We start from the raw sequence: 56,531 nt of genomic DNA, 5'->3' as shown, positions 1-56,531 counted from the left end.
ACCACCTGCCGGACCCCGAGCGGGTGAAGCGCAAGCACCGCAAGCGGCTGCGCGAGCACGTCGAATCGGTGCTCGCCAGGAACGTCGGCGACCTCTGCGCGCACCGCATCGGCCAGGCCACCGCGGTGGCGGCCTCCAGGACGTTCGCCCAGCTCGCCCGCCTGTGCGGGGGGCCGAAGGCGAAGGCGGGGCCCCATGTGGTCCGCGAGCTGCACCGGGTCGACCTGGGTGAGGCCATCGAGGTCCTGGCCGCCCGGACGCCCATGGAACGCGCGCAACTCCCGGGCGTCTCGGCGGCTCGCGCCCGCCAGATCCTCGCCGGCGCCATCGTCGCCGACGCCACCATGGCCGCACTGAACCTGGCGGTGGTGCGCATCTGCCCGTGGGCGTTGCGCGAGGGCATCCTGCTGGACCGGCTGCATCACTCGCCGGGGCACGGGCGACGTCTGTACGCGATCCAGGGCGAGAGCGCCTGAACCGGGGAACTCCCCGATCCGCGACGACCAGAGCGCCTGAACCGGGGGATTCCCCGATTGCGCGGGGCGGTGGCGGGCAGGGGTGCGGGATGCGTGCTCCACAGTCGCCCCGGGTCGCCTTGCCCGTGATGTACCAGCGGTGGTCGCGCATGACCTTCGTTCATTGGCGCTACCGGCCGGAGCAGGTGCAGGCGCTGCTCCCGGCCCAGCTCAGGGTGGAGACCTTCGACGGGGCGGCGTGGGTGGGGCTCACCTGCTTCCTCATGCGGGACGTACGGGTGCCCGGCGTTCCGGCGCTGCCGTGGCTGTCCACGTTCCCGGAGACGAACGTGCGGACGTACGTGCGCGATGCCCGCGGCCGTACCGGGATCTGGTTCTTCTCCCTCGATGCGGGACGCCTGCCCGCCGCACTCGGCGGGCGGGGCGGGTTCTGGCTGCCCTACTTCTGGTCCGACATGTCGGTCGACGGCGAGAACGGCCACACCCGGTACAGGTGCCGCCGTCGCCTGCCCGGGCCGGTCGGCGCGCGGTGCGACGTGGACGTGGAGGCCGGCGTGCCACTGGCGGAGCGGGAGCGCGACGAGCTGGCGCACTTCCTGACCGCCCGGTTCCGGCTGTTCAGCCTCGTGGCCGGCCGGCTCGCCGCCGCCCAGGTGGAGCATCCGCCGTGGCCGCTGCACCACGCCCGCCTGATCGGCCTGGACCAGAGCCTGGTGCAGGCCGCGGGACTGCCCGCCCCCGACGGGCAGCCCGTTCTGCACGCGTCTCCCGGGGTGCGGACGCGGGTGGGGATGTGGCGCTGGTGACGAGCAGCCGAGACGACGGCAACGCCCGCCGCGCGCCTGCGCCGCCCCGTGACGGCGGCTCAGAGACACCCGCTTGCCCCGCCCCGTGACAGCGCCTCACACCTGCACCACCGCTCCGGCGGCGCCCGTCAGGCGTGCGCCCGCATCGCTTCCTTGACGGCCTGGAACAGGCGGGCCGCCCGCATGTCCGGTACGCCGTCCCGGATGCGGTTCATCACGTAGCCGAACGCCAGCCCGGTGCTCGGGTCGGCGAAGCCGAGGGAGCCACCGAGGCCGCCGAAGCCGAAGGCCGTGGGCGAGTACCAGTAGGCGTCCGGGGTGGGCAGGCCGAAGCCGGTGCCGATGCGGACGGGCACGCGCAGGATGCGGTCGAGGCCGGCGACCTGCTCCGCGGTCGCGGCGGCCAGGGTGGCGCGGGTGAGGATGCGGTGCCCGTTCACCTCGCCGACGAGGGCGGCGTAGAAGGCGGCCAGGGCGCGTGCCGTGCAGATGCCGTTGGTGGCGGGCAGCTCGGCGGCCTGCTCCCTGGGGTCGTTGTGGTCCAGCAACGGCTGGACGACCATCATCGCGCGCACCGTCAGCGAGGCCGGGTCGGCGTAGGCGGCCATCATGTCCCGCATCGGCTCGGGAACGGTGGCCAGGTCGATGGCGGAGGGGTCGAAGCCGCCCGGGTCGGTGACGATGCGGCTGACCCGGTGGTGTTCCTGCTCGGGCAGCCCGATCCACAGGTCCAGGCCGAGCGGCCGGGCGATCTCCTCGGCGAGGAACGTGCCGAGGCTGCGACCGGAGACCCGGCGGACCACCTCGCCGACGAGCCATCCGTAGGTGTGCGCGTGGTAACCGTGCTCGGTGCCCGGTTCCCAGAACGGCCGCTGGGCCGCCAGCGCGTCCACCACGGGGTTCCAGGCGATGACCTCGGCCGGGGTGACCGGGTGGTCGAGGGTGGGCAGGCCCGCCTGGTGGGTGAGCAGCCATCGCACCGGCACCCGTTCCTTGCCGTTGGCCGCGAACTCGGGCCAGTAGCGGGCCACCGGCGCGTCGAGGTCGAGCTCGCCGCGCTGCGCCAGCAGCAGCGCGCACGCCGCCGTCACCGCCTTGGTGGTGGAGTAGACGACCTGCAGCGTGTCGCGCTCCCACGGGCGTCCCGTCTCCGGGACGGCGAGCCCGCCCCACAGATCGACCACCTTCCGTCCGCGCAGGTAGACGCTGACCGCCGCACCGACCTCCGCCCCGGAGGCCAGGTTGGCCGCGAACGCCTCGCGCACCACCTCGAACCCCGGCGCCGTCTCCCCGCTCACCACCGTCCCCGCCACCGTGCCCACCTGCGGACTCGCCTCTGTGCCCACCGCCGTGCCCGCGTGCGGGCTCACCTCTGGACCCACCCCTGTGCTCGCGTCTGGAGCGTTGTCGAGCATGCGTCATCGCCTTCTGTTCGTGATGCGAAAGAGAGCGGGCGTCAGCGGCGGAACTTCTCGATGAGCCAGGCGCACAGCTCGGGCTCGTTCATCTCGGGGAACTCGGCCTGGAACGTGGCCAGCGCGCGCAGCGCCTCGTCCCGGTCCAGGCCGCGTGCCATCGCCGCCTTGAGGTACTCCTGGCGCGCGGCGGTGGGACGACCGCCGCCGGCCCCGCGCCCGGGCAGGCCCGCACGCCATCGCGCGATCTCCCGCACCCGATCGGGCCGCCATCCGGGAGCCCCGTCCACCTCGACGTCCGGCTCGGGGAACGGATGCTCGGAACCATCGGGGTAGCGCGTGCGCCACTTGTGCACCGCGTGCCGGGTCACTCCCAGGGCCTCGGCCACGCCGAGGACACCGAGATAGCGCTCGGTCATGGGCGCACCAACTCGTCCTTCCGGCCTCCTTCGCGGATCTCCAGTAGTACCACGCCCGGCACCCCACCCTTCGAGGCGCCAAAAACATTGTCTCGATAAGAGACGATGTTTTCAACCCTCCGGCTCAAGAGAGCGCCCTGACGCGGGCGGCCTGCTCCTCCTGAACCCTTCGGGCGGTACGCAGGAAGTCGAGGATGATCGCGAGCGCGTCCGCCCCGTAAGCCCGCAGCGCCTCGGCGCCTGCCCGGCCGACGGGGACGAAGATCTCGGCCTCCGCCGAGCGGGCGGCGTCGGTCGCGGCGACCAGGACACGACGGCGGTTGCCCGGATCGGGAGACCGGGACACCATGCCCGCCCGCTCCAGCCGATCGATGACCGTGGTGGTGGCCGCCGGGCTCAGCTTCAGCGCGGCGCTGATCCGGCCCGCCGCCACCGGGCCCTCGCCCAGCACCACGTCAAGGCAGCGCAGGTCGGTGCGATTCAGGCCGAGCATGGCGGCGGCCGCCTCGTCGAAGGCGTCGAAGCTCTGCTGCAGCTGCCGGAGCTCCATGGCGATCTCTTCAATGACAGTACTTTTCGACATTCGAATCTTTCTGTTATCGTACATTTCGTTGCTCGAAACGACGATACCAGCTTCGGAGGCACCACCATGCGCTCGACCACTCTCACGCAGACCGCTGACACCGCTCGGATCGAGAAGCTGTTCGCCGACTTCATGGCGGCCTGGACGGCGAACGACGCCGAGGCGTTCGGGGCGCTGTTCACCGACGACTCCGACTACGTCTCCTACGACGGCACCATCGCCCGCGGCCGGACGCTGCACCAGCACAACCACGACCAGCTCTTCCGGGGCGTCCTGGCCGGCTCGGCCCTGGTCGGCGACCTGGAGTCGGTCCGCTACCTCACGCCGGACGTCGCCGTCGCGTACGGCACGGCCTCCGTCCTGATGCCGTGGCGATCCACGCTCCCCAAGCGGCGGCTGTCGCGGCAGACCATCGTCGTGGTGCGCACGGAGGCCGGGTGGAAGATCGGCGCCATCCACAACGGCCGCGTCCGGCCCGTCACCGTTCCCGCGCCCGACGCGTTCCCGTCGAAGATGTCCCAGCTCATGGCGCGGATCGCCCACCGGCTCGGCCTCGGGCGGCGCTGACGGTGCGAGGTGCCGGCAGCGTGCCTCACCCGAAGCCTGTTCGGGTCACCGGGCGGCAGTCCGGAGCTCCCGGTCATCCTAGGCGGGACGCGCGCCCGAGATCTCCTGCCGGTGAGCCACCGTCCAGACGCCCCGCACACCTCCTTAGTGCAGGTCCAGAGCCACCTCCAGGCGCAGGTACGCGTCCACCCAGGCCTGCTCGGCCGCCTCCTCGGAGCCGTCCGCCCGCGCCGCCGCGAACGCCGTGACGGCCTGCGCGGCACGCCGCAGCCCCAGTACGGTCAACCGCTGCGCGGCGGCGGCGAGCCGTTCGCCGTAGGTGGGCGGCAGGTGCGACAGGCCGTGATGGGCCGCCTCGGCGAGCAGCCCCCGGGCCTCGATCAGGACGGCGGCCAGCGGCTCGGGCCGCTCGTCCGCGCCGGCCTCGAGCCTGCCGCTCCCGCCCGCGGGCTGCAGGTCGGGAACGATCACCCGGTCGCCGGCCGCCAGCCCGAGCGGTTCGACGACCAGACCGCCCGCGGTGCGCCCCACCACGCCGCTGACGAACCGCGGCTCGCCGTGCTCCCCGGCGAGCACGTCCGCCAGCGAGTCGAGCCGCCCGGGCGCGGCGACGGTGTGGGTGGCCGTGACGGTGGCCGTGTGGCCCGCCTGGTCCGCGATGACGGCGTCGAGCCGCTGGTCGCCGGGGGCGTACCAGATGGCCTCCACGCGCGCGACGGCGAGGACCCGCACCAGCTCCGCCTCGATCCGCGGGCGGACGGGCCGCAGCGGCAGGGCGTCGAGCTCGCGGCCGAGCGCCGCGTAGTCGGTGACCAGCAGGGACGGCGGCAACCCGGCCCAGTCGCCCCGTGACGGGCTGACCGTCGTCCTGGAGACCCGCCCGGTGGCCAGCCGCACCGTACGGCTCGCGCTGCGCACGGCGGACTCCGTGACCACGTTCCCCGTGGCCAGGGTGGCCAGCGTGGACGTGGCGATCCGCCGCCGCGCCAGCGCCGCCCCGTCCTCCTCGCCGTCCCACTGGCGGCGCAGGACCAGCACCATGGCGTTGTCGCCGTGAGCCAGGTAGACCTCGGCGATCCGCTGGTCGCCCACGCCGCGGACACGGCAGCCGAGGCTCTCCAGCCGGGCCCGGCGCAGCGGGGTCTCGGCGGCCTCCGCGGTGCCGAGCACGCTGCTGCGCAGGGTGGCGTCCGGCCGGGTCACCGCGCGGTGCCGGGCGTGCAGCTCGGCGACGTGGCTCGCCAGCAGCTCGGGACGGTACTGGGTGCTGCGGTCGCGGTAGGAGGCGAGCTGCTCGGCGAGGTCGCCCACGGCCAGCAGCGGCCAGCGCAGCCCGGCCGCGTCCAGGTGGCGTTGCACGTCGGCGATGCCTGCTTCGAGGCCGTGGCCGAGGTGCGCCGCGCCCTCGCGCAGGACGGTGCCCGCCAGGCCCAGCGCCCGCTCCAGCCCGGACCCGGCGCCGTCCGCCACCTGCCCGCCGACGTCTACCCGCGCTTCTGGCACGCCGGGGTGCAGCTCGTCGGCCACCCGGAACGCCCACACCGCCAGCGCGATGACGTCGTCCCGGCTGCCGGCGACGCTGTCGGTGTGCACGAACCCGAGATCTCCTGGGATCAGGAATCGCACGGTGGCGGTGGCCAGCTCGACCTGCGGCACCGGGTCGGCGGGACTCGCGCGGCGGACCCGCGCGGTGTACCCGGCCCGCTCCGCGCGGCGGGCCGCGGCCATCAGCCGGGCACCGATCCTGGCCGTGAGCTCGTCATCGGTGATCTGCGCCGGCGACCACGCCACGGACTCCGCCCGCCCGGTGCCCGCCAAGCCCGCGGACGCATCGGCCCCGGCGGCCTGGGCGGAGCCCGCGGACAGGCCGGCCTCGGCGGGCGAAGCGGACGGAGCGGCGCCACCGGAGACGGCCGGCGAACCGGACGGGGCGGAGACCGCGGAGGCAGCAGGCGAGTCGGTGGAGGCGGCGGGTGAAGGGGCGGCGTCGGTGGGGGCTGGGGGCGGGGCGGGTTCGGCGTGCAGGTGCTGGTAGGTGAGGATGACCGCGATGACGTGCCGGCAGACGCCGGTGGCGCCGCAGGTGCAGCGGGCCACGTCCAGCCCCCCGGTCGGCAGGCTCGCGACCGGCCCGCCGGGGAACTCGCCGTGCACGGTGCTGTCAGCGTCGGTACGCAGCTCCGGCACCGTCTCCTTGGCGGCCCGCTTGACCAGGCCCCGGTTGGTGAGCGCGGCGAGGGAGTCGGCCGAGAGCCCGAGCAGATCCGTCCTCATCGGCCCACGTGCTCCGCCACGAAGGACGCCAGCTCGCCCGGCGTCATCGCCCCCACGTACGCCCCCACGTCGGCCAGCCGCTGGGCCAGCTCCCGGTCGAAGGCGGGGTTGGCCTGCTCGTCCAGGGCCGCCAGCCCCAGCACCTTGCTGCCCTGCCCCACCAGGTCGCGCACGATCCGTACCAGCCGTTGCGGATCACCGCCCTCGTAGAAGTCCGAGATCAGCACGACGATCGCCCGCCGCGGCTGATCCACCAGGCCCGCGCCGTACGCCGCCGCGCGGGCGATGTCGGTGCCGCCGCCGAGCTGGACCTTCATCAGCAGCTCCACGGGATCGTCCACGTCGGCCGTCAGGTCCACCACCTCCGTGTCGAACGCCACCAGGTGGGTGCGCACCCCGGGCAGCCCCCACAGGCAGGCCGCGGTGACGGCCGAGTGGATCACCGAGTCGACCATCGACCCGGACTGGTCGACGAGCAGGATCACCTGCCACTGCTCCAGGTGGCGGCGGGTGCGGGAGAAGAAGTACGGGGTCTCGATCACCACCTTGCCCGTCTCCGGCTGGTAGCGGCCGAGGTTCGCGCGCAGGGTCCTGACCATGTCGAAGTTGCGGGCCAGCCGGAACCGACCGGACCGCCGTACCTTGGTGCCGGTGAACGCGCTGCGCACCTCCGTGGCGAGCTTGTCCATGAGCTGGCGGACGACCTGCTCCACGATCCGCCTGGCCAGCCGGAGTACCTGCGGGTTCATCAGGTGCTTGGTCCGCAGCACCGCCTTGAGCAGGGCCGGGTTGGGCTCGATGCGGGCCAGGACGGCGGGGTCGGTCACCACGTCGTGGATCTCGTAGCGCTCGACCGCGTCCCGTTGCAGGCGTTCCACGGTCTCCTTGGGGAACAGCCGGGCGATGTCGTCGAGCCAGTCGAACGTGGTCAGCGTGGACGGCCCCGTGCCGCCCTGCCGTACGCCGCGCCGGCGCAGTTCCTCGTCGCGGCCGTAGAGCCAGTCGACGGCGGCGTCGCGGGCGGCGGCCTGGCCGTCGAGCTGCGCGCCGCCGAGGCACGCGCCGCCTGCCTCGCCGAGCAGCAGGCGCCACCGTTCGAGGGTGGGGTCGGTCATGACGTGATCAGTCCCTCCCGGCGCAGGGCCGCTTCGACCCGCTCGTCCAGTGCCATTCCGGCGGCGACCAGCTCCGGTGCCGCGTCCAGCCGCATCAGGTCCCAGCCGGAGCCGCCCCCGGCGCGCCGTTCGACCAGGCGGGTGGCGATGAGGTGCCGCTCTCGCGGCGGGAAGAAGCCGAACGCCTGGCGCAGGGCGGGCAGGGCCACCAGGAAGTCGTCCTCGGTCAGCGCCGCGACCAGCTCGTCGAGCAGCTCCAGCATGCCGTCGGCGTGCAGCACCTCCTCGCGGGCCAGCGCGAACAACCCGGCCAGCCAGTCCCCGGCCGTCGCCGGGACGAACGCCCCCCGCACCGCCCTGACCAGCTCGCCATCGCCCGCCGCACCGGACACCACTCCGCCAGGGTCGCCGGTGGTTGTGCCGCGTAGTGACCAGGCCAGGCCCAGCGACGCTCCCCGCAGGTCGGGCGGCGCGTCCTGGCAGGCCGCGATCCGGCCGGCGACGCCCAGCGCCAGCGCCGGGTCCAGGCCGAGTGCCGGACCGGCGTGCCGGAGCGCGTCGCGTACGGCGATCACGGCGTCGATGCGCGCCAGATCGGCCGGGGCGGGCCCGCCGCGCACCCCTTCGGCCAGCCAGAGCGCCCGTTCGGTGGCGGCCACGACGACCGTGCCCAGGGTGGTGCTGCCGCTGGTCCGGAACAGGTCGTCGTGCCGCCACATCGCCAGGGCCACGGTGAGGGTACGCCCCAGCGCCCCCAGATCGGCCGCCGCGCCGACAGCCCGCGCCAGATCGTCCAGCACCCGTCCGGCCAGCTCGCCGACGCCGCACAGCGCAGCGTCGAACAGGATGCCGGCCAGCTGGTCCAGATCGGCGCCCGTGACACGTTCCGCGAGGGCGGCCGCCGCCGCCTCCTGCGGGTCCACGCCGTACCCGCCGGCCTCGATCAGGGCGGGCAGCCGGTCCACCGCCTCGGTCAGCACCCACTGCTCCACCAGCTCCGCGCCGCCTCCCGGGCGGGGGCCCGAGCGGCGTTCCACGCCGGGGATGCCGAGCACGCGCAGCCGGTGCAGCAGCCGGCTGCGCTCCCGGCCGGCCTGCTTGCCGAGGTCGAGCCGTTCCTCGCCGGGATCGCCCAGCACCGCGAGGACGGCGTGCACCAGCGGCGGCAGCGGGGTCGAGGGGTGCAGGCGGCCCACCCGGTCACCGCTCAGCGCCGCGATCATCTCCACGATCACCGGATGGCTGCCTGCCTGCAGCGGCCCTCGGGTGGCCCACGGCAGCGGGGTCTCGATCGCCTCGCTGACCAGGGCGCTCGCCAGGCCGTCCAGCACGTCCACGCGGGCCGGATGCGGATGGCCGCGCATCAGCGCGATGCCGTCCGCGGTGGCGCGGGCGGCGATCAGGTCCGCGGTGGAGACCGGCTGGCGGCGGGCGCGCAGCCGGGCCGTCACCGCCTCGGCGAGCCCGCGGGCGGCCTCGGCGGGGCCGGACTCCCACAGGCGCTGGTAGTAGGCCGGTGACGGCATGCCCGACTGGTAGCCGTCGAACGCGTCCAGCCGCCGGAACGAGTACGGCACCAGGTAGCTGCCGACCGCCGCGCCCTCGGGCGGTCGCGGCACCTCCGGCCAGTCGCTGCCGCCCCGCTCGGCCAGCCGGATCAGCGCGGGCCGGTGGAAGCCGCCCGTGACCACGACCACCGGCCGGTCGCCGGCGTCGGCCGCGGCGGCCCGGATCCAGTGCGCCATGTACGCCTCGCGCGCCGCGTCGTCCGGCCCCGTCGGCGTGTCGCCGCGCACCAGGTCGAAGTAGGTGGCCAGCCGCTCGTCGAGCCGGTCGGCCGGCTCGATCTCGAACAGGTGGTCCCACAACGCGTCCACGTTGTCCACCGAGAAGGCCCGGCACAACCGCCGGGTCACCTCGTCGTAGCGGGCCTCGGCGTCGGCGTACCGGTTGCGGACGTCGGCCAGCGCCGGATGCCAGGCGGGCAGGTCGATGAAGCGCAGCTCGGCGCCGGCGTCCCGGCCGGCGGCCAGCGCGGTCCACTCCGGGGAGTAGTCGCACAGCGGGGTCCACGAGCCGTGCCGCCGTTCCGGATCCCGGTAGCTGGTGTAGACGGCGATCGGCAGCTCGTGGCCGAGCAGCAGCTCGTCCATCCGGTGGTTCATGTCCGCCGGGCCCTCGACCAGCACGTATGCCGGCCGTACGGAAGCGATGGTGTCGGCGACCAGCCGGGCGCAGGCCGGGCTGTGGTGCCGCACGCCGAGAAACGTGACCGCCATCGTCAGCCCGGCAGCAGGTGGCGGGACTCGTACAGGGCCCGCCACTGCTCGCCGTGCCGCCGCCGCTGCTCCAGGTACCTGCGCAGCTTCGCCAGGTCCTCCGGGTTGTCCTTGGCGGCGGTGCCGGCCAGGCAGGAGACCAGGTCGGCGGCCGTACCCGGCTCGCCGCGCAGGAACCAGCCGCGCAGCCCGACGGCGTGCGCGACCGAGACGGCCTCGGCGGTGCTCATCACCCCCGACAGCCGGTCGGTGGCGTCTCCGCGCGCGGTCTGGCCATCGCGCAGCTCCCTGAACGCGGTGACCAGGACCTCCAGCACGTCCCTGCGCGGCGGCGCGCCGACGCCCGAGCGCTTCAGCAGCGCGGTGGCCTCCGCCTCCACCAGCATCAGCTCGGTCTCGAAGTCGGCGATCGGGAAGACGGTCTCGAAGTTGAAGCGGCGCTTGAGCGCGGCGCTCATCTCGTTGACGCCGCGGTCGCGGGTGTTGGCGGTGGCGATGACGGTGAACCCCTCCCTGGCGAACACCATCGACTCCGGTCCGGTCAGCTCCGGTACGGCGAGCACCCGGTCCGACAGCGGCGACAGCAGGCAGTCCTGCACCTCCAGCGGGCACCGGGTGATCTCCTCGAAGCGCACCACCTTGCCCTCCGCCATGCCGCGCAGCAGCGGCGCGGCCACCAGCGACCGGGTGGACGGTCCCTCGGCGACCAGCAGCGCGTAGTTCCACGAGTACTTGATCTGGTCTTCCGTGGTGGCGGCGCCGCCCTGGATGGTCAGCGTCGAGGTGCCGCTCACCGCCGCGGCCAGCAGCTCCGACAGCAGCGACTTGGCGGTGCCGGGCTCGCCCACCAGCATCAGCCCGCGGTTGGTCGCCAGCGACACCAGGGACCGGTCGATCAGCGAGGGGTCGCCCACGAACTTGCGGCTGATGCCCAGCTTCTCGTCCCCGAGCACGAAGCGCCGGGCGGCCCGCAGGCTCAGCGCCCAGCCGGGCGGGCGGGGGTCGGTGTCGTCCTCCCGCAGCCGGGCCAGCTCGCCGGCGTAGCGGATCTCGGCCGGGGGCCGCTGCACGTGCTCGTTCATCGGGTGATCTCCCGCAGGTCCCGGATGATCTCGGAGGCGGTGATCGGGTCGAGCCCTTCGACCGAGACCCCTATCAGGCTCTGCTCCTCGGCGAAGTCGAGGTAGCCGATCGCGATGCCGGGGTCGAGGCTGATCGTGAGGGTCCTGCCGCCGGGCACGTCCCGCTCGATCCAGCCCTGGATGCCGGCGTCCTGCGGCGCGCCGCGCCGCCAGCCGCGCCGTTCCAGGCCGACGACCGCGCCGGTCGGGATCTTGGCGGCCTCGATCTCGGCGATCAGCGCCTGGTCCGGCTCGTACGTCTCCCTGCCGAGCTGCGGGAACGGCTGGAGGATCTCGTAGTCGGCGAACACCTCGGCCCAGGCGGGCAGGCTCTCCCCCAGCTCCAGCGGGTGCACCACCCCGACGGAGGCGCCATCGGGCAACGTCAGCGGGTCGTCCTCGACGTCGGCGAAGCTGCGGTCCTCGGCCACGCGCAGCGCGCCCGTGAGCTCGCCGGAGGAGTCGTAGATGCCCCAGACCAGCCGCCGTACGATGTGCCAGAGCAGCGGGTGGCCGACGAGCAGCCGCCCGAAGTCCTCGGCGTTCCAGCGGCGCCGGCCCACCATGGCCTGCTCCAGGCGGCGGATGTTGTCCGACGCCACGGCCCGCACGTCCTTCTTCAGCCCGGCGAACCGCTGGTAGGCGGCGGGCGCCAGCTCCGGATCGTCGTTGACGCCGGGCTTGGGCAGGTTCTTCAGCCGCTTGCCTGCCCCGTCGGCCACGTACGGCTTGAGCTGCTCGTCGAAGCCGACGACGAACCGCCTGCGGCCGTAGTCGAGCGTCAGGCTGCCGTCGGCGGACAGCCCGAAGTCCGGCACCAGCCGGTCGGCCAGCTCCTGCGGGGTCAGGCCGAGCTCGGCGGCCACCTCGTCCAGCTTCTGCCTGGCCCGGCTCTTGAGCCCGCTGTACTTGACCTTCTCTGCGATGCCGTGCAGGTGCATCAGCGCGACGTCGGAGCCGAGGCCGGCCAGCAGGTCCAGGCCGGTGACCGCACGCGCGTACGCGTTCTCGCCGGGCCAGACCCTGATCAGCGGGGTCAGCCGCCTGACGGTCTCGTCGTCGCCGATCAGCCCCAGGGCGTCCATCACCCAGCCCTCCCTGGACGGGTAACCGGCCGCCTGCCAGCGCTGGAACAGCGACCAGCCGAAGTTCGCCAGACTGTGAGGGTCGCAGGCCCGCTGGACCAGGGCGAGCCCGGCGTACGGCTGGCCCGGCCGGGAGAGCGCCAGCATCGTCATCACGTGCCGGACCGCCGCGGCCGGCAGCGCGCCCGCGTCGCCACGCAGGTGGATCGGCGTCAGGAGCGCGACGTCCGCCCACTTGGGCAGCGTGGGCATCTTGGCGGGCAGCGCGTCGAGCGGGTCGGCCGCGAGCAGGTCGGCGATCGCGGCCTCGGCGTCGGGACCGTAACCCGCGGCGGCCCGTGCCACGGTGTCGCGCTCGCCTCCGGCGGCCAGCGCCGTCAGCGCCTGCTCGGCCTGCCGCCTGGCCGCGCCGGGCTTGCCGAGGGCCGCCGGGATCAGCGCCCTGGCGGCGGCCTCGGGGTGGCGTGCCAGCCAGGCCAGCGCGATGGCGCGCACCGACTTCAGCCGGGCCAGCCAGTCGGCCATCAGCACGGCGATCTCCGGGCCGGCGAACGGGAGCAGCACCTGAGCGACCGTGGCGGGGCTGCGCCGGGCGCAGTCCAGGGCCACGGGCAGTGCCGCCAGCCCGAACCTGGCGATGATCGGCGGCAGCCACTCGGCGGCTCCCCACCGGTCGGCCGGGCGCCACGTGCCGATCAGCGGTGCGGCCAGCCTCTCGGGACCGGAGACGAACAGGGCGGCCTCGTTGCCCCAGTATCCCGAGGCGCCGCCGGTCTCGGCGATCTGGGCGGCGACCGCCTCCCACGTCTGGTTGTAGGTCCGCTCGTACCGGGCATGGCAGGAGCGCCAGTTGTCCCGCTCGCCCGGCGCCCACACCAGGGCCGGCTCGTCGTCACACGCCAGGCCGCTCACCTCGGCCTGCTTGCGGGCCTTACGGGAACGCGACCAGGGCGGGCTGACCAGCACCTCGGGCAGGGCCTCGACCGGGGCGGTGGCGACCGGCGCGGCGTTCGCGAGCTTGTCGATGCGTTCGGCGGCGGCGTCTCCGACAGTCGCGAGCACCTCGGGCACCAGGTCGGGATGGGAGTGCACGTGGGCGCGCAGCAGCAGGTCCGCGGTCTTGCCGCCGGTGGTGGCCAGCAGCCGCATCGCCCTGCGGGGGAAGCGGGCCGCCGCGCGCATGAACGCCGGCTGGGTGTACTTGCGGTCGAGGCGGTCGAGGAGTGCCCGCATCGCCGCGTCGGACGGCAGCTCGGCGAGCACGCCCAGCAGCCGCCGCTCGTTGTCCGCGCTGTAGGCGTCGTCCAGCAGTCCGGCCAGCAGCGGCAGGGCCTCCAGGCCCACGCCGTCGATGAGCGTGGCGGGCAGGGCGAGCGAGTGCAGCACCGAGTAGGCGTGCACGTGGCCCGCGATGAGCGCCAGCTGCTCCGGCGTGCTGATCGCGGCCATCAGGTGGAACGCGAGCCGCGGGTTCACGCTGTCCACCTCGGCGCAGTCGGCCGTGACCCAGGCGACCTCGGTCGGCGCCAGGAACGAGGCCGCCACCCGGTGGTGCAGCCCGGCCTCGCGACTGGCCGCCAGGGCCTCGACGGCCAGGGCGTACCCGGCGTCCGGCTCGGCTGCCAGGGCCGCGCGGACGCGCGTGTAGATCCCTATCCTGTCCCAGCCCCACCAATGTTGCGGGAACTCGTCGTCTGCCACGCGCCGCACTCGCCAGTCGTCCCTGTCATAGGCGAGTTCCAGCGAGGCCAGCTCGGTCACGGCCACCGCCGCGAACACGGGACCGTGCTCGGCCAGCCAGGCCTCGGCGATCAGGGGCCCCAGCTCGCGGTCGTGCTGCGCCAGGGACGCGACCACCACCGCGGCGCCCAGCGGCGTGGCGGCGGGCGCCCCCGCCAGGTACGCCGTCCCCGCCGCGGCCAGCTCCGGATCACGGACCTGCGCCAGCGAGTCCAGCAGCCGCTGCCTGTGCCCCTCCAGCCTGGTGGCGAGCTGCCCGGGCGCGGCCGGATCCGGCTGCTTCACCGCGACCTTCGTCCCGCCCCGCCGCGGGTACAGCGCCCGCAGCCAGGCGGCCGGCATCGTCAGCCGGTCCTCGTCCTCGGCGGCGACCGGCTCGTTCCCGGCGGCGCCGACCGGCTCCGGGGCAGCGACTGTCTCGTCCTCGGTGTAGCCCTTGCGTAACTTCTCCGCCACCAGCTTGCCGGCCGCCGCCGTGGCGGCCTCCGCGGTCTCGTACGCCTTGACCTGCGTCCGGCCGGTCGCTCCCATCTTCCCGTACCGGATGGTGAGGTCCGTGCCGTCCTGCCGCACCTCCCAGAACTTCGCCGAACCGTCGCCGGCAAGGGTGAGCATCCGATCTGCGCTCATGCCGAACACACCTCCACGCTGTGTCTGATGCGGGACTGGCCGGTCGAGCGACGAACGGACCGGCATCCTCGGTGATCGTTAGCGGCGAGTATGGCGGGCCCGACCGACAAAGTCGCGCCGGCGGCCGTTCAGGCGGTGCCGGGGGCTCTGAGCAGGGGGAGCCACACGTCGTCCACGATCTCCTCGATCGCCTCGTCCGGCACCGGGCGCATCGTCATGAACAGGTCGTGGCGCAGCAGGTCCAGCGGGAGGTTCAGGACGCGGGGCGGGCGCGGCACGTCGGGCAGCTCGCCGCGCCGGACCGCGCGGGCGACGATCGTCTCGAAGGCCGTCGGGTGGCCTGGCGGCAGGAGGGTGTCGCGGAGCTCGCCGAGGCTCGTACCGGTGTCCTGGAAGTAGTCCACGAGCTGCACGCTCATCAGCGTGATCATGCCCGCGCGGTCGGCGTCGGCGTTGCGCAGGAAGCCGATCGCGTCGTCGCGCAGGTTGCCGGTGTCGGGCAGCGCGATCGGGCGCCAGTAGCGGGTGAGGGTGGCCAGGAGCAGGGCGTCGCGGTGCGGCCAGCGGCGGTAGAGGACGGGGCGGCTCGTGCCGGCGCGGGTGGCGACGGCCTCGAAGGTGAAGCCGTGGTAGCCGTGTTCGAGGAGCACGTCCCAGGCGGCGTCGAGCAGCGCGTCCTCCAGCTTGGCACCCCGACGGCGGGACGCAGCGCTGTCATGAGACGCGGCGCTGCCGCCCGGCGCGGCGCGGTCTCCAGGCGCGGCACTGCCATCAGCCGCGACGCTGTCTCCAGGTGCGGCGCTGTCTCCAGGTGCGGCGCTGTCTCCAAGCGCGGTACTGCGATCAGCCGCGGTGCTGTCGCCGGGCGCGGCGGGCGCTTGGGGCTCGCCCGCGTTCCGCTCGTGCTCGCGACTCACCCGCGTACCTTATCGCGCCTTATCGCGGCGCCCCCGGCCCCACCGGGAAGCGGCACAGCGCCGATATGTGACCATGTTCCCCGAGCCCCCGAGCCGGCCGCCCGGCCTCGAACCGGCCCGAGGCCCACCGCGTCCGGCACCCCCGGAGAGAACATGCCGCACGCCCCCCGCGACCCGCTCCAGAGAGCACCCCGGCGGGTCGCCCTGATCGTGGCCGTGGCGTGGTTCATGCAGAACCTCGACACCACGATCATCAACACCTCACTCCCCCAGATGGCGCGGACGTTCGGCGTGGACGCCGTCAGCGTGAACATCGGCATCACCGCGTACGTCGTCGCGGGCGCGGCCTTCATCCCGCTCGGCGGCTGGCTGTCGGACAGGTACGGCGCCAAGCGGGTGTTCGCGACCGCGATCGTGGTGTTCGGCCTGGCCTCGATCGGCTGCGCGGCCTGTACGGAACTGTGGCAGTTCGTCCTGGCCCGGGTCGTCCAGGGCGTCGGCGGCGCGCTGATGATGCCGGTCGGCCGCATCATCGTGCTCAAGAACGCCGGCAAGGACGACCTGCTGCGCGCCACGGCGCTGATCACCTGGCCGGCCCTGATCGCGCCGGTCCTCGCCCCGGTCGTCGGCGGCGCCCTGACCACCTGGTACGGCTGGCAGTGGATCTTCCTGCTGAACGCCCCGCTCGCGCTGGCCGGCACCGCGCTGGTGCTGGCGTTCGTCCCCGGCGTGCGCGAGCCCGACCCCAGACCGCTGGACCGCACGGGAACGGTCCTGATCATCACGGCGCTGAGCCTGACGATCTACGGCCTGTCGGAGCTGGCGCATCCGTCGGCGGTGGGTCTGGACCTCGCCCTGCTCGCCGTCGGCTCGCTGGTGGGCGTGGCCGCCGTCCGGTGGTTCCGCCGGGCCGCCCATCCGCTGATCGATCTCGCGCCGCTGCGGGTGCCCACGTTCGCGGCCTCCACCCTGCACGCCGGGAACCTCATCCGGCTGGCGATCAGCGCGACCCCGTTCCTGCTCCCGCTCATGCTGCAGGAGGCGTGGCGGCTGACGCCGCTGGAGGCCGGGCAGGTCGTGCTCGTGTACTTCCTGGGGAACCTGGTCGTCAAGACGATCACCACGCCGCTGCTGCGGCGGCTCGGGTTCCGTACGGTGCTGATCGTCAACGGCGTGGGAGTGGCGCTGTCGATCGCGGCGCTCGGGCTGCTCGACGCCCGTACGGGGTTCGCCGTGGTGGCCGTGGTGGCCTTCGCCGCCGGGGTGACCCGGTCGATCGAGTTCACCGGCATCAACACGCTGTCGTTCGCGGACATCGGGCCGGCCGGCCGGGCCTCGGCCTCGACGTTCTTCAGCATGATGCAGCAGATCTCCATCGCGCTGGGCGTGGCCGCCGCCGCGATCGTTCTGCAGGTCGCGCACGGCCCGGCCGCCACCCCGCTCACCCAGGGCGACTTCACCCTCGCGTTCGTGCTGTCCGGCGCGGTCGCGCTGGCAGGCGCGCTGCTGATGGTACGGCTGCGTCCGGACGCCGGGCACGAGGTGACCGGGCACCGGCCGCGCACGAAGCTCCCCACCCGGACCTAGCCCGCTCCCGCTCAGCGGACCCGGTCGTAGACCAGGGCGAGCTCGCCCAGCTCGCCGCTTCGCTGGCGGGTGAGCGTCCACTTGGTGGCCGGCAGGCCGTCGTCGAACAGCCGCTGCCCGCCGCCGGCGATCTCGGGGACGACCAGGAGGTACAGCCGGTCGAGCAGGTCGGCCGCCAGGAGCGGCTTGATGACGCTCGCGCTGCTGTTGACGAGGATGTCGCCTTCACCGGTGGCCTTGAGGTCGGTGACGACGTCGGCGGCGGGGGCGTTCACCACGCGGGTGCGCTCCCACGGGGCCTCGGCCAGGGTGGAGGACAGGACCACCTTCTCCGTGTCGACCAGCCACTTGGCGTAGCCGCGATCGCGCGGATCGGCGCTCTCGTCCTCGGCGACCGACGGCCAGTAGCCCAGGAAGCCCTCGGCGTTGATCCGGCCGAGCAGCGCCGTCGTCGCGCTCTCCCAGATGAGGTTCATGTGGTCGCGCGCCACCTCGCTGATCACATAGGGGGCGAACGCGGCGAAGTCGCCAGGCCCGCCGGCACCGTGGTAACGCCCGTCGAGGGTGAGGCTGAGGTTCGCGGTCACCCTGCGGCCGGTCGGGTTCGTCATGTCGTGCTCCTTGTCGTGGTGTCGTGGGGGTGCGCGGCGAGGGTGGCCGCGAGCTTGTCGAGGCTCTGGCCGAAGCCGATCTCGATGCCCGCGATGAAGTCCGCGGAATTGATCGTGCTGTCGGTGACCTGGAAGTGAACGTCGAGCTCCGTGCCCGTCCCGGCGGGCCGGAGGTCGAGGCCGAGGTGGGCGGTGAAGGCGTGGCTGCCGTCGGCGAGCAGCGGGGAGAGCCGGTAGGCCAGCCGCTCGCCGGGGCGTACGTCCTCGACGACCCCCAGCGCGCGCCCCGCGACGCCGTCGGAGCCGTCGGTGTCCTCGGCGTCGCGGTACTCGTGGACGATCCGGCCGCCGGGCCGCGCCTCGAAGACGAGCTCGGAGACGCGCAGGTCATCCGGCGTCCACCAGCGGGCGAGCAGGGAGGCCTCGGTCAGGTGACGCCAGACCTCCTCCGGGCCCGCCGCCAGGGACCGGTGGAAGCGGAACGAGCGGCCGTCGGCCCAGCCCGGCTCCTTGGCGGCGAGCCGCTCGGCGTGGAGGCTGAGCCCGTAGCGGTCGTAGGTCTCCTGCGAGCCGCCGGCCTGCTCGGCCAGCCGGATGAGCGCCGCCGCCAGCTCCCGCAGCGGCTCGGCCCTGAGCGCGTAGACGCGGCGCTGGCCCGAGCGCTGGGAGGTGACGACGCCGGCCCGTTCGAGGGCCTGCAAATGCTTGGTCGTCTGCGGCTGGCGCGCCTCCGCGAGCTGGGCGAGCACCCCGACCGGCCGGGGCCGCTCGGCCAGCAGGCCCACCAGCCTCCAGCGGGCCGGGTCGGCCAGCGCGGTGAGTATTGCGTCCATGGGCAGAAGTATTCACCATGAAGAATATTCGCGTCAAGGAATATCTTTGAGGCGCTCTCGGGCGGAGCGCACCGATATCCTCGCGATGGCACATCACCCGGGGAGGAAGCGACAGTGCGCATAGGCATCGTGGGGGTCGGCGAGATCGGCCGGGCGATCGTGACCGGGCTGTGCGAGGGCGACGACAAGGCACCCGAGCTGTTCCTCTCCCCCCCCGCGGGGCGAGCACGGCCAAGGAGCTGTCCGAGCGCCACGAGAGCGTCCAGGTGTGCGCGAGCAACCAGGACGTGGTGAACCGCTCCGACGTGGTGATCATCGCCGTACGCCCCCAGGACCGGCACGAGGCGCTGACCGGCCTGCGCGTGGACGACGGCAAGATCGTGGTCAGCCTGATGGGCGGCGTCGCCAACGACGACCTGCGCCGCACGCTGGCCACCGCCGCGCCGCTGGTCCGCGCCATCCCCCTGCCCGCCATCCACGAACGCCGCTCGGTGACGGTGACCTGCCCGTCGCATCCCGTCGTGGACGCGCTCTTCGAGCCGCTGGGCGGGGTCCTCCCGGTCGCCGACGAGGCCGCCTTCAACGTCTTCTCGGCGCTGACCGCGACGCTGACGTCCCACTACTGGTACCTCGCCACGCTCACGTCCTGGGCCACCGGGCACGGCATGGCCCCCGAGGACGCGGACCGCTACGTCCGCGGCCTCTTCCAGGGCGTCGGCCGGAGCCTGAGCGACGAGTCCCGCCCCCTGGACAGGCTCGCCGCCGCCCACGAGACCCCGAACGGCCTCAACCACCGCATCCGCACCACCTGGTTCGACCAGGCCAACTCCGACGCGCTCCGCGCGGCACTCGACGCCCTGCTCGCCGATTTGAGGTGATCCCGGCTCAGGCCGGCTCCGTGCCCCAGATCCCGCGCAGCGGGCGCAACCCCTCCTCGACGTAGTCGGCGATGGGCCGGTCGCCGCCGTCGAGGTACCACTGCTCGAGGGCGGCGAAGTAGCCGAACGTCAGGGCGTTGGTCGCCACCCGGGCCTGCGTCTCGCTGAGCCGCCCGGCCGCCGCGACGAGCGGCGTGATGCGCTGGCTGGCCCGGTCGAGCGTGCCGCACACGGCCATGCGCACCGAGGGCTCGGCGAAGAAGTAACGAACCCGGCGCCACGGGCTCCTCCCCGCCCGAGGAGCGTCACCGCCCTCCGCCTGCGGGGCCTCGTACGCGCGCACCGCCCGGAGCAGGCTGCCGACGGGATCGGCCGGATCCAGGATGCCTTCGAGGGCCTCCGGGCTCATGCTGTCGAACTCGACGTCGGCGACCACGATCCCTTCCTTCGTGCCGAAGATGCGGTACACCGACGACGGCGACACCTCGGCCGCGGCCGCGATCTCCTCGATCGTGACGGCTCCGAACCCCTTCTCGTCGAACAGGTCGAGTGCGCGTTCCTGGATGGCGCGCATGGCCTTGAGCCGCCAGCGCTCGCGAAGCCCGGTCATGCGGGACAGCGTACCAGATAGTCACTTTCTCAAGCCGGTCACTGTCGTTCAGATATTGACTGTCTGAAAGCAGGCTCCTAGAGTCACTCGCTGGAGATAGTCACTGTCTGAAAGGGTTCAGGTCATGACGCTGGAGCAGCAGAGATCACGCAACCGGCCCGTCCTGGCGGCGCTGTGCCTGGGGGCGGCGCTCACCGTCCTCGCCACGCTCTTCCCGTTCGCTGACCGAGCGGTGCTGGCGGATCACCTCAGGGCGAGTTACCCGGGCTACGCACCCGGCGCGATAGACGCCGCCGTCTCCGCGTATCTGGTCATCCTGGCCACGGTGGGGGCGCTCGGGCTCGTCGGCTGGCTCGGCACGATCTGGGCGGCCCGCGGCGGCAAGCGCTGGACTCCCTGGCTGGCGATCGGGCTGCTGGTGACCGCGCTCTGCATCGCGGCCGCCGGGCTGACCGTCCGGGACGTCTCCGGAGACGTCGGCCTGGCACCGCTGCTGGGCTGGCTGCTGGTGCTGCCGTGCGTTCCGGGTGCCGCCGCGGTCGTGTTGTGGAGGAAGGCGGGATGAGCGAGGAGCGCCCGGGGGCGGAGGTACGAGGCGACGGTGGCGCCCTGGTGCGGGGGCTCGCGGCGCTCAAGCGGGCGATGTACCGGGGTGGGCGGCCGAACGCGTTCATGCGGTGGTGGAACCGGCTCGACGCCCTCGTCTACGGGGGTCGGTGGTTGTCACCGGGGCATGCCGCCGTGCTGAAGGTGGTGGGGCGCCGCAGCGGGAAGCTCACGTCGGTTCCGGTCGCGGTCACCCGCTACCGCGGCGCCGACTTTCTCGTCTCGATGCTCGGGCCTGGCGCGAGCTGGGTGTGCAACGTCCGGGCCGCGGGTGGCAGGGCGGTGCTGCGCCGCCAGGGGCGCGAGTCCTCGATCCGGCTCGAAGAGGTCCCGGCCGGGCATCGCGCCGAGATCCTGCGCCGCTACCTCGCCGGCGCGCCCGGCGCCCGGCCGCACCTCGGGCTGGGCCCCTCCTCGCCCCTGCCGGAGTTCCGCCGCATCGCCCCCGAGCACCCGGTCTTCCGCATCCACGAGCTCTAGACGGGCGCGCACACCGGACGGGCCCGGCGCCCACGCCTGCCAGGCAGGCCCGGCGCCCTCAGCGGAAGGCCGGCAGGACCAGCTCGACCAGCGCGTCCACGTCGGCGTCCACCATCGGCTCGCCCGTCATGCCGAGCCGGTGGAGCAGGGTCCCGACGATGACGTCGATGTAGAACAGGACGACGTGCTCGGGCTCGCCGAGCACGTCCTGGAGCATGATCCGGTAGGGGTCCTGGAACCGCGAGGAGAGGATCTCGCGCAGCTCCGGGTCGCTGACGGCGTCGCTGAACACGCCCGCGAACGCGTCGCCCACCCCCGGCTCGCCGATCTTCCCCGCGACCCACCGGATGGCGAACGACATGATCTCGGCCCGGCTGCCGCCCTCCAGCGGCACCGGGCCGAACGCGTCGAGGAGGCAGTCCACGATCAGCGCCCCCTTCGTCGGCCAGCGCCGGTAGATCGTCGTCTTCGCGATCCCGGCCGCGGCGGCGATGCGTTCCACGGTGGCGCGCGCGTAGCCCAGCTCGTGGACCGTGCTCAGCGTCGCGGCGAAGACCACGGCGTTGATGCCGGAACGCGGGCGGCCGGGCGGCCGGGCGGGTGTGGTCGAGCTCATGCCCACACGATACCCATTTGCGCTACCGTAGGTTTCGAAACCAGAGGTAGCGAAACTCGCCGATCAAGGAGAGCCATGAGCGACATCACCACCATGGACCGCCCGTCGGAGCCGGACTGGTCGACGCTGACGGCCGAGGAGCTGGCCGCCTACCGCGACGCCGAGAACCGCGTCCGCTCGTCCGCCGCGGCCCGCGTGATCACCGGCGAACCGGATCCGGGCGTCACCATCGACTGGCACCAGGTGGCCCTGCCCGGCCGAGAGCTGCCGGTCCGGGTGTACCGTCCCGCGGCCGGCGGCCCCCTGCCGCTCGTGCTGCACGTGCACGGCGGCGGCTTCGTGGGGACGGCGGTGCAGTGCGACTGGGTCAACAGCCACCTCGCCGCCCGCCTGCCCGCGGTCGTCGTCTCGGTCGAGCACCGGCTCCTCGACTTCGAGACCCCGCTGTCCGCCGCCGCGGACGACGGCTGGGACGTGCTCCGGCACGTGGTGGACCACGCCGGCGAGTGGGGCGTCGATCCGGCACGCACCGCCGTCTTCGGCGAGAGCTGCGGCGCCCTGATCAGCGCCCTGGCGGCGATCAGGGCCGGCCGAAGCGGGCTGCGCCTGCGGGCCCAGGTGCTGGTCAACCCGGCGCTGGACGTCACCTCGACGGCCTTCTCCTACGACTCGATGAGCAGGTTCGAGCGCACTCCCACGCTCACTCTGGCGCTGTTGCGGTTCTTCCAGCGGCTGGCCGTGCCGCACGGAAGCGACGCCCGCGCGCTGTCGCCCCTGCACGCCGGTGACCTGAACGGCCTGGCCCCGGCGCTCGTGGTGGTGCCGACCCACGACCCGCTGGCCGACCACGGCCGCCGCTACGCCGGCCGGCTCCAGGCGGCCGGGACGCCCGCGCGGCTCAGCGAGTACCAGGAAGCGGGACACGGGTTCCTCAGCATGCCCGGCGTCGCACCCCAGGCGGCGCCGGCCCGGGCGGAGATCCTCGAGTTCCTCCGCGAGGCCCTGGACAACGGAGTGCGCGATGACCACCGCTGACCTCGCCGAGGCGGAGCACACCACCGTGGCCGGGCTGCTGCGCCCGCACGCGGGAAGCTTCGCGGCCCTGGTGATCCTGCAGGTGATCGGTGCCGTGGCGGGCCTGGCGCCGCTGCTGGCCGTGGTGGAGCTGGGCAGGGAGTTGTTGTCGCCGGGCCCGGTCGATCGCGGTCACGTCTGGTTCGTGGTGCTCGCCGGTGCGGCCGGCCTGCTGGTCCGGTTGTTGTTCACCGCGGCCTCGTCGGGGATCGGGCACCTGCTCGACGGCCAGGTGCAGCTGGCGTTCCGCCGGCGGCTGGCCGCGCAGCTGGGGCGGGTGCCGATCGGGTGGTTGTCCCGGCGCCGGACGGGCGAGCTGGCCAAGGTGGTGGGTGAGGACGTGAGCGCGGTGCACCCGTTCATCGCGCACACGCCCGGCGAGCTGGTATCGGCGTTCGTGGTGCCGCTGGTGTCGCTGGTCTACCTGTTCGCCGTCGACTGGCGGCTCACGCTGATCACACTGATCCCGGTGGTGCTGGCGGTGGCGCTGGTCCCGTTGATGATGACCGCCGCCCGGCAGCGGGAGCAGCGCGAGTTCGACGCGGCCATGGGGCGGATCGCCGGCTCGGTCGTGGAGTTCGTGCAGGGCATCGCGGTGGTCAAGGCGTTCGGCGGGGCGGACCGTACGCACCGGAAGTTCCTGACGGCCACGGACGAGTTCGCGGACACGTTCCTGCGGTGGGCGCGCGGGCTGGCCCCGATCGCCGCCGGGATGCAGACGGTGCTGGCGCCGCCGTTCGTGCTGCTGGTCGTGCTGGCCGGGGGTGCCGTGCTGATCGGGAGCGGCGGGCTGGCGCCGGCGGACCTGCTGCCGTTCCTGCTGCTGGGGCTGGGGCTGACCGCGCCGGTGGCGGCGCTCGGCCACGGCTTCGACGACATGCAGGCGGCCTGGCGCGCGGTCGGCCGGATCCGGGACGTCGTCGCGGTCGAGCCGCTGCCCGAGCCCGCCCGCCCGCTCGTGCCGGACGGGCACCGGGTGGAGCTGCGGGGCGTGCGGTTCGGGTACGACGCGGACCGCGAGGTGCTGCGCGGCATCGACCTGGTGCTGGAGCCCGGTACGGTCACCGCGATCGTGGGCCCCTCAGGCAGCGGCAAGTCCACGCTGGTCCAGCTGCTGCCCCGGTTCTTCGACCCCACCGGCGGCTCGATCACCCTGGGCGGCGTCGACCTGCGGGAGCTGGGCAGCCGCCGGCTCTACCGCATGGTCTCGTTCGTCTTCCAGGACATCCGCCTGCTGCGGGCCTCGGTCGCCGACAACATCGCGCTGGCGGTCCCGCACGCCGGCCGCGACCAGGTCGTACGCGCCGCCCGGCTGGCCAACGTCCACGACCGGATCATGGAGCTGCCGCGCGGCTACGACACGGTGCTCGGCGAGGAGGCCGGGCTGTCACGCGGCGAGGCGCAGCGGATCGCCATCGCCCGCGCGCTGCTGGCCGACACCCCCGTGCTGGTGCTGGACGAGGCGACCGCGTTCGCCGACCCGCAGACGGAGCAGGCGGTACGGCACGCTCTGGCCACGTTGCAGGGCGACCGGACGATCGTGGTCATCGCACACCGGCTGGAGACCATCGCCGACGCCGACACCGTCGTGATGCTGGACGACGGCGCGATCGTCGAGCGCGGCATACCCGCCGAGCTGCTGAACAGGAACGGCAGATTCGCCGCCTTCTGGCGGTCCCACCGAGGAGACGAGCCCCGATGATCCGCATGCTGCTGCGCGTGCTGGGACACCAGTACGCCCGCCCGGTACGCCGCACCGTCGCCCTGATGACGGCCACCGGCATCCTCGAAGGCCTGTCGTACGCCCTGCTGGTCCCCGTGCTCGGGGCCCTGTTCGAGGGCGATGCCGCGGGCGCCCGCCCCTGGCTGATCGCGTTCGGCGTGGCGGTCGCGGTGTACGCCGCGCTCCGCTACGTCAGCGACCTGTCCGGTTTCCGCGCCGGCACCACCCTGCTGCGCGGCACGTACCGCCGGCTCGGCGACCACCTGGCCCGGCTGCCCATCGGCTGGTACGGCCCGGGCCGCGTCGGCGAGGTGTCGCTCCTGGCCAGCCGGGGCGTGCTGCAGGCGATGAGCGTGATCGCGCACCTGCTGACGCCGTACGTCTCCGCCGCCGTGACCCCGCTGACCATCGTCGCGGTGATGCTCGCCTTCGACTGGCGGCTGGGCCTGGCCGCGCTGCTGGCCGCGCCCGTCGTGGCGGCGATCCAGGTCTGGACGGGTCGTGCGACGGCGGCGGCCGACGCCGAACGCCACCGCCGCGACCAGCAGGCCACCGGCCGGGTCATCGAATACCTCCAGGCCCAGCCGGTGCTGCGGGCGGGCGGGCGTACCGCCGAGCGCTTCGGCCTGCTCGACGACTCGCTGCGGGAGCTCCAGCGGGCCTCCCGCCGCTCGACGCTGTCGGCGCTGCCGGGCGTCCTGGGGCTGTCCCTCACGGTGCAGGCGATCCTGACCGGGCTGCTGGTCCTGGGCACGTACCTGGCGCTCGGCGGCGGCATCGGCGCGGCCGAGGTGCTGGCGATCCTGGTGCTGGCCGCCCGCTGCGCCGATCCGCTGCTCTCCCTGGCCGACCTCGGCGGGCAGCTCCGCGGCGCCCGCGCCGAGCTGGCCAAGCTCGACACGCTCCTGCGCACCCCGCCGCTCCCCGAGCCCCGTGAGCCGGTCCGCCCGGACCGCCACGACCTGGAGTTCGACTCGGTCACCTTCCGCCACGGCGACCGCACGGTGATCGAGGACCTGTCGCTGGCGCTCCCGGAAGGGCAGCGGCTGGCCGTCGTCGGCCCGTCGGGCGCGGGCAAGAGCACCCTGCTGCAGCTCCTGGCCCGCTTCCACGACGTGGACGCCGGCGCGGTCCGCATCGGCGGCGCGGACGTCCGCGCCATCGACACGCCGGCCCTGATGGCGCGCATAGCCATCGTCTTCCAGGACGTCTACCTCTTCGACGGCACGATCGAGGACAACATCCGCCTCGGCCGCCCCGGCGCCACGGAGGCCGAGGTCTGCGCGGCGGCGACCGCCGCCCGCCTGGACGAGGTGATCGACCGCCTGCCGGACGGCTGGGCCACCGACGTCGGCGAGGGCGGCGCGCTGCTGTCAGGCGGCGAACGCCAGCGGGTGTCCATCGCCCGCGCCCTGCTGAAGGACGCCCCCATCGTCCTGCTGGACGAGGTGACCTCCGCCCTCGATCCCGTGAACGAGGCGGCGGTCCACGCGGGCATCGAGCGGCTGATGGCGGGCCGGACGGTCGTGATGGTGGCCCATCGCCTGCGTACCGTCCGGAACGCCGACCGCATCGCCTTCCTGGACGCCGGCCGCGTCGTGGAGGAGGGCACCCACGACGAACTGCTCCGCCGCGGCGGCCGCTACGCGGCCTTCTGGGAGATCTCCATGGCACCGGCCGCGAACACGTAGACGACGGCCCGTTCTGTCCCATCTACGATGTGATCGTGGAGACGGGGGTTCAACTGCTGTCGGGCGGACGGAACGCGGGGATGCGCGAATATCGGGTGTCCATATCCTCATGCGCATGGTGATCCACCCCCTCAGCCGGCGTTCCGCCCTGCTGGGCGCCGCCGCCACGGCCGGCCTCGCCCTGTGGGAGGGACCGGCCGAGGCGGCCGGGCCCGCTGAAGAGAGCGGCGCGGCCGCGTTCGACGCCGCGCGGGAGCGGTGGGTGAGCCTGCTGGCCGGCGGCGAGTACGACGCCGCCTACGCCGACAAGACGCAGGCGGTCGAGGGCTCGGCCAACGCGGTGCTGCGCAAGCTGCGCTTCTCCGCCGGCCGCCGCCCGAGCCTCTGGCCCGACCTGCCGCTCGACGACCCCCGTACGGGCAACTTCAACCGCGCCTACAACCGCATGCGCACGCTGGCGCTGGGCTGGGCGACGCCGGGTACCGCCATGCACGGGGACGACCGGGTCGCCGAAACGGCGGCGAAGGCGCTGGACTTCCTGTACGAGCACGCGTACCACGAGAGCCTCGACCCGCGCGGCAGCAACTGGTACTGGTGGGAGATCGGTGTCCCCCGCTCGCTGACCGACACCTGCGCCCTGCTCTACGACGGCCTGCCCGAGAAGCGCCTCAAGCGCTGGCTGCGCCCGTTGCGCCGCTGGTGCCCAGACCCGGAGCGCCGGGTCAGCCATCCCGGCGTGGTCGAGACCGGCGCCAACCGCGCGGGCAAGGCCATGGCGGTGGCCATGCGCGGGCTGCTCACCCACGACGCCCGCCTGGTCAGGCGGGCCAGGGACGCGGTCTCCGACCTGCTGCGGCCGACCAGGGGCCCGGGCGACGGCTTCTACCGGGACGGCTCCTTCATCCAGCACGACGTCCACCCCTACACCGGCGCGTACGGCGTGGACTACCTGGAGAGCGTGGCCAAGCTGATCGTCATGCTCGCGCGGTCGCCGTGGGAGATCTCCGGCATCGAGGAGGTCTACGACATCGTGGACCGCTCTTTCGTGCCGTTCGTCTTCGACGGGCTGATGATGGACTGCGTGCGCGGCCGGTCCATCTCGCGCCAGGGCCACCGCGACTACCACTCGGGGCAGAAGACGGTCGAGGCGATCCTGACCCTGCTGGACACGGCGCCCGAGCGCCATGCCCGGCGCTGGCGCCCGCTGGTGAAGGGCTGGCTGGCCCGCAACCAGGCCGTCCCGTACGAGACGATCGCCCCGCTGTCGAGCGTCGCCAAGGCCAGGGCCCTGCTGGAGGACCCGACGGTCGAGGCCGGCCCGCGGACGACGGGCACGTACGTCTTCGCCGACATGGACCGGGTGGTGCACCGCCGTCCCGGCTGGGCCTTCGCGATCGCGATGAGCTCGCGGCGCATCGGCGCGGCCGAGGCCATGAACAGGGAGAACCTGCACGGCTGGTACACCGGCGACGGCATGACCTACCTCTACACCGGCGACCTCACCCACTGGAACGACGAGCTGTGGCCGACGATCGACCCGTACCGGCTGCCGGGCACGACGGTCGACACCCGCAGGCGGGCCGACCTCGGGCACGGGCACCGCCGCCTGCCGCCCACCCCGTGGGCGGGCGGCGTGGCCCTCGACGGCGAGTACGGCGTGGCCGCCATGCAGCTGGTCGCCGGCGGCTCCTCGCTGCGGGCGAAGAAGGCGTGGTTCCTGCTCGACGACGTGGTGGTCGCCCTCGGCGCCGGCATCACCGCCTCGGACGGCCGCCGCGTCGAGACCATCGTGGAGAACCGCAACACCCACGACGGCCACCCGCCGCTGGCCCGGGGCGACGGCTGGATCCACCTGCCCGGCGTGGCCGGCTACGCGCTGCTCGACCACGGCAGCGCCGGCGCCAAGGTGATCCGCGAGAAGCGCACCGGCCGCTGGCGGGACATCGACAAGGGCGCCACCACCGGCGGCGACGGGACCCCGGTCACCCGGCACTACACGACGATCGTCATCGACCACGGCGTCGATCCGCGCAAGGCGGCCTACGCCTACGCCGTGCTGCCCGGCGCCTGCGCCGCGCGGACGGCGGCCTACGGCCTGCAGCTGAGGATCCTCGCCAACTCCTCCTCCGTGCAGGCCGTCTCCCGCGGCGACCTCCTGTTCGCCGTCTTCTGGCGCGCCGGGACCGTGGAGACCGCGCACGGGCCGCTCGCCGCCGACGGCCCCTGCACGCTGCTGGTCCGCCGCGACGACGAGCTGGTACGGCTCGCGGTCTCCGACCCGTCGAGAACGGCCGACGAGGTGAGGATCTCGCTGCCCTGGCCGGTGAGGTCGGTCAAGGAGGGCGACCGCGGCGTGCGCAGGGCCAAGCGCGCGATCAAGGTGGAGCTGGGCGGCAGCCGCGGCCACACCCGCACCGCCGTGGTCCGGATCTGACGGAACCGGAGCCCCGCGACCGCCGCCTGAGTCACCCGCCGCTACCGGCGGCCTCGTTCAGTATGACCACCATCCACTCGTGCAGCTCCAGCGCCGTCCGGCCCGCCGCCTCCTCCCAGACGCGCATCTGGTCGGCGGAGGTCCGCACGCTGATCCGCACGGTCTCCTGAAGGGTGGGGAGGGAGCGGCCCTGGACGGGCCTGATCATGGCGCGCAGGCGGTTGCGCGTCCATCCCCGCCGCTCCGCCTCGTCCAGCCACCGTTCCTGCTCTCCCTCGGGCAGCGAGGCGACCTCCGCGTGGTGCTGGAAGCTGAGCGCCGCGCGCCTGCGCTGGTGGCTGAACCGCCCGGCGACCCAGGCGTAGTTCCGCAATGTCTGATAGTCGAGCGCGGTCTCCGCCAACGCCCTGCGATAACGATCGGGATAACGATCACGGCCATAGTTGAGCCAGTCCCCGAGCCACCACGCCGACGAGTCGGATATTAAGAATATTTGTTGCCCGACGTGCTTCCATTCATCGAGCGTGACCTCTTCCGCGAGGCTCAGCGAGGTGGGTCTGGCGAGTACGGACCGGCCCAGCGGTGCCCGCCCGCCGGCATGGTCAGGTAAGTTTCGGCAGGTCGCCGACGTCTCCGAGTGTGACAAACGATCCCCCGTGCGATGTCCGGTACCTGATTGCCCCCCACGACCAGCATCAGCGCGACCGCCACATAAACTCCACACGTTCGCCGACCCAAAGAGGTCGAACACGACCCCTTAACGATTTCTTCCTACCCCTACTGAATTTTGCGATGCAATACTCCAAATGCTTTTAACGCATACCTGGGGGTGAACATTTCGATGGTCGCAGTTAAGTCGCAATACACATACGACGACTCCGTCGCGGCGACCTCTGTCTACACGCTCTTCGACGCCGAGGTCGTCGAGGAGCTGACGCACGATCATCTCGTCAGGCTCGCCGCGGGGGTCGTCGGCGCGCTCCAGATCAAGAACTTCTTCACCACGGCCGAGTGCACCGCCATCGTCGACGGCGTCAACGCGGCCGAGATGGGCAGCTACGCCTTCACGCCGCCGATCGCCAAGCTCGGTCCCGCCGCCTACGACTTCTACAAGACCGGCGAGCTCGGCGACGCCTACTTCGACAACGCGGAGCGTGACGCCAAGGCCAGGGCCACCCTGCTCGACGGCGAGGACCCGCTGGGGACCGCCATGGACCGGCTCTCCGCCGCCTGGGGCAACCGGGTCCAGCGGGCCACGTCCGGGGGCAGGCCGATGTACGCGGGGATGATCAGGGAGATCAACAACAGCGCCCTGATGCACTTCGACGAGATCGCCCGTGAATGCCCGACGGGCCTGGACCAGATCCCCGTGGCCCAGCTCGCGTTCAACTGCCACCTGTCCAAGCCCGACGGCGGCGGCGAGGCCGTGGTGTTCCGCCGCGGGTGGAAGCCGAGCGACGAGGCGCACCGGGACGGGTACGGCTACGCGACCTACCTGACCGAGAGCGAGCCCTCGGTGTCGGTGAATCCGGACGTCGGCGACGCGATCATGTTCGACCCGCGCAACTACCACCTGGTCACCCCGTGCACGGGTGGACGGCGCATCACGCTGTCGTTCTTCGTCGGCCTCACCGGTGCCGGCCCGCTCGTCGTCTGGTCCTGAGCATGCGAGCGTCCCAGGGGGTGGACATCCTCATCTCGGCCCTGGAGATCTGCGGGGTGTCCACCGTCTTCCACGGGCCGTGCACGGACGAGCTCGCGTCCTACTCGGGGACCCGGGTGCGCCACGTGCGCGCCTGCCACGAGCAGGGGGCGGGCCACGCGGCCGAGGGCTACGCCATGGCGACGGGCGAGGCCGGCGTCTGCGTCGTGGCCGCGGGCCCCGGCGCGACCAGCCTGGTGACCCCGGTGATCAACGCCTACAAGGACTCGACCCCGCTGGTGGCCATCGTGCTCGACCAGTACGGCCGGGCCGACGAGCGGCTGGCCGACATCTCGCTGGCGGAGCTGGCCATGTCGGGGATCAAGCACGCGTTCACGGTCACCGAGGTGTCGGAGCTGTCGGTCACGATCGCCGAGGCGTTCAGGCTCGCCACGGCGGGCCGGCCGGGGCCGGTGGTCGTCGAGATCGCCCGCGCCGCCCTCACCGGGTACGGCGACGTCGAGTGGCCCGCCCACCGGGCGCCGGCCTCGGCGGCGCCGCCGCCCGAGGCGCTCGACGCGGCCGCGCGGCTGATCAGGGAGAGCCGCCGCCCGGTGCTGTACGTCGGCGGCGGCGTGCAGCTGGCCGGGGCCACCGCCGGGCTCCGCGCCCTGGCCGAGCTGACCGGCGCGCCGGTGGTGACCACGCTGATGGCGCTGGGCTCGTTCCCCGGCTCCCACCCGCAGAACCTCGGGATGCCGGGCATGCACGGCTCCGTCGCCGCCGTCGGCGCGCTCCAGCAGGCCGACCTGGTCGTGGCGCTGGGGGCCCGCTTCGACGACAGGGTCACCGGCCAGGCGTCGTCGTTCGCGCCGCTGGCCAGGATCGTCCATGCCGACATCGACGAGAGCGAGATCTCCAAGATCGTCAAGGCGGACGTGGCGCTGCCCGGCGACTGCGGGACCACCATCACCGGGCTGCTCGGCCTGCTCGCCCGGGACGGCGGCGACCGCGAGCGGCTGGACCCGTGGTGGGCGCGGCTGCGCGCGTTGCAGCGCACGTACCCGCTCGGCTACAGCGCACCCGAGGACGGCTCGCTCAGCCCGCAGTACGTCGTCCAGACCCTCGGCCGGCTCGTCGGTCCGGAGGCCTGCTACGTCGCCGGGGTCGGGCAGCACCAGATGTGGGCCGCGCAGTTCGTCTCCTACGAGCACCCGCGCACGTTCATCAACTCCGGCGGCCTGGGCACGATGGGGTTCGCGATCCCGGCCGCGATGGGGGCGAGCCTGGCCCGTCCCGGCCGCCAGGTCTGGGTGATCGACGGTGACGGGTGCTTCCAGATGACGGGCAGGGAGCTGGCCACCTGCGCGCGCGAGCGGATCCCCATCAAGGTGGCCGTGATCAACAACGGGGGTCTCGGCATGGTCAGGCAGCTGCAGGACCTGTTCTACAGCCGCCGGTTCCACGGCAGTCACCTGGACTCCACGCGGGTTCCCGACCTCGTGGCCTACGCCGAGGCGCACGGCTGCGCCGGGCTGCGCTGCGATCGCGCCGAGGACGTGGAGGCCGTGGTGAGAAAGGCGGAGGCGTTCAGCGACGCGCCTGTCGTCATCGACTTCGTGGTCAGCGAGGACGCCCTCGTCTGGCCCATGGTCGCCGCCGGGACGTCGAACGACGACATCAAGGTCGCGAGAGATCTGGCTCCCATCTGGGACCGAGCAGACTAGATACTGCGTTACGAGGGGACCGCATGTCTGATCATGAGTTGCGCTGGTCCGCACCGATTCAGCGGGGCAGCGGCATGCCATTCCACCGGTACTCCGCCGCGCCCGCACTCGAGCTGCCCGACAGGACCTGGCCGGACAGGCCGATCGTCCGGGCCCCGCTGTGGTGCTCGGTGGACCTGCGGGACGGCAACCAGGCACTGGCCGAGCCCATGGACCTGCCGCGCAAGCACAAGATGTTCGCCCTGCTCTGCCGGATGGGCTTCAAGCAGATCGAGGTGGGCTTCCCGGCGGCGAGCCAGATCGACTTCGACTTCGTCCGCGAGCTGGTCGAGCTCGACCTCGTGCCGGACGACGTCACCATCCAGGTCATCACGCAGGCCCGCGCCGAGCTCATCGAGCGCACCTTCGAGGCCGTGGACGGGGCGCGGCAGGCCATCGTGCACCTGTACAACTCGACCTCGCCCCTGCAGCGCCGCGTGGTGTTCGACATCGACCGGGCGGGGGCGATCGACCTGGCCGTGAGCGGCACCCGGTTGTGTACCAAGCTCGCCGAGGACCACCGGGGCGGCGTGGTGTCGTTCGAGTACACGGCGGAGTCCTTCTCCTCCACCGAGCCGGACTTCGCCCTGGAGATCTGCGAGGCCGTCATGACGGTCTGGCAGCCCGCCCCCGACCGGCCGATCATCGTCAACCTGCCCGCCACCGTGGAGTGCGCCCCGCCGAACGTCTTCGCCGACCAGATCGAGTGGATGCACCGCAACCTCAGTCACCGCGAGTCGGTCTGCCTCTCCGTGCACCCCCACAACGACCGGGGCTCCGGGATCGCGGCGGCCGAGCTGGCCGTGATGGCGGGCGCCGACCGCGTCGAGGGCTGCCTGTTCGGCAACGGCGAGCGCACCGGGAACGTGTGCCTCGTGACGCTGGGCATGAACCTGTTCGCCCAGGGCATCGACCCCATGCTCGACCTCTCCGACCTCGGCGCGATCAGGCAGGTCGCCGAGGAGTGCACGCGCATCCCGGTGCATCCGCGCCACCCGTACGCGGGGGACCTGGTCTACACCGCCTTCTCGGGGTCGCACCAGGACGCGATCAAGAAGGGGTTCGAGTCCATGGAGCGGGAGGCGGCCAGGCTCGGGCGCAGCCCGCGTCAGGTGCCGTGGGCGGTGCCGTACCTGCCGATCGACCCGGCGGACGTGGGGCGCACGTACGAGGCGGTGATCCGGGTGAACAGCCAGTCGGGCAAGGGTGGGACCGCCTACCTGCTGCAGTCGCGCAGCGGCCTGGCGCTGCCGCGGCGGCTGCAGGTGGAGTTCGCGCGGACCGTCCAGCGCTACAGCGAGTCGCACAGCGCGGAGGTGGACACCGAGCGGATCTGGGAGCTGTTCGGGTCGGAGTACCTGCGGCCGGGGTCCAGGCTGACCGTCGCCGAGCACACGTCCCGGCCGGCGGCCGGCGGGCCCGTCGAGGTCACGGCGCTGGTCTCGCTGGACGGCGGCGAGCTGCGGGTCAGCGGCAGCGGGCCGGACGTCGCCGCCGCCTTCGCCGCCTCGCTGGCGGCGGGCGGGCTGGCCGTACGGACCTCGCACCTGGAGGAGCAGGTGGTCGGCGAGGACACCGCGGTGTACGCCGAGTGCGTCGTCGGCGGGGAGACCCTGTGGGGCGTGGGCCTGGCGGCCGACCCGGCCCGCGCGGCCGTGCTGGCCGTCGCCAGCGCCGTCAACCGGACCTCCGCCCAAGCCGTCTGAGCCGCCCTGAGGCCGCCTCCAGCCCAGGCCGCGCAAGGCCGGCGAAGGCGACCTCACGCCGCCTGATCCGCCCGATTCGTTCGATCGGGCGGATCCGTGGTGCGGCTACGCGTCGCGCACCTCGATCCTGATGCGCTTGTTCTCCTTGCCCTTGGACTCCATGCCGACCACGGCGACCGCACCCACCATCGAGGTGTCCGCCACGTGGGTCCCGCCGTCCGCCTGCCTGTCGACGCCGACGATGTCGATGACCCGCAGCGGATCGATCTCGGCGGGGATGAGGTTGGCGGCGGTGCGGATCAGGGCCGGGTCCAGGTCGGCCTCTGCCCTGCCGACGAACTCGACCATGACCTCCCTGGCCGCCTGGATCTCCTCGTTCATCCTCCGCTCGATGCGCTCGCCGAGGTCCTGCGAGAGCGAGGGCAGCGGGAAGTCCAGGCGGCCGCGGCCCGGCTCCATGTTGCCGCCGGTCACGGGGATCTCGAACTCCTTCCAGATGACGCCGCAGAGCACGTGCAGGGCGGTGTGGGTGCGCATCAGCAGGTGGCGGCGCTCCCAGTCGAGCTCGCCGAGCAGCTCCACGCCGGCCTGGGGCAGCTCGGCCGTCTCCAGCCAGTGCCAGATGCGCGCGCCTTCGCGTTTGACCCTGACGACCTCCGCCTTGCCGCCGTCCCAGCTCAGCAGGCCGAGATCGTGCGGCTGGCCGCCGCCTCCCGGGTAGAAGGCGGTTCTGGCCAGCCTGACCCGGTTCTGTTCCGGGTCGACCTCGGCCACCTCGCTCTCGAACGACCTGCGGTAGGCGTCGACGGCGAACAGCTCGGTGGCGGCCAGGTCCGTGGGAGCCTGTCGTCCTGGGACGGCCATGGGGGTCTCCTTCTCGAAGGTCAGGCGTCTTCGCCGGCGAAGACGTTCAGGTAGTCGTGGGCTGAGTCGTAGGCGAAGGTGAGGATCCTGGAGCCGGCCGGCAGCCGGCGCGCGCATTCGAGCGCGGCCACCACGTTCGCCGCCGAGGAGAGGCCGACGGCGAGCCCCTCGGTCCGCATGAGTCGCGCCATCATGGCCACGGCGTCGTCGTAATCCACCTCGATCTCGTCGTCGATGAGCTCGACCTGGAGGACGGCGGGCACCAGCCCGACCGCCAGCCCCTGGAGGTGGTGGATCACGAAGCGGTTCTTCAGCAGGGAGCAGTCGCGCGGCACGACAGCGGTGATGCGCAGGTCCTCGCGGAAGGCGCGCAGCGTCCGGCCGACGCCGGTGAGGTGGCCGCCGGTCCCGACGCCGGCGACCATCGCGTCGGGCACCTCGCCGCCGAAGTCGCGGTAGATCTCCAGCGCGGTGGCCCTGTCGTGGATCTGCGGGTTCGCCGGGTTGGCCTGCTGGTTGAGCAGGACCCAGTCAGGGTTCTCGAACAGCAGCTCCATGGCCCGCTCGCCGTGCGCGTTGCCGCCCAGGCGGTGATCGGCGAGCAGCACCTCGGCCCCGTACGCGCGCAACATCGCCTGCTTGGTCGGGCTGTAGTTGTCGGGCACCACGAGGACCAGCCGGTAGCCGAGGACGGCGGCGGCCATGGCCAGGCCGGTGCCGGTGTTCCCGCCGGTCGGCTCGATGATCGTCTGGCCTGATCCCCTGGTGAGCAGGCCCTCCCGCTCGGCCTCCAGCACCATGTTGAGCGCGATGCGCACCTTGTGGCTGCCGCCCGGGTTGAGCAGCTCCAGCTTGATGTAGACGTCCCTGTCCAGGTCGCGGGTCAGGCGGGCCAGCCGCACCATCGGGGTCGAGCCGATGACGTCGAGCACGGAGTCGCCGATCGCGCGGGTCACCGATCCCCCAGCCTGTCCGCCACGCTCTGCGCCTGCCTGGGGCGCGGCTCGCCGTACGCGCCGCTCTCGACGTAGCGGCCCTCCGCCTCGCTGAAGCGGAAGCGGCGGGCGCCCTTGGCGCGCTCGGCGGTGACGTCGATGACGAGGTGGTCGACGGGGTAGACGGGGAGGCCGTCGAAGACGGCGTGGCGCTGGTCCTCGTCGCTGAAGTACGCGCCGGCGTCCGGGTGCGAGTGGTAGATGAGCACGACCGGGTCGTCGCCGTCGAAGGAGCGCGACAGTTCGAGCAGGTCGGCGGGGCTGAAGACGTAACCGGTCGTGGCCGTCCTGTCGGAGACGGACTGCTGCTCGTCGATGACGTTGACGCACTCGCGAACCCCGGAGCGGCGCACGAAGCCGCAGCACTCGGCCGGGTAGGCCCGCTCGGCGGCCGCGTACAGCTGCCGGAGCTGCGCCGGGGTCGGCGGCTCCTCCGGCGCCGCGCGCCGTGCCCCCAGGCGCGGGGAGAGCTGGGTCCAGGCGAAGGCGCCCAGGATGAGGAACATGAGCAGGATGTCGAGCGGGGTGAACACCGTCTGCTCGACCGCGGCGGAGAACAACATCGCCACCACGGGGAAGATCACGAAGATGAACGACATCGTCACCGCGCTCAGCCGCTGCAGCAGCCAGAAGTAGCCGAGGAAGCCCAGCGCCGAGGCCACCAGCCCCAGGTAGAGGGTGGCCAGCACGGCCCTGGTGGTGAAGCCGGCGCTCGCTCCTGAGTCGGTCAGCAGGCCGGCGATCGTGAGCATCACCCCCGCCGCGGCCAGCGGCAGCGTGTTCAGCGTCAGCACGTGCACCTGGCCGCCGTGCTTCTTGATGTAGAGGTAGGCGTAGGAGTGCATGAAGGCGGCGCCCAGGATCGTCACCACGCCCCAGCCGTTGGTCACCGACACGTCCTGGATCCGCAGGACCAGCAGCACGAGCGCGGAGAACGCCACGACCACGCCGACGACCTGCCCGGCCGTCAGCCGCGTGCCGAGCATGGGCACGCTGAGCACGACGATCAGGATCGTCACCGTGGAGAAGCAGATCGCGGTCAGGCCGGAGGAGACGTACTGCTCGCCGACGTTCAGCAGCAGGTACGGGATGGCGAAGTAGCACAGGGTGACGAACGCGGCGAAGCCCAGGTGCGCCCGCGTGAACAGCACGGGCACCCGCCGGAACCAGCACAGCCCGAGCAGGATCGGGGTCGCGATCAGGAAGCGCAGCCCGGCGGCCAGCAGCGGCGGCAGGTCCGTCACCGCGAACTTGATGCCCAGCCAGGTCGTCCCCCAGATCAGGCAGACCACCACGTACAGCCCCACGATCGCCACCCAGGGGCGGGAGCGCAGCGGCTCAGACATGGCGCCCCCCTGCGTCGCGGGCCAGCCGGGCCCTGGGCAGGGCGACGGTCACGCTGGAGCCGCCCGGCCCGCTCAGCCGCAGCCGCGTCTCCGCCGCGGCCACGGTCTCGGGCAGCTCGACCAGCAGCCGCTCGCTGGCCCGTTCCAGGACCGCGGCCTGCGCCGAGCGGTCCCGGGTGAGCTGCTCGACGCGTAACTCGGGATCGTGCAGGCCCGCGCCGTGCACGAGGAAGCGGCCGACGCCCGCCGGCTCCACGCCGCTGACCGCGACCTCCGCCGAGCCGGTGACCACCTGGTACTGGTGCAGCACGCTGACGCAGGCGCCGTCGGGCACGTCGTGCTTGATGAACGCGTGCGCGCCGATCAGGACGTCGTCGCCGATCACGACCGGCCCCAGGATGCTGGCGAACGCCCCGACGCCCACGCGGTCGCCCAGCGTCGGGTGCCGCTTGCTCGACGGATTGTTGTGGATCTTGATGGAGCCCAGCACCACGCCCTGCAGCAGGTAGCAGTCGCTGCCGAGGACCGCGGTCTCCCCCACCACGGTCCCGTACCCGTGATCGACCATGAACCTGGGCCCGATCCGCGCCGCCGGGTGCAGCTCGACGCCCGTCTCCACCTTGGCCTGCTCCGACAGGCGCCTGGCCAGCGTCTCGGCCGGGCCCTCCCGCCCGCCGTGCTCCAGCAGGGCGTGCGCGAGGCGGTAGACGAGGACGGCCCGGTAGGCGCGGTAGGTCCTCAGCACCAGCTCCCAGGAGCCTCCGGCGGCGGGGTCCTGCGTGGCCAGCTCCAGCAGGTCGCCCACGGCCAGCTCGACGGGCTCGGCCAGGACCGTGTCCCACGGCGCGCGCCGGGTGACCGCGCGGACCTGGGGCAGCCACGGGCCCAGAATCTCGGCGGCCGTTTCCTCGACCGCCGCGTGCACTCCGTCGTCGAAATTCAAAATGATACCGCCTTCATGATTATTCCGGTGCCCTGAAGAATCGCACGCCGCGGCCGGCGCCCGGTAACAGCGATTTCTTTTCGGACGCGAAAGACTTGTTAACCGGCGGTGCGGCGGAGAAAGTCACCGACCGTGCGCAGGGCGTCGGCCGCCTGGCCGATGACGCCGGTGAAGCGGGCGAACCCGTGAATCTGCCCGGGGAAATGCGCGCGCTCGACGGGCACGCCGAGCGACTCCAGGCGCGCCGCGTACTCCTCGGCCTCACTGCGCAGCGGGTCGAATCCGGCGGTGAGCAGCAGGGTGGGCGGCGTACGCTCCAGCGGCCCGTCCAGCGGGCTGACCGGCTCCCCCGCCGCGCTGGGGTCGGCGGGCAGGTACTGGTCCCAGAACCAGCGCAGGGTCTCGGTCTCCAGGTAGTAGCCCTTGGCGTACGTCAGCGCCGACTCCCTGTTCAGCAGGGGGTCGATGACCGGGTAGATCAGCGCCTGCGCGCGGACCGACTCCGGCTCCGACTGGGCGAGCAGGGTTGCGAGATGGGCGCCCGAGCTGTCCCCCGCCACCGCCACCGGCTCTCCCCCGGCCTGCTCGCGCACGGCCCAGGCGAGGCAGGAGCGGGCCTGCCGCAGCTGCGTGGGGTGCCGCGCGCCGGGGGCGAGGGTGTAGGCGACCGAGATCACGGTCGTTCCCGAGCGGTTGGCCAGCGCGCGGCAGAGCGTGTCGTAGGTGTCGAGCGTGCCCAGGACCCAGCCGCCGCCGTGCAGGTAGAGCGTGACGCCCCGGGCGCCCGCCGGGCGGTAGAGGCGTACCGGCACCCCGGACACCGTGGTGTCATCGACCTCGGCGACCGGCTCGCCGGGGCCGGCGAGTGCGGGCGCCGAGCGGCAGTGCGCCTGCCTGGCCTGCTCGGGGGTGCCCGCGTGCGGCGGCGGCGCGCCCGCGGCCGCGATCCGCCGCAGCAGCGCCGCGGCGTCCGGGTCCAGGCCGGGGTCCAGGCTGGGGTCCAGATCAAGGTCCGGGTCCATGGGAGCCTCCGATCATGTCCTCGTGTGCGCGGCGTCGTAGCCGATGCGCAGGCGGCCGGACTTGGCCTTGATGGAGCGGATCGTGACCTCGGCCAGCATCCCGAGGTGCGGCACGTGGGTGCCGCCGCACAGGTCGGTGCCCAGGCCCCTGATCGTGACCGCGCGCTGGCCCTCGTGGCTGGAGCTGGTGACGGGCAGCTCCTCGCGGATCGCCGCCGCGATGCCCTCCTCCAGGAACTCCGCCAGGCCCTCCTTGGCCACCTCGCGGCCATCCAGCAGGTACTCGACCCGCGCCTGGCCGGGGAAGTGGCTGTTGCCGACGTGACACAGGCCGAACCGCCTGGCCAGCGCGTCGATGAGATGACCGGCCGTGTGGAGGGCGGCGTGCAGCCTGCGCAGGCCGGGGTCGATGGACACGGTGACCATGTCGCCGACGCGCGGCGCGTCCTCGGGAGCGCAGTCGAGGTCGAGCACCACGACGGAATCTCCGGCCCGGCGGGGCCGCGCGTTGACGCCGTCGACCGTACCCTGGTCACTGGGTTGGCCGCCGCCCTGCGGGTGGAAGATGTTGTCGTTCAGGGTCACCCACGGGGCGGACCTGTCGGCGTCCACAATCTGTGTGACGACGTCGAGCAGGTAGGTGTCGGAAAGATATAGCTGTTTCTGCATCGTTCTCCGCAAGATGTTGGCCCTTTGGAGGCGGCGCGCGGAATTGATGCCCGGGGGCAGTTGCGCGACGGCTTGATTATCGCAATGACAGGTTAAGCATGGCTGGCGAAAGGCTCCGAGCAGTACTTACAATCCCTTGCGACGCCCTATAAGGAGGGTTTATGCAGGATCTCAATCGGCTCGCCACGCTCATCGCTGTCTCCGAGACGGGATCTATCTCGAAGGCGGCGGCTCGCCTCGGGTACACGCCTCCGGCGCTGTCCCAGCACCTGGCGAAACTCGAGCGTGACGTGGGCATGGTCCTGCTCGTGCGATCCAGTCGTGGCGTCGAGTTGACCCAGGCGGGGCAGACCCTGCTCGTCTACGCGCGGCAGGTGATGCACATCCTGGACGAGGCCCGCAGCGCGCTCGCCGAGGTGGCCGGGCTGACCGAGGGCAGGATCCGCATCGGCAGTTTCACCACCGCGGGAGTCCACCTGTTACCGCAGGCGGTGCTGAGGTTCCGCCGCAACTATCCGAACATCCACACCAGCATCCACGAGTACGAGCCGCCCACGGGCGACACGGCGCTCATCAACGGCGAGATCGACGTGCTGCTGACCCACGTCTACGAGCACGGCCCGGTCAGCGAGCTGCCGCCGTCCCTGGAGTCGGAGACGGTGCTGGTGGAGGCCCTGTACGCGGTGATGTCCGCCGACCACGAGGCCGCCAGGGAGCCCGGCCCGCTCGCGCCGCGCGAGCTGGCCCGCTGGCCGCTGGTGACGGGGCCGCGCGGGTTCGCCAACCGGGAGGCGCTGGAGACGTACTTCGCGGCGGAGGGGATGGGCCCGCCGAAGATCGCGCTGGAGACCGGCAACTACGCGATGGCCACGTCGCTGGCGGTGTCGGGCTCGGCGCTGGCGCTCGTGCCCACGATGTCGCTGCCCACCGGCCACTCCTCGGAGATCGTGATCAGGAGGCTGGCGGAGCCGGGCCTGTCACGCCAGATCCTGCTGGTCTGGCGCTCCTTCGACACGCCGCCCGGCCTCGGCACGATCCGCCAGTTCATCCGCGATCGCTGCCGCGACTACGCCGAGGAGGGCTCTCCCGTCCCCTGAGTGCACGGCGCGCCCGGCTCGGGCGCGAGCTCCGGGTTCATCGTGAACCTGCGGATGAACTCGGGCAGCCGCTTGTCCGCGGCACCGTCCAGGACCAGCTGGCGGTTCCACGAGCTGACCACGACCTCGGCCGGCAGGCCGGGGTACGGGCTCAGCAGCAGGTAGTCCCTGGCTGCCAGCTTCTTCAGCAGCTCCAGCTCGGCCGGGGGCAGCCCCGGCCGGTAGGTGATCCAGACCGCCCCGTGCTCCAGCGTGTGCACCCCGTGCTCGTCGCCGATGGGCTGGTCGTAGATGCCGCAGTTCTGCCAGACGGGGTTGTGCGGGCCGCCGACCGGCGGGGTCTCCCGGTAGGCGATCTCGCCTTCGAGGTGCTGCCCGCCGGCGTAGTCGTAGACCCGCTCGCCCAGTGACGGCTCGGCCGCGCTCCTGGCGACGGCGAACGCCGCCACGGCCAGCACGGCGATCCCGCCCGCGGCCCACGCGATGACGCGCATCCGGCTCTCCTTCCCGGGCGTTGCGCCCGCACGTACGAGGCTCATGGCCGTCGGTCGTCGTCGAAGCCGGGTGCCGTCCCGGCGGGCGGGCACGGTGGCCTCGCCCGGGGGTCGGCGCCGGGCGGCAGCCATCGTGCGGCGTAGGCCCCGAGCGCCGCGGTGACCAGGTGTGGCTCGTCGGTCCCGAGCGCGTCGAGGACCAGGGCGAGCGCGCGGTCCCCCAGCTCGTCGCCGAGCAGCGCCAGCGCCAGCAGCACGGCCCGCTTCTCGTCGGCGCCGCCCGCCCGGTACAGGGCCTCCACCTCCGCCGCCAGGTCGTCGCCGGTGAGCGGGAGCGCGGCCACGAGCAGCACGCGGGTCACGTCCTCGACGCCCCAGCCCTCGAACAGCGACGGCCCTCCGCCCCAGCGGCGGGCCGCGGCCGGGAAGATCGACCTGATGGCGCCCGGCTCCCTGGCGATCGACTCGCACGCCTCGTCGAAGGAGGGGGCGCTGGGCGCCACCGCGGCGAACCTCCCGGAGATCATGCCGCCGCCCGGGTGCGATCAGTCGGCATGGCACTGCACGGCGGCCCTGTTGAGCATGGCCACGATCCAGTCGCCGAGGTCGTGCCTGGCCCGGCCCGCCGCGCTCTCCCAGCGGGTACGCTGCTCCGCGCTGATCTCGATCCGCACCTGGACCTCGGCGGCGAGCTCGGCGAGCTGACGCTCGGCTGTCTCCCTGATGTGGGCGCGCAGGCGGTTGCGCGACCAGCCCAGCTCCTGGGCCCGGTCGAGCCATTCGTCCTGGAGGGGTTCCGGCAGCGCCGCGACCTCGGCGTGGTGCTGGAGGCTGAGCGACGCGCGCCGGCGCCCGGGGCTGAACTTCCTGGCCACCCACGCGTAGTTGCGCAGGGTCTGGTAGTCGAGCGAGGTCTCCTCGATGGCCCGCTGGTACCTGTCGGGGAAGCGGCGCTGCCCGTAGACCAGCCAGTCGCCGAGCCACCAGGTCGAGGAGTCGGAGATGCGCCAGATCTGCTGGCCTACCTTCTTCCAGGCCTCGATCGACATTTTCTTGGGAAGCGTCAGTGACGTTCTCCTGGTTTGCACCACACCGTCGATCGTGAGCCCGTCGCGCCGTGGACCGTTATTCAAGGTGGACATTTTCATCGGCCCCATACCGCCCCCAGTCACGGCAATTGTCTGCCGGTTCACAGCCTGCGCAACGGCCGCAAAGAGACGCCATACGAGCGCCACATATAACACCTATGGCCAGCTCGTGAGGGGTGCCTGCCATACGATTCCCGACTGAACCAGTAGGTTAGATTCTGAATAACAATCGCTTTCCACTGTCTCCATTGACAGGAAGACAGGCATGCACAACGATCAAGAATGTGGTCCACTATGCACCGGAAACCGGATTCGCACCCAACCGAGAAGGACCAGAATTGAGCACGCCTCATATCGGCTTGCTCGGTTCCATCGTGATCTGGCATGACAGGAAGGAGTTCAATCCAGGCCCTCCCAAGCAACGCGCGCTGCTGGCCGTTCTGTCGATGCGACTGGGTGAGGTGATCTCCAGGGACGAGCTGATCGACGCGATCTGGGGCGACCGCCCGCCCGCCACCGCCAGGAGCAGCCTGCACACCTACGTGGCCAACCTGCGCAGGCGGCTCACCCCGCGCCGCTCCCCCGACGGCTGGTCGCAGCCGCTGACCAGCAACCGGTCCGGCTACGTGCTGGACCTGTCACCCGGCGGCCTGGACGCCTGGCGCTTCGAGGACCTGCTGGCCCAGGCCAGGCAGGGCCGGCGCGGCCACGACGCCCGGACGGCCCTGGCCGGCTACGACCGCAGCCTGTCGATGTGGCGGGGCACCGCCCTGCTGGGCGCGCCCGGCCCGTTCGCCGAGGTGGAGCGGACCAGGCTCGCCGAACTACGGCTCATCGCCATGCAGGAGCGCCTGCTGCTCCTGCTCGAACTGGGGCGCCGCGTGGAAGCCCTCAACGACGTCACCGCGCTGGTGCACCAGCATCCGCTGAACGAGCACCTGCGCATCATGCAAATGATCATTTTGTGCCGCAGCGGCCGCCAGGCCGACGCGTTCAGGGTTTTCGAGGAAACGCAGCGGGCGCTCGCCGCCGAGCTCGGCATCGCACCCAGTTACGAGCTGCGGCTCTGCCACGAATGGATGCTGCGCGGCAATCCCGAGCTCGAACTCCGGGTCACCTCCATGCACATACCCGGCGCGGGACGACCGGCCGGCCATTACGGGGGCGTGCTGGCCGGGCAGCAGGGTCGCTGTCACTGAAATTCACGGGGACGGGGACGGGGATGAACAGCGCTCTCGCGCCATCAGCTCGCGAAGCTTGCGGACGGCCAGCTCGTACGCCAGGAATTCGAGCCTCCCGGCGTCGAATCTGAAGAGCCTGTTGAAATGCAGGCGCAGCACCGCTCCCAGAATGTCGCGCTGCGCCTGCACCGCCTCGCGAAAGGATCCGAGCGCCTCCAGGGGACGCGGATCGGGAACCGCTCCCGCCAGGTACGCGTCCAGCGCCGCCCGATGCTCCCGGTGGAACCTGCCGATCCTGTTGTCCGGCGAGGCGCCCGACAGTCCGAGGCCCGCCTGCCGCTCCCGCAGGAAACCGTGCCGGTCCTCATGGCCGCCGAACCAGAGCGAGCACCAGGCAAGGGCCGTCGACACCGCTTCGTACAGGCGCGCCTCCTCTCCCGGCGACGTGGCCAGGAACCGGGCCACGGCCGCGCTGTCCGCGTGGAAGAGCTCCTCCGCCCGCGCCAGGCAGGCGGGCCCGCCGAAGCGGGCGACCTCGGGCACGTGATCGTCCGACATCACCCGGGTGACCAGGCCCTCGGCTCGCAGCTCCCGCCCCAGCCCCGCCAGAGCGGCCAGGACCGTGTCACGCCGTCCCTCGCCCTCCGGCCGTACCCTGATCCCCACGTGCTGCCCGCGGTCGTCGTCGCGGGTGAAGTACCAGCCCGCCGCCACCTTCCGGTCCATCAGCCCGCCGACGGCCCGCGCCGCCCGGCCCACCACGGCGTCGGCCGCCGCGGGCCCCGCGTAGTACCTGACGTACACCCAGGACGAGCCCGCCGAGGGATCGTGGACGGCGACGGGGCCAGGGCGGCGGAGCGGCGTCCGCCTGGCGCGCAACGGCACCACGACCTCGCTGACGTGCCGGCCATCAGGGCCGGTCGCCGCGGGCCGTTCCACCTGCGGCAGCTCCACGACCGTCACGCTGTCCCCGGCGGCCAGGCAGGCCCGGATCGACCGCGCCGACCAGGTGTCGACCGGCAGGAGCTGGTCCGACTCGCCCACCCCGACCCATCGGCGCTCGCCGAGGCCCGGCAACGCCCCGCGCAGCACGGCGTCCGGCTCGGCCGCGCCCAGGACGGCCTCCACCTCGCCACCGGTCAGCCGCCAGCGCTCGGCCGAGACGATGGTCCTGCCGCAGGTCACCCGCGGCAGGTGGGGCAGCTCCAGGAACGGCCCCCACCGCCAGGCGAGGCTCCCCGGCGAGACGACCGCGGCCAGGAACCGGTAGATCGGGTCCAGGCCGTGGCCGAGCACGTTGTGCGCCGAGCTCAGCTCCACGATCACCTCGCGGCCGGAGACCCGGTCACGCAGCCGCCAGGTGTCCCCGTCCAGGCCGACGAGCAGCCGGTCCAGCCGCAAGGAGCCGCCGGCGGCGCCGGTCAGCGAGATCTGCTCCTCGAACAGGCGCGGGCGCAGGAGCTGGTTGCCCACCCGGCCGCCGGGTGCGTACACCAGCTCGGCGTGGATCGGCGCGCCGGGATCGTCGTCGGCGACCCAGGCCCGCATCCGTGCGGTCAGCTCGTCGTCGCCCAGGGCGAACCGGCTGAGCACGGCGGTCGACGTCCTGCGGTACCCGGCCATCAGGAGGCTGCGGTACCCGCCCTCGCGCTCGTCCAGCAGCGCGGCGTGCACCGCCGACACGCTGCCGCGCGCCGCCGCCGGGTAGCCCGCCAGGTCCACCGGACGCCCCTCCTTCAGCCAGTCGCGCAGCGCCTCGAACTGGACAGGGGACGGCGCGGGGGGCTCCCCTGGGCCAGAGGATTCGACGCCCGCCATGCGTGCCAGCCGGGACGCGTAGCGGTCGGCGCCCGGCAGGATGCCGTTCTCCAGGTCGAGGGCTTCCAGCAGGGGCACCTCGGCGTCGCCGTACCGGCCGCGGAACGTCTCGCGCACGCCGGCCAGGGGGTCGGCGGCCGGGAACATCAGCTCCAGCCTGCGCAGCGCGCCGTCCAGCTCGTCCACCGTCGCCCGGTCGACGGACGCCGACGTGGTGGCGATCCCGAGGTCGAGCTGGAAGCGCCGGTTCTCCTCAAGGTCGCGCAGCGCGGGCACGTCGCGCGTGGCGGCCTCCCAGCCCTTGTTCAGCCGGTCGCCCAGCCCGGGGTCCAGCGGGTGGTCGCCGCAGACGTCCGCGGACAGGGCGGTGACCGCCCCGGCCCGCGCGCGGTCGCCGACCCGGCCGAGCACGGCCGAGGCGAGGGCGGCGGGCTCGGTGCCCGGCCCGATCAGCCCGGTGGCCCGGTGCAGGATCCCGCCGTCCACGAGCCGGGCCACGAACGTGTGCAGCGCCTCCGGGGACGCGGCCGGCATCCGGGCGGCGAGCGCGTCGGCCAGCTCCTCCGCCGACGCCACCCCGTCACCGAGCACCTCCAGCAGCGCCGTGATCGCGGGGACCTCGCGAACGGTCACCACGTCGGCGCCGGCCCCGCCCGCCTGGGCGAACCGCAGGCCGTCCCCGGCGCGGCGCAGCGTCGGGTTCCGCCTGAGCGGCCACGCCCTCCTGTCGGACTCCCGCACGGCCTCGTGGACCAGGAGGTCGAGGACGCCGAAGTCGACGCGCACGCGCACGTGATGGCGTGACCTCCGGTCCAGCTCGATCCGCCGCTCGTCGCCCACGGTGGCGCAGGCGGTGCCGGCGAACAGGCCGTAGGGGGTGGCCCGCCCGCCCATCCTGCTGACGTACCGCAGGACCGCGTTCCCGGCCCGCTCCTCGGCAGAGGCGCGTTCCAGGAGTTGCGGGCTGGCGGCGAACCTGATGCAGGTGGTCACGAGCGGGTCCTCGACGTTCCCGGCGGCCACCAGCCGCTCCGCCTCCGCCACGCTGAGCAGCGCGACCCGCAACATCCCGAACTCGGGGCCCGTCGGCATCGCGGCCTCACTCCTTCCGCAGGGACTCCACGATCGGCGCGGTGGCGCTGCGGCGCGCGGGCAGCACCCCGGCCGCCATCCCGACCAGGACGCCGAGGGCGGCGAACGCCGCGACGAACGCCCCGGAGACCGCGAACCTGGCCTCGGAGACGATGGCCAGCGAGCGCGACAGCGCCCAGCCGCAGACGATTCCGAGCACGATGCCCACCCCCACGCCGAGCATGGACATCACCACGCTCTCGGCCGTCAGGGTCCTGCGCAGCTGGTCGCGCGTCATGCCGAGCGCCCGCAGGAGCCCGAACTCGCCGCGCCGCTCGGCGACCGACAGCGACATCGTGTTGGCCAGGCTGAAGAACGCGATCACCACGGACAGCCCGAGCAGGGCCAGCAGCAGCGTGCGCAGGGTCTCGACCGAGGTGTTCCACTGCCTGGCCGCCACAACCCTGCTCAGCGCCGCCACCGACGGGTATCCGGCGACGGCGGCGTCCACGGCCGCGCGCAGCCGGGGCTCGGCGACGCCGTTCGCGCCGCGCAGCAGCAGCACGGAGACCGGCTTGTCCGGCGCGATCCGCACGAAGTCGGGCTCGGCCATGGCCACCGGGCCGATCGGCGACAGCCCGTCGAGCAGCGCGACGACGCGCAGCTCCATCGCGATCCCCGTGGCGTCGGCGCGCACGTCGAGCACGTCACCGACGTCGATGCGCATGCGCTCGGCCAGCTTGCGCTCCAGCGCGATGCTCCCCGGGCCGAACCCGGCCAGCGTCCCGCGGGTCACGGCGCCCGGCGCCAGCTCGGCGACCTTCGGGTGCACGCCCTGCGGCCGCAGCAGCTCGCCCTTGACGACGATGTCGGCCCGGACCCCGCCCTGGCGGATGGGCACCAGCCCGCCGACCTGGGGGCTGCTCTCCAGTGCCGACTGCACCTTCGGGGGGATGGGCGCGTTGCCGCCCTCGGCCACCAGCGTGTAGTCGAAGGGGGAGTGCTTGGCGTAGCCGGCCTCGATGGAGGCCGCCATCGACGAGGTGAGCACGCTGACCAGCGTCACCAGGGTGAGTCCGATGATCAGCGCGGCGGTGGTCGTGGCCGACCTGGACGGGTTGCGCCTGATGTTCTCGACCGCGAGCCGTCCTGGCGTGCCGGTCAGCCGGCGCGCGCCGCGGCCGATCGCCCCGGCCAGCGGCGGGAGGTAGCGCGGCCCGGCGGCGAGCACGGCGACCAGCACCAGCGCGGCTCCCGCTCCGGTGAACACCAGCTCGGTCTGGCTGTCGTCGCCGGTGTCCGCGATGGCCACGCCGTAGCCCGCCAGGGCCAGCCCGGCGACGCCGGCGACGACGGCCAGCACGGCCGAGCGCCTGCGCCGCCCGGAGGCGGGCGCGGCGTGCGCCTCGCGCAGGGCGGCGACGGGCAGCACCCGTCCGGCCCGCAGCGCGGGGATCGCGGCGGCCACCAGCGTCATGCCGAGCCCGGTCAGCACCGCGAGGACCAGCGTGCCGGGACGGATGTCCAGCGCCGTGCCCGCCAGGTCGATGCCGTCGGCCATGTCGATGACCGTCCCCATCGCCGCGTGGGCCAGGCCGACGCCGATCGCCAGCCCCGCCGCCGACGCGAACAGCCCCACCAGGGCCGACTCGGCCAGCGCGGTGCGCAGCACCTGCCGCCTGGTGGCTCCGACGCACCGCAGCAGCGCCGTCTCCCTGAAGCGCTGGACGACGAGGATGGAGAAGGTGTTGTAGACGACGAAGCCGGAGATCAGGACGGAGATGAGGGCGAAGATGACGAGGCTGGAGATGAAGGCGTCCAGCGCGCTCAGCGCCTCGTTGGCCTCCATCCTGCGCACCTCCTCGCCGGTCAGCACGCCGTAACCGGATCCGAGCGCGGCGCGCAGCCGCGTGACCAGCTCCTCGGGGGTGACGCCCGGCTGGGCGAGCACGTCGATGCGGCCGACGGCCACCGCGTTGAGCACCACGGCCGCCCGCTCGTACGGCATGCCGACGATGGCCGTCGTGCCGTACTTGGCCAGCTTCGGCCCCGGCTGGACCAGCCCGGAGATCACGTAGGGGTCGGTGCCGCCGGCGGGGTCGGGCAGGCTGACGGTGGAGCCGATGGCCAGCCCGTGGGCGCGCGCGGTGATCTGGTCGAGCACCACCTCGTTCCTGGCGCTCGCCGCGCGGCCCGCGACCAGCCGTACCGGGCTCAGCCGCTCGTCGGCGGGGATGCCGGCGAGCACGCCCCTGTCCCCCTCGGCCGACAGGCGGCGGCCGTCGGGGCCGAGGACGGTCATCGCGCCGTAGAGGTCGCCTTCCGCCACGGCCACTCCGGGGACGGCGCGTACCCGGTCCACCAGCTCGCGGGGGACGGTGCGGGCCTGGCCGAGCCGCATCACGGCCGCGCTGAGCTGCGACGGGCTCTGGCTCAGGCTGTCGATCAGCGCGGTGCGCATGGTGTCGGTCACGATGAAGGTGCCGCAGACGAACGCCACGGCCAGCGCGACGCCGAGCGCCGACATCGCCAGGCGCGACCTGCGGACGACGACGTTGGCCCAGGCCAGCCTCAGCATCAGGCGGTCTCCAGCTTCCTCAGCGCGTCGACGAGCACCTCGACGGTGGGGTCCGGCAGGTCGGCGACGACGGCGCCGTCGACCAGGAACAGCGCCCGGTCGGCGTGGGCGGCCGCGATCGGGTCGTGGGTGACCATGACGACCGTCTGGCCGAGGGAGTCGACCGACTCGCGCAGGAACGTCAGCACCTCGGCGCCCGAGCGGGTGTCGAGGTTGCCGGTGGGCTCGTCGGCGAAGATCACGTCGGGCTTGGTGAGCAGGGCGCGGGCGCACGCGACCCGCTGCTGCTGTCCGCCGGACAGCTGGCTGGGCCGGTGCCCGAGCCTGTCGCGCAGGCCGAGGCGGTCGACGACGAGGTCGAACCAGTCGCGGTCCGGTGCCGCGCCGTCGAGGTCGAAGGGCAGCAGGATATTCTGCTCGGCGGTGAGCGTGGGCATCAGGTTGAACGACTGGAAAACGAATCCGATTCTTTTTCTGCGGACCACGCTGAGCTCTTTGTCGGATAACGCGGTGAGCTCGATATCGCCCAGCCGGATTGTCCCCTCATCGACGTGGTCCAGCCCCGCCAGGCAATGCAGCAACGAGGATTTGCCCGATCCGGAAGGCCCCATGACCACGGTGAACGCACCCTTGCCCAGCTCGACGTCGACGCGGGCGAGCGCCGTGACGGACGCGTCCCCCACGCCGTAACGTTTCACCAGACCGGTGGCCGAAATAGCCATTGTGCTGCTCATGAAAAGGGTCTCCTTCGATGGGGGACGGGGCATCGGTGATCGTCCCAGGACTCGGATAAGGAGTCCGTCAGCCGGGCCAGACGGAGTAACGGCTGAGCCCTCTCAACAATGGCGTGGCCCGCCCGTCGCCGAGCCGTACTCCCGTCACCGCGCCGACCACGATGACGTGGTCGCCGCCCGGGTGGATCTCCCGCAGCTCGCACTCCGCCACGGCGTGCGCGTGCTCCCGCAACCACGGGAGCGACCACGGCCCCGTCGGATGCCACGGCACGGCGTCGAACCGTTCGGAGCGGGGCGTGGCGAAGATCTCGGCCACCTGCCTGCCGCTCTCGCCCAGCAGGTTGACCGCGAAGGCGCCGTGCGCGCGCAGCGCGCCGAGCGTTCCGCTGGCCCTGTTGACGCACACCAGCAGGAGGGGCGGCGCCAGCGACAGGCTGCACAGCGACGAGCAGGTGAACCCGAGGGGTTTGCCCGCCGCGTCCAGCGTCGTGACCACCGCGACCCCGGTCGGGAACGAGCTCATGAACGTCCTGAACTCGCCCCCGTCCAGCTCCTGCACGGCCGGCTGGATCTTCATCTCGGCTCCCCTGTCCGCCCGCGAGCCAGGTACTCGCGGAGCTTGCGCATGGCCAGCTCGCAGGCCAGGAACTCCAGCCGACGGGAGTCCACGGCCAGCAGCCTGTTGCAGTGCATGTGGAGGGTGGAGCTGGCCACCGCGAACAGCGCGGACCGCTCCGGTGCCGCCGCCGCGAGCGCGTCCCCGAACGCGGCCAGCCGCTCCCGCAGGACGGGATCGAAGGTGGCCTCCGCCAGGTACGCGTCGAGCCGGGCTCGGTGGTTGCGGAAGAAGACGCCCTGCGGGTTGCCCGTCTTCTCGAAGGAGAGCACCAGCCCGCTCTGCCGCCAGCGCAGGAAGTCGTGCGCGGTCCCGTCGTCGCCGAACAGGGTCCGCGACCAGGACAGCATGTCGGCCACGAGCTGGTAGAGCCGCTCGCTCTCGTCGGGCGCCGCGGCCGCGTGGCCGGCGACGGCGTCGCTGTCCGCGGTGAACAGCGCCTCGGCCGCCGGCAGGCAGGCGGCTCCGCCGTACCGGGTGACCTCGGGCACGTAGTCGTCCATCACGGACCTGACCACCAGGCCGCGCTCCCGCAGCGCGGTGGCGAGGCCGTCCATGGCGGAGATGACCGCCGCCCGGTGCTCCGCGCCGGCCGGCCGCATGCGGACGCGGACGTGGAAGCCCTCCTCGTGGTACCTGACGAAGAACCAGTCGGTGACGGCGCCGGCCTGCCTGAGCCGCGCCGACAGCGCGTGCGCCTCGGCGATGACCGCGTCGGCGGCCGAGGAGCCGCAGTAGTACTTGAAGTAGACCCACGACCTGCCGGCCCGCGGGTCGTGGGGCGCGGCCGCGCGGGCCGCCCTGCGGTACGGCGTGCCGGGCCGCAGCGGCACCACCAGCTCGGTGACGTGCCGTCCCGACGGCCCGCGCGAGGCGGGGCTCTCCACGTGCGGCATCTCGGTCAGCGCCACCTTGGCGTCGCGCGCGTACCGGGTGAGGCAGACCCGCACCGACTCGGCGGAGTCGAGGTCCACCGCCAGGACGCGGTCGTCGTCGCCGACGCCGACCCACCTGCGCTCGCCGAAGCCGTCGAGCAGGCGGCGGAGCTGCTCGCCCGGCCGGGGCGAGGCCAGCGCCCTGGACAGGTCGGCCCCGCCGACCGTCCACGTCTCCGGCGAGACCACCACCTTGCCGCAGGTCACCCTGGGCAGGTGGGACAGCCGTTGCAGCGCCCCCCACGACCAGCCGATCGCGCCGGGCGAGACGAGCATGCCGAGGAAGCTGTAGATGGGGTCCATGCCGCTGGCGGCGACGTTGTGCGCGGCGTTCATCTCCACGACGACGTCGCGGCCCGTCACCGAGTCGCGCAGCCGGATGGCGTCACCTTCGAGGCGGACGCGCAGCCGGTCGAGCGACAGGGAGCCGGTGCCCGCGCCCGACAGCGCGATCTCGTCCTCCAGCAGCTTGGGCCTGATCAGCACGTTGCTGATCCTGATGCCCGGCGAGTAGACGAGCTCGGCGTGGATGGGCGCCTCGCCGCCGTCCTGGTACGGCTCCGCCCAGGCGTGCAGGTCGGCCGTCCTGTCCTCGCGGCCGAAGGCGAACCGGCTGATCAGCGCCATCGAGCTGCGCTGGTAACCGGCCCGCAGCATGCTGTGGTAGCGGCCCTCGAAGTCGTCGAGCAGCGCGGCGAGCAGGCCGCGGGCCGAGCAGGCGGGCGCCATCGGCAGGTCGCTCAGGTCGACCACGCGCTCGCCGTTGATCCACCGGTTGAGCACCTTGTAGACCTCGACGGGCACCTCGGAGCCGCCGTGCCCGTGCGGACGCTGGATCCGCGCCGACTCCGCCAGCCGCGACGACTCGCGCTCGGCGGACCAGAGCACGCCGTTCTCCAGGTCGAGCACGTCGAGCAGGGGCGCCTCCGTGTCCTCGTACCGCTTGCGGAACGCGGCGCGGAACATCGGCAGGTACTCGTTGTCGGGGAAGACGAGCTGCAGCCGCCGTACGGCGTCGGTGAGGTCGGTGACGGTGGCCCGGTCGAGCGTGGCCTCGCGGGTGGCGATGTCGAGATCGAGGTGGAAGCGGCGGTTCTGCGGGAAGTCACGCAGCGCCGGCATGCGCTCGGCCGCCCGCTCCCACGCGGTGTTGAGCCTGCCGATGAGGCCGGTGTCGAGCGGCCGTTCGCCGCACGCCTCGGCCGAGAGCCCGGCGAGCACGTCGGCCGACTCCTGGTCGCCCATGCCGTCGAGGATCGACAGCGCGAGCGCGGCGGGCTCGTCGCCCGGCCTGATGAGGTCGATGGCCCGGTGCAGCACGTCGCCGTCGACGAGCTTGCCGACGAAGTCGCGCAGCGCCTCGCGGGAGGTGCCGGCGAAGTGCGCCTCCAGCCCGTCGAGCAGCTCGCCCGCCCGTACGCTCTTGTCGCCGACCGCGCCCAGCACGGCCTCGATGGCGGGAGTGGCCCGCAGCGTCACCACGTCGGAGGTGCTGTCGCCCGACTTGGTGTAGCGCAGCCCGCCCGCGCTCCTGCGCAGCGTGCGGTTGCGCCTGATGGGCCAGCCTTCCAGCCCCGCGGCCATCATCGCCTCGAGCACGATGCGCTGCAGCACCTCGAAGTCCAGCCTGACCTGCGCGCTGTGCTGATCCTTGCCCGCGATCTCCAGCTTCCGCTCCGCCCCGACGCGGGCGTGGGCGGTGCCCGCGAACAGCCCGTACGGGGTGGCCCTGCCGCCCATGCGGGTGATGTAGCGCAGCATGGTGTCGCGCGGCCGGTCGGCGGGGTCACTGGTGCCCGTCCCCGGCGAACCCCACGCCAGGTCCACGGCCATGGTCACCAGCGGGTCGTCGCCGTTCCCGGCGACCAGCGCGCCCGCCTCCTCCACGCTGAGCAGCGCCACGCGCAACATCCCGAACTCGTGGGCCATCTCAGCGCTCCAGCCCGGCCGTGGCCACCGCCTGCCCGGTGGTGGCCGCGGACACGATCGCGTGGATCTCCTTCAACGCCCTGAAATGGTCGTCGGGATCGCTCGACGTCTCGGCGATGACGACCTCGTCGGCGCCCGACATGCGCAGGGCGTTCAGCACGGTGGCCGCGCAGTCCTCCGGCGACCCGGCGGTCACGGCGAACGGCTGCCTGCGCGCGTCCGCCAGTGCCCTGGCAGGGTCGGTGTTGGCGGCCACGGCCAGCGCCACGGCCGTCGTGCCCGGCGAGGAGCCGGAGCGGTAGTCGTCCATGGCCCGCAGGCACACGTCGAGATCGGGCTTGAGGAACAGCGCGTGGCAGTAGGAGGCGCCCAGCTCGGCGGCCATCACCGCCGACCGCCCGCTCGTGCCGTGCAGCCACAGCTCGTACGGCGAGCCGAGCGGCTCCACCAGCTCGCAGCCGTCGCGCAGGATGCGGGCCAGCTCGCGCACGTCCCTGTCGAGCGCGTCGTCGTCCTTGAGCAGGTGGCGCAGCAGATCGGAGTTGGGCCCCACGGTGCCCCTGCCCAGCCCGACGTCCAGCCGGTCGCCGCAGAAGCCGGCGACGGTGAACAGGTCCTCGGCGGTCAGGTAGAGATCGCGCAGGCGCAGCAGCGTGACCGCCGTGCCCACGCGGATGCCGCTGGTGTGGCTGCCGAGCACGGCGACCGTGTGCAGCGGGCTGCGGCTGGGCGAGCCGACGCCGTGGTGCTCGGGCACCCAGACGCGGCGGTAGCCGAGGTCGTCGGCCAGCAGGGCCGCCTCGAAGGCCACGCGCTGGATCGGCCTGGCGGCGGCCATGCCCGCCAGGTCCAGGTACTCGATGAGCCCGAGCGGCGGCCTCACGCCGGCTCCTCGGCGAACGCGTCGGCCTGGAGCGAGTACATCTCGGCGTAGAGGCCGCGGGCGAGCATCAGGCTCTCGTGGGATCCCTGCTCCACGATTCTCCCTCCGTCGAAGACAAAGATCTGGTCGGCGTGCCGTACGTTGGAGAAGCGGTGGGAGATGACGACGGCGGTCCTGCCGCGCAGCAGCCCGCGCAGGTCGCGCAGCAGCGCGTGGTCGGCCACCGGGTCGAGCGCCGAGGTCGGCTCGTCCAGGATGACCAGCTCGCGGTCCCTGAAGAGCGCCCTGGCCAGTGCCAGGCGCTGGCTCTCCCCGCCCGACAGCGACGTGCCGTCGCCGAACTCGGGGCCCAGCTCGGTGGCGGCCCCGGCGGGCAGCCTGGCCACCATCTCCGCGGCGCCCGCCGCCTCGATCGCCCCCGTGACGGCCGCGTGGTCGCCGGCACGCGCGAGGTCGCCGAGCGAGACGTTCTCCTCGATGCTGAAGTGGTAGGTCATGTGGTCCTGGAAGACCGCGGTGACGTGGTCGCGCAGCGCCTTGTGGTCCAGGCCGGCGATGTCCTGGCCGTTCCAGCTCACCGTGCCGTCGCCCGGCCGGTAGAGGAAGGACAGGATCTTGGCCATGGTGGTCTTCCCCGAGCCGTTGGGCCCGACGAAGGCGACGAGCTGTCCGGCGCCGATCGTCATGTCCACGCCCGCGAGCGCGTCGCGTTCGGCGCCCGGGTAGCGGAAGGTGAGGTCGCGTACGCGCAGCTCGCGCAGGCGCTCGGGCAGCGCGCGGCCGCGCTCCAGCTCTTCGGCCCGCTTGAGCTGGTCGTAGAAGGCGGCCTGGTCGCCGAGGAAGAGCCCGGCCTCCGACAGCTCGGCCATCGGGCCGCCCAGCCCGCCGACCGCGCTGACCAGCCTGCTCAGCGCCACGACCGTCGTCAGCAGCGTCGGCACGTCCATGCGGCCGCTGGCGAAGAACCAGCCGAGCAGGCCGACGGCCGCGGTCAGCACCAGGCCGAACGAGACCTGGCTGACCAGCAGGTTGCGCCACTGCCCGCGCACCATGCGGCGCAGCTCGGCGTAGCGCTCGTCGGTCAGCTCGTCGTAGCGCCTGGCGAAGTCCCGCATGAGGCCGAACGAGCGCACCTCGGCGGCCGGCTCGCGGGAGGTCATCAGCCAGCCGACGTAGCGGCGCCGCCGTTCCAGCGGGGTCACCGCGTGGAAGAACCCGAACTGCTGGCCCGCCAGCTTGGACGAGACCAGCAGCACGGGTGCGGCGGCCAGCGCCATCATGGGCAGGAGCAGGGGCTGCAGGAAGACGAGCATCCCGGTGAACACCACGATCTGGAAACCGCTGGCGATCAGCGCGGTGATGCCGCGCACCACCTGGCGCGGCTTGAAGTCGGCCGTGGCCTCCGCCCTGCTGATGCGGTCGTGCACCTGGGAGTCGTCGAAGTCGACGAGCTCCAGCATGGCGATCGCCCGGTGCATGCGGCGGGCGCTGAACTGCCGCACCCGGTCCAGGAGCAGTTCCTGGACGGTGTGCCTGCTGTTCGCCATGAAGATCATGAACAGCGTGAGCACGATGGCGACGCCCAGCCACGGGATGATGCGTTCCACCGTCTCCCCGGGCACTGACGAGTTGCTCAGAAAGGCATCGGCGCCGCCGCGGAAGACGGCCAGCAGCGAGAGCGCGAGCAACCCCTCGGCCGCCGGTAACGCGACGACCACGAGCCAGAACAGGCCAGGACTGGCCTCCCGGCTGAGCCGCAGAGCGTCGATAATGTTGGCAGGAGCCGAACGTCTGGCTCCGGGGACCTTCAGTGCCACGGGGGCCTCCTAAAGCGCGGGCGGTGTCGCGTCACGGTCGCGACACCGCCCGACTGGTGCGGCCTGACTAGCAGGTGCATTCCGAGGTGTTGCAGTAGTCACACGTCCAGGGGCAGGTCCAGCAGGTGGTGGAGGTGGTCCAGCCACCCGCCACCGGCTCCTGGACGGACGTGAGAACGCCCTGCTCGCCACCGTTCGGCGTGGAGAAGACCTCCAGGTCCACGGAAAGGTCGAGAACGTCGCCCATCATTTCAGCCTTGGCCATCTTGATTTCACCTCCTCTGCTTCTGGATTGGCGCGGCCGGCTCGGCCGCACAGTCGAGGACTTTAAGCCAGGCAACCGGATCGGGCAATAGCCCCGGACTATCGCGAGTTTCGCCTCCCCGTGCCCGCCACGTCCCGCCGGCGAGACACGAGACCGCATCTGACCAGGCATTTCAGCATCGCTCTCTTGACATCACACTCCCCCTTCCCATCAATGGCGAGTGTTGTGCCCGATCCCGTGCATTGCCTGAGAGGGGAAAACCTTGCGCGACCTGGAATTAGCTCGATTGATTTACGCGGACGCCCGGACGGGTATTCAGGAAACGCCCAACATCGTGCTGCTGCTGGACCTTTCGCTGGCCGCGCTCGAGTTCGAACGGGCCATTGGCGAGGATTTTTCCGCGCGTGATCATTTCTTTGAGGCGCTCGACCTGCTGAGCGGCTTCCGAGGGGTGGAGCCGTGGCTGTTCGGCGGGGTCGCCCAGGTGGGCTGGACCGCCTTC

Annotated in this window: 48 protein-coding genes (2 of these 48 running past the window's edge); 17 read left to right on the top strand and 31 right to left on the bottom strand. The window is 72.7% G+C overall.

Annotated features, from left to right (window positions below):
* Nucleotides 1-476, top strand: the end of a protein-coding gene (locus HD593_RS10420; protein ID WP_246546438.1) for a Ppx/GppA phosphatase family protein. 505 nt of this gene lie to the left of the window's left edge; 476 of the gene's 981 nt are visible here — the last part of the coding sequence; the start codon falls outside the window, past its left edge; it ends in the stop codon at nucleotides 474-476.
* An 89-nt stretch (nucleotides 477-565) separates the two neighbouring features.
* Nucleotides 566-1,282 carry a YqjF family protein gene (locus HD593_RS10415; RefSeq protein ID WP_185101973.1) on the top strand — a complete coding sequence of 239 codons (717 nt, stop codon included), beginning with the start codon at nucleotides 566-568 and terminating at the stop codon, nucleotides 1,280-1,282.
* A 128-nt stretch (nucleotides 1,283-1,410) separates the two neighbouring features.
* On the opposite strand, the gene HD593_RS10410 is transcribed toward HD593_RS10415, so the two are convergent.
* The 3 genes from HD593_RS10410 to HD593_RS10400 all read right to left on the bottom strand — a co-directional run bounded on the left by HD593_RS10410 (nucleotide 1,411) and on the right by HD593_RS10400 (nucleotide 3,666).
* Nucleotides 1,411-2,652 carry a serine hydrolase domain-containing protein gene (locus tag HD593_RS10410; protein WP_312903419.1) on the bottom strand — a complete coding sequence of 414 codons (1,242 nt, stop codon included), beginning with the start codon at nucleotides 2,650-2,652 and terminating at the stop codon, nucleotides 1,411-1,413.
* Between the two features lie 86 nt (nucleotides 2,653-2,738).
* Nucleotides 2,739-3,116, bottom strand: coding sequence for a hypothetical protein (locus HD593_RS10405; RefSeq protein WP_185101971.1), 378 nt, complete (start codon nucleotides 3,114-3,116; stop codon nucleotides 2,739-2,741).
* Nucleotides 3,117-3,240: 124 nt separating this feature from the next.
* Complete coding sequence (locus tag HD593_RS10400; protein ID WP_221524709.1) at nucleotides 3,241-3,666, bottom strand: MarR family winged helix-turn-helix transcriptional regulator; 426 nt, start codon at nucleotides 3,664-3,666, stop codon at nucleotides 3,241-3,243.
* 99 nt (nucleotides 3,667-3,765) lie between these two features.
* Between HD593_RS10400 and HD593_RS10395 the strand changes: the two genes are divergently transcribed.
* The gene (locus tag HD593_RS10395) at nucleotides 3,766-4,266 is read left to right on the top strand and encodes an SgcJ/EcaC family oxidoreductase (protein WP_185101969.1); all 501 of its coding nucleotides are present in this window, start codon (nucleotides 3,766-3,768) and stop codon (nucleotides 4,264-4,266) included.
* A gap of 144 nt (nucleotides 4,267-4,410) precedes the next feature.
* Here the strand turns inward: HD593_RS10395 and HD593_RS10390 are convergent, their stop codons facing one another.
* From HD593_RS10390 to HD593_RS10365, 6 genes are all read right to left on the bottom strand, one after another.
* A complete protein-coding gene (locus HD593_RS10390; protein ID WP_185101968.1) occupies nucleotides 4,411-6,540 on the bottom strand; it encodes a hypothetical protein in 2,130 nt (709 codons plus the stop codon).
* Nucleotides 6,537-7,655, bottom strand: coding sequence for a VWA domain-containing protein (locus HD593_RS10385; protein WP_185101967.1), 1,119 nt, complete (start codon nucleotides 7,653-7,655; stop codon nucleotides 6,537-6,539). Before HD593_RS10385 ends, HD593_RS10390 begins: the two co-directional genes overlap by 4 nt.
* The gene (locus HD593_RS10380) at nucleotides 7,652-9,934 is read right to left on the bottom strand and encodes a DUF5682 family protein (RefSeq protein WP_185101966.1); all 2,283 of its coding nucleotides are present in this window, start codon (nucleotides 9,932-9,934) and stop codon (nucleotides 7,652-7,654) included. The genes HD593_RS10385 and HD593_RS10380 overlap by 4 nt, the downstream gene beginning before the upstream one ends.
* Before the next feature lie 2 nt (nucleotides 9,935-9,936).
* Nucleotides 9,937-11,016 carry an ATP-binding protein gene (locus tag HD593_RS10375; RefSeq protein ID WP_185101965.1) on the bottom strand — a complete coding sequence of 360 codons (1,080 nt, stop codon included), beginning with the start codon at nucleotides 11,014-11,016 and terminating at the stop codon, nucleotides 9,937-9,939.
* Entirely contained in the window at nucleotides 11,013-14,510 is a 3,498-nt protein-coding gene (locus HD593_RS10370) for a DUF4132 domain-containing protein (RefSeq protein ID WP_185101964.1), read from the bottom strand. Before HD593_RS10370 ends, HD593_RS10375 begins: the two co-directional genes overlap by 4 nt.
* Before the next feature lie 128 nt (nucleotides 14,511-14,638).
* The gene (locus tag HD593_RS10365; protein ID WP_221524708.1) at nucleotides 14,639-15,427 is read right to left on the bottom strand and encodes a TetR/AcrR family transcriptional regulator; all 789 of its coding nucleotides are present in this window, start codon (nucleotides 15,425-15,427) and stop codon (nucleotides 14,639-14,641) included.
* A 153-nt stretch (nucleotides 15,428-15,580) separates the two neighbouring features.
* On the opposite strand from HD593_RS10365, the gene HD593_RS10360 reads away from it, so the two are divergent.
* On the top strand, nucleotides 15,581-17,014 hold the full coding sequence (locus HD593_RS10360) for an MFS transporter (protein WP_185101963.1): 1,434 nt from the start codon (nucleotides 15,581-15,583) through the stop codon (nucleotides 17,012-17,014).
* Between the two features lie 11 nt (nucleotides 17,015-17,025).
* Here the strand turns inward: HD593_RS10360 and HD593_RS10355 are convergent, their stop codons facing one another.
* On the bottom strand, nucleotides 17,026-17,625 hold the full coding sequence (locus HD593_RS10355) for a dihydrofolate reductase family protein (RefSeq protein WP_185101962.1): 600 nt from the start codon (nucleotides 17,623-17,625) through the stop codon (nucleotides 17,026-17,028).
* Entirely contained in the window at nucleotides 17,622-18,458 is an 837-nt protein-coding gene (locus HD593_RS10350; RefSeq protein ID WP_185101961.1) for a metalloregulator ArsR/SmtB family transcription factor, read from the bottom strand. Before HD593_RS10350 ends, HD593_RS10355 begins: the two co-directional genes overlap by 4 nt.
* Before the next feature lie 266 nt (nucleotides 18,459-18,724).
* On the opposite strand from HD593_RS10350, the gene HD593_RS10345 reads away from it, so the two are divergent.
* Nucleotides 18,725-19,336, top strand: coding sequence for an NAD(P)-binding domain-containing protein (locus HD593_RS10345; RefSeq protein WP_312903418.1), 612 nt, complete (start codon nucleotides 18,725-18,727; stop codon nucleotides 19,334-19,336).
* 7 nt (nucleotides 19,337-19,343) lie between these two features.
* On the opposite strand, the gene HD593_RS10340 is transcribed toward HD593_RS10345, so the two are convergent.
* The gene (locus HD593_RS10340; RefSeq protein ID WP_185101960.1) at nucleotides 19,344-19,946 is read right to left on the bottom strand and encodes a TetR/AcrR family transcriptional regulator; all 603 of its coding nucleotides are present in this window, start codon (nucleotides 19,944-19,946) and stop codon (nucleotides 19,344-19,346) included.
* Nucleotides 19,947-20,070: 124 nt separating this feature from the next.
* Between HD593_RS10340 and HD593_RS10335 the strand changes: the two genes are divergently transcribed.
* Together HD593_RS10335 and HD593_RS10330 are read left to right on the top strand one after the other, a co-directional pair.
* On the top strand, nucleotides 20,071-20,511 hold the full coding sequence (locus tag HD593_RS10335) for a hypothetical protein (RefSeq protein WP_221524707.1): 441 nt from the start codon (nucleotides 20,071-20,073) through the stop codon (nucleotides 20,509-20,511).
* Entirely contained in the window at nucleotides 20,508-21,032 is a 525-nt protein-coding gene (locus HD593_RS10330) for a nitroreductase/quinone reductase family protein (protein ID WP_221524706.1), read from the top strand. Before HD593_RS10335 ends, HD593_RS10330 begins: the two co-directional genes overlap by 4 nt.
* 58 nt (nucleotides 21,033-21,090) lie before the next feature.
* Here the strand turns inward: HD593_RS10330 and HD593_RS10325 are convergent, their stop codons facing one another.
* Complete coding sequence (locus HD593_RS10325) at nucleotides 21,091-21,648, bottom strand: TetR/AcrR family transcriptional regulator (RefSeq protein ID WP_185101959.1); 558 nt, start codon at nucleotides 21,646-21,648, stop codon at nucleotides 21,091-21,093.
* Between the two features lie 75 nt (nucleotides 21,649-21,723).
* On the opposite strand from HD593_RS10325, the gene HD593_RS10320 reads away from it, so the two are divergent.
* The 4 genes from HD593_RS10320 (at nucleotide 21,724) to HD593_RS10305 (ending at nucleotide 28,570) form a co-directional block, all read left to right on the top strand.
* Nucleotides 21,724-22,683: an alpha/beta hydrolase gene (locus HD593_RS10320; RefSeq protein ID WP_185101958.1), complete on the top strand. Its 960-nt coding sequence runs from the start codon at nucleotides 21,724-21,726 to the stop codon at nucleotides 22,681-22,683.
* Nucleotides 22,670-24,424: an ABC transporter ATP-binding protein gene (locus HD593_RS10315; RefSeq protein ID WP_185101957.1), complete on the top strand. Its 1,755-nt coding sequence runs from the start codon at nucleotides 22,670-22,672 to the stop codon at nucleotides 24,422-24,424. Before HD593_RS10320 ends, HD593_RS10315 begins: the two co-directional genes overlap by 14 nt.
* A complete protein-coding gene (locus HD593_RS10310) occupies nucleotides 24,421-26,136 on the top strand; it encodes an ABC transporter ATP-binding protein (protein WP_185101956.1) in 1,716 nt (571 codons plus the stop codon). The genes HD593_RS10315 and HD593_RS10310 overlap by 4 nt, the downstream gene beginning before the upstream one ends.
* Before the next feature lie 115 nt (nucleotides 26,137-26,251).
* Nucleotides 26,252-28,570: a polysaccharide lyase 8 family protein gene (locus HD593_RS10305; protein WP_221524705.1), complete on the top strand. Its 2,319-nt coding sequence runs from the start codon at nucleotides 26,252-26,254 to the stop codon at nucleotides 28,568-28,570.
* 31 nt (nucleotides 28,571-28,601) lie between these two features.
* Here HD593_RS10305 and HD593_RS10300 read toward each other — a convergent pair whose 3' ends face one another.
* The gene (locus HD593_RS10300) at nucleotides 28,602-29,294 is read right to left on the bottom strand and encodes an LmbU family transcriptional regulator (RefSeq protein ID WP_312904433.1); all 693 of its coding nucleotides are present in this window, start codon (nucleotides 29,292-29,294) and stop codon (nucleotides 28,602-28,604) included.
* Between the two features lie 117 nt (nucleotides 29,295-29,411).
* On the opposite strand from HD593_RS10300, the gene HD593_RS10295 reads away from it, so the two are divergent.
* The 3 genes from HD593_RS10295 to leuA all read left to right on the top strand — a co-directional run bounded on the left by HD593_RS10295 (nucleotide 29,412) and on the right by leuA (nucleotide 33,684).
* On the top strand, nucleotides 29,412-30,233 hold the full coding sequence (locus HD593_RS10295; RefSeq protein WP_185101954.1) for a 2OG-Fe(II)-dependent halogenase WelO5 family protein: 822 nt from the start codon (nucleotides 29,412-29,414) through the stop codon (nucleotides 30,231-30,233).
* 2 nt (nucleotides 30,234-30,235) lie between these two features.
* Nucleotides 30,236-31,939, top strand: a complete 1,704-nt coding sequence (locus HD593_RS10290; protein ID WP_185101953.1) for a thiamine pyrophosphate-dependent enzyme — start codon at nucleotides 30,236-30,238, stop codon at nucleotides 31,937-31,939.
* 74 nt (nucleotides 31,940-32,013) lie between these two features.
* Nucleotides 32,014-33,684 (top strand): 2-isopropylmalate synthase, encoded by a 1,671-nt coding sequence (gene leuA, locus HD593_RS10285; protein ID WP_185101952.1) that lies wholly within the window; start codon nucleotides 32,014-32,016, stop codon nucleotides 33,682-33,684.
* A gap of 105 nt (nucleotides 33,685-33,789) precedes the next feature.
* Here leuA and HD593_RS10280 read toward each other — a convergent pair whose 3' ends face one another.
* The 6 genes from HD593_RS10280 to HD593_RS10255 form a co-directional block, all read right to left on the bottom strand.
* Entirely contained in the window at nucleotides 33,790-34,548 is a 759-nt protein-coding gene (locus HD593_RS10280; protein WP_185101951.1) for an alanyl-tRNA editing protein, read from the bottom strand.
* Between the two features lie 20 nt (nucleotides 34,549-34,568).
* Nucleotides 34,569-35,504 carry a PLP-dependent cysteine synthase family protein gene (locus tag HD593_RS10275; protein ID WP_185101950.1) on the bottom strand — a complete coding sequence of 312 codons (936 nt, stop codon included), beginning with the start codon at nucleotides 35,502-35,504 and terminating at the stop codon, nucleotides 34,569-34,571.
* Nucleotides 35,501-36,889, bottom strand: a complete 1,389-nt coding sequence (locus HD593_RS10270; protein WP_185101949.1) for an EamA family transporter — start codon at nucleotides 36,887-36,889, stop codon at nucleotides 35,501-35,503. The genes HD593_RS10275 and HD593_RS10270 overlap by 4 nt, the downstream gene beginning before the upstream one ends.
* Nucleotides 36,882-37,832: a serine O-acetyltransferase gene (locus tag HD593_RS10265; protein WP_185101948.1), complete on the bottom strand. Its 951-nt coding sequence runs from the start codon at nucleotides 37,830-37,832 to the stop codon at nucleotides 36,882-36,884. The genes HD593_RS10270 and HD593_RS10265 overlap by 8 nt, the downstream gene beginning before the upstream one ends.
* A 98-nt stretch (nucleotides 37,833-37,930) precedes the next feature.
* Nucleotides 37,931-38,854, bottom strand: a complete 924-nt coding sequence (locus HD593_RS10260) for an alpha/beta hydrolase (RefSeq protein ID WP_185101947.1) — start codon at nucleotides 38,852-38,854, stop codon at nucleotides 37,931-37,933.
* Nucleotides 38,855-38,866: 12 nt separating this feature from the next.
* Entirely contained in the window at nucleotides 38,867-39,523 is a 657-nt protein-coding gene (locus tag HD593_RS10255; protein WP_185101946.1) for an alanyl-tRNA editing protein, read from the bottom strand.
* A gap of 161 nt (nucleotides 39,524-39,684) precedes the next feature.
* On the opposite strand from HD593_RS10255, the gene HD593_RS10250 reads away from it, so the two are divergent.
* The gene (locus HD593_RS10250) at nucleotides 39,685-40,620 is read left to right on the top strand and encodes a LysR family transcriptional regulator (protein ID WP_185101945.1); all 936 of its coding nucleotides are present in this window, start codon (nucleotides 39,685-39,687) and stop codon (nucleotides 40,618-40,620) included.
* Here the strand turns inward: HD593_RS10250 and HD593_RS10245 are convergent.
* Genes HD593_RS10245 through HD593_RS10235 form a run of 3 tightly spaced genes read right to left on the bottom strand, consistent with a single transcriptional unit; the run spans nucleotide 40,590 to nucleotide 42,256 of the window.
* Entirely contained in the window at nucleotides 40,590-41,114 is a 525-nt protein-coding gene (locus HD593_RS10245; RefSeq protein WP_185101944.1) for a DUF3105 domain-containing protein, read from the bottom strand. The two genes, HD593_RS10250 and HD593_RS10245, sit on opposite strands and share 31 nt — an antisense overlap.
* 41 nt (nucleotides 41,115-41,155) lie before the next feature.
* Nucleotides 41,156-41,641: a hypothetical protein gene (locus HD593_RS10240; protein ID WP_185101943.1), complete on the bottom strand. Its 486-nt coding sequence runs from the start codon at nucleotides 41,639-41,641 to the stop codon at nucleotides 41,156-41,158.
* 18 nt (nucleotides 41,642-41,659) lie between these two features.
* Nucleotides 41,660-42,256 (bottom strand): LmbU family transcriptional regulator, encoded by a 597-nt coding sequence (locus tag HD593_RS10235; RefSeq protein WP_185101942.1) that lies wholly within the window; start codon nucleotides 42,254-42,256, stop codon nucleotides 41,660-41,662.
* Nucleotides 42,257-42,561: 305 nt separating this feature from the next.
* Here HD593_RS10235 and HD593_RS10230 point away from each other — a divergent pair, with 305 nt between their 5' ends.
* A complete protein-coding gene (locus HD593_RS10230) occupies nucleotides 42,562-43,401 on the top strand; it encodes an AfsR/SARP family transcriptional regulator (protein ID WP_185101941.1) in 840 nt (279 codons plus the stop codon).
* Nucleotides 43,402-43,404: 3 nt separating this feature from the next.
* Here the strand turns inward: HD593_RS10230 and HD593_RS10225 are convergent, their stop codons facing one another.
* The 8 genes from HD593_RS10225 to HD593_RS10190 all read right to left on the bottom strand — a co-directional run bounded on the left by HD593_RS10225 (nucleotide 43,405) and on the right by HD593_RS10190 (nucleotide 56,029).
* On the bottom strand, nucleotides 43,405-46,293 hold the full coding sequence (locus tag HD593_RS10225; RefSeq protein WP_185101940.1) for a thiopeptide-type bacteriocin biosynthesis protein: 2,889 nt from the start codon (nucleotides 46,291-46,293) through the stop codon (nucleotides 43,405-43,407).
* 7 nt (nucleotides 46,294-46,300) lie between these two features.
* Entirely contained in the window at nucleotides 46,301-48,850 is a 2,550-nt protein-coding gene (locus tag HD593_RS10220; RefSeq protein ID WP_185101939.1) for an ABC transporter permease, read from the bottom strand.
* The gene (locus tag HD593_RS10215; RefSeq protein WP_185101938.1) at nucleotides 48,850-49,584 is read right to left on the bottom strand and encodes an ABC transporter ATP-binding protein; all 735 of its coding nucleotides are present in this window, start codon (nucleotides 49,582-49,584) and stop codon (nucleotides 48,850-48,852) included. The genes HD593_RS10220 and HD593_RS10215 overlap by 1 nt, the downstream gene beginning before the upstream one ends.
* 67 nt (nucleotides 49,585-49,651) lie before the next feature.
* Entirely contained in the window at nucleotides 49,652-50,161 is a 510-nt protein-coding gene (locus tag HD593_RS10210) for a flavin reductase family protein (RefSeq protein WP_185101937.1), read from the bottom strand.
* A complete protein-coding gene (locus HD593_RS10205; protein WP_185101936.1) occupies nucleotides 50,158-53,064 on the bottom strand; it encodes a lantibiotic dehydratase in 2,907 nt (968 codons plus the stop codon). The genes HD593_RS10210 and HD593_RS10205 overlap by 4 nt, the downstream gene beginning before the upstream one ends.
* 1 nt (nucleotide 53,065) lies before the next feature.
* Entirely contained in the window at nucleotides 53,066-53,947 is an 882-nt protein-coding gene (locus HD593_RS10200) for an LLM class flavin-dependent oxidoreductase (RefSeq protein ID WP_221524703.1), read from the bottom strand.
* Nucleotides 53,944-55,764: an ABC transporter ATP-binding protein gene (locus HD593_RS10195; RefSeq protein WP_185101935.1), complete on the bottom strand. Its 1,821-nt coding sequence runs from the start codon at nucleotides 55,762-55,764 to the stop codon at nucleotides 53,944-53,946. Before HD593_RS10195 ends, HD593_RS10200 begins: the two co-directional genes overlap by 4 nt.
* A 67-nt stretch (nucleotides 55,765-55,831) precedes the next feature.
* Nucleotides 55,832-56,029: a hypothetical protein gene (locus HD593_RS10190; protein WP_185101934.1), complete on the bottom strand. Its 198-nt coding sequence runs from the start codon at nucleotides 56,027-56,029 to the stop codon at nucleotides 55,832-55,834.
* Nucleotides 56,030-56,363: 334 nt separating this feature from the next.
* On the opposite strand from HD593_RS10190, the gene HD593_RS10185 reads away from it, so the two are divergent.
* Nucleotides 56,364-56,531, top strand: the 5' portion of a protein-coding gene (locus HD593_RS10185) for a lanthionine synthetase LanC family protein (RefSeq protein ID WP_312903417.1). The gene runs 930 nt beyond the window's last position; only the first 168 of its 1,098 coding nucleotides appear in the window; the start codon lies at nucleotides 56,364-56,366; its stop codon lies beyond the right edge, outside the window.

This window comes from Nonomuraea rubra, assembly GCF_014207985.1.
Taxonomy (GTDB): domain Bacteria; phylum Actinomycetota; class Actinomycetes; order Streptosporangiales; family Streptosporangiaceae; genus Nonomuraea; species Nonomuraea rubra.
This window is presented reverse-complemented; position numbering and strand designations above follow the sequence as displayed.

Excerpts from the sequence above, each read along its gene's own strand:
- HD593_RS10260 (WP_185101947.1), bottom strand. The coding sequence starts at position 38,854 with ATGGACCCGGACCTTGATCTGGACCCCAGCCTGGACCCCGGCCTGGAC.
- HD593_RS10295 (WP_185101954.1), top strand. The coding sequence starts at position 29,412 with ATGGTCGCAGTTAAGTCGCAATACACATACGACGACTCCGTCGCGGCG.
- HD593_RS10255 (WP_185101946.1), bottom strand. The coding sequence starts at position 39,523 with ATGCAGAAACAGCTATATCTTTCCGACACCTACCTGCTCGACGTCGTC.
- HD593_RS10250 (WP_185101945.1), top strand. The coding sequence starts at position 39,685 with ATGCAGGATCTCAATCGGCTCGCCACGCTCATCGCTGTCTCCGAGACG.
- HD593_RS10210 (WP_185101937.1), bottom strand. The coding sequence starts at position 50,161 with ATGAAGATCCAGCCGGCCGTGCAGGAGCTGGACGGGGGCGAGTTCAGG.
- HD593_RS10190 (WP_185101934.1), bottom strand. The coding sequence starts at position 56,029 with ATGGCCAAGGCTGAAATGATGGGCGACGTTCTCGACCTTTCCGTGGAC.
- HD593_RS10215 (WP_185101938.1), bottom strand. The coding sequence starts at position 49,584 with ATGAGCAGCACAATGGCTATTTCGGCCACCGGTCTGGTGAAACGTTAC.
- HD593_RS10270 (WP_185101949.1), bottom strand. The coding sequence starts at position 36,889 with ATGTCTGAGCCGCTGCGCTCCCGCCCCTGGGTGGCGATCGTGGGGCTG.
- HD593_RS10355 (WP_185101962.1), bottom strand. The coding sequence starts at position 17,625 with ATGACGAACCCGACCGGCCGCAGGGTGACCGCGAACCTCAGCCTCACC.
- HD593_RS10415 (WP_185101973.1), top strand. The coding sequence starts at position 566 with ATGCGTGCTCCACAGTCGCCCCGGGTCGCCTTGCCCGTGATGTACCAG.
- HD593_RS10375 (WP_185101965.1), bottom strand. The coding sequence starts at position 11,016 with ATGAACGAGCACGTGCAGCGGCCCCCGGCCGAGATCCGCTACGCCGGC.
- HD593_RS10390 (WP_185101968.1), bottom strand. The coding sequence starts at position 6,540 with ATGAGGACGGATCTGCTCGGGCTCTCGGCCGACTCCCTCGCCGCGCTC.
- HD593_RS10205 (WP_185101936.1), bottom strand. The coding sequence starts at position 53,064 with ATGGCCCACGAGTTCGGGATGTTGCGCGTGGCGCTGCTCAGCGTGGAG.
- leuA (WP_185101952.1), top strand. The coding sequence starts at position 32,014 with ATGCCATTCCACCGGTACTCCGCCGCGCCCGCACTCGAGCTGCCCGAC.
- HD593_RS10360 (WP_185101963.1), top strand. The coding sequence starts at position 15,581 with ATGCCGCACGCCCCCCGCGACCCGCTCCAGAGAGCACCCCGGCGGGTC.
- HD593_RS10280 (WP_185101951.1), bottom strand. The coding sequence starts at position 34,548 with ATGGCCGTCCCAGGACGACAGGCTCCCACGGACCTGGCCGCCACCGAG.
- HD593_RS10370 (WP_185101964.1), bottom strand. The coding sequence starts at position 14,510 with ATGAGCGCAGATCGGATGCTCACCCTTGCCGGCGACGGTTCGGCGAAG.
- HD593_RS10235 (WP_185101942.1), bottom strand. The coding sequence starts at position 42,256 with ATGTCCACCTTGAATAACGGTCCACGGCGCGACGGGCTCACGATCGAC.
- HD593_RS10310 (WP_185101956.1), top strand. The coding sequence starts at position 24,421 with ATGATCCGCATGCTGCTGCGCGTGCTGGGACACCAGTACGCCCGCCCG.
- HD593_RS10350 (WP_185101961.1), bottom strand. The coding sequence starts at position 18,458 with ATGGACGCAATACTCACCGCGCTGGCCGACCCGGCCCGCTGGAGGCTG.
- HD593_RS10220 (WP_185101939.1), bottom strand. The coding sequence starts at position 48,850 with ATGCTGAGGCTGGCCTGGGCCAACGTCGTCGTCCGCAGGTCGCGCCTG.
- HD593_RS10335 (WP_221524707.1), top strand. The coding sequence starts at position 20,071 with ATGACGCTGGAGCAGCAGAGATCACGCAACCGGCCCGTCCTGGCGGCG.
- HD593_RS10340 (WP_185101960.1), bottom strand. The coding sequence starts at position 19,946 with ATGACCGGGCTTCGCGAGCGCTGGCGGCTCAAGGCCATGCGCGCCATC.
- HD593_RS10240 (WP_185101943.1), bottom strand. The coding sequence starts at position 41,641 with ATGATCTCCGGGAGGTTCGCCGCGGTGGCGCCCAGCGCCCCCTCCTTC.
- HD593_RS10380 (WP_185101966.1), bottom strand. The coding sequence starts at position 9,934 with ATGGCGGTCACGTTTCTCGGCGTGCGGCACCACAGCCCGGCCTGCGCC.
- HD593_RS10290 (WP_185101953.1), top strand. The coding sequence starts at position 30,236 with ATGCGAGCGTCCCAGGGGGTGGACATCCTCATCTCGGCCCTGGAGATC.
- HD593_RS10405 (WP_185101971.1), bottom strand. The coding sequence starts at position 3,116 with ATGACCGAGCGCTATCTCGGTGTCCTCGGCGTGGCCGAGGCCCTGGGA.
- HD593_RS10330 (WP_221524706.1), top strand. The coding sequence starts at position 20,508 with ATGAGCGAGGAGCGCCCGGGGGCGGAGGTACGAGGCGACGGTGGCGCC.
- HD593_RS10225 (WP_185101940.1), bottom strand. The coding sequence starts at position 46,293 with ATGCCGACGGGCCCCGAGTTCGGGATGTTGCGGGTCGCGCTGCTCAGC.
- HD593_RS10395 (WP_185101969.1), top strand. The coding sequence starts at position 3,766 with ATGCGCTCGACCACTCTCACGCAGACCGCTGACACCGCTCGGATCGAG.
- HD593_RS10320 (WP_185101958.1), top strand. The coding sequence starts at position 21,724 with ATGAGCGACATCACCACCATGGACCGCCCGTCGGAGCCGGACTGGTCG.
- HD593_RS10325 (WP_185101959.1), bottom strand. The coding sequence starts at position 21,648 with ATGAGCTCGACCACACCCGCCCGGCCGCCCGGCCGCCCGCGTTCCGGC.
- HD593_RS10400 (WP_221524709.1), bottom strand. The coding sequence starts at position 3,666 with ATGGAGCTCCGGCAGCTGCAGCAGAGCTTCGACGCCTTCGACGAGGCG.
- HD593_RS10305 (WP_221524705.1), top strand. The coding sequence starts at position 26,252 with ATGGTGATCCACCCCCTCAGCCGGCGTTCCGCCCTGCTGGGCGCCGCC.
- HD593_RS10315 (WP_185101957.1), top strand. The coding sequence starts at position 22,670 with ATGACCACCGCTGACCTCGCCGAGGCGGAGCACACCACCGTGGCCGGG.
- HD593_RS10385 (WP_185101967.1), bottom strand. The coding sequence starts at position 7,655 with ATGACCGACCCCACCCTCGAACGGTGGCGCCTGCTGCTCGGCGAGGCA.
- HD593_RS10245 (WP_185101944.1), bottom strand. The coding sequence starts at position 41,114 with ATGCGCGTCATCGCGTGGGCCGCGGGCGGGATCGCCGTGCTGGCCGTG.